Below are 57671 nucleotides of genomic sequence, written 5' to 3'. Positions count from 1 at the left end.
CGGCGCGGGATTATTGTACGCAATTCCTCATAATCGTAGGTGTAACCGAGGGTGCTAACAAAATCTACTCTTACTGGGTCTTTGCCTGGGCTAATATGCCAAGCTCCCGCTAATCTCATTAATTGACATGTATCGTGTAACGACTTATCCGCACCGTTACTTAAATGCTCCGCTAAGTCTTTTTGCAACTCTGTAAACTGTTCTGGTGTACAAGGCTGGTTTAGCGTTAGGTATGTGTGTACGGATTTATTACCTGAAAATAGCTCTATAGACGGGTCTGGTAAATTTTTCTTACGCCATTTAAGTACCTGCTCCTCTGTCGTACCTTCATCACACTCAGAGAAAATAGCTCGACACTGTTTAATCTCAGCTTGCTTTAATGACCCGTTGGGAGCAAAGTAGACGCACCTGCCTTGCATTTGATTCTTCTGTATCTCTTTCCAAGGCAGATTTGGGAATGTGCTTTCTAGCGGTCTTCCTCCACCCGTTGAACTACGCGGGTCAGATTTGTGATACAGGCAGTTAATTTTTATGCTGTCACCTGGTTTATATCCCAAGAGTTTTAGCTGCAACCGCGCTGCCTCAATGTCAAAGGCAGGGAAGACGGGAGTATTAGGATTTGTGTCAGATTGTTGGACGTTCTCGTGTTGGTCTGTCATAATTTTAGTAATGCGTAGTTTTGTAATTGCCTAATTGCGTAGTTGCGTGAATTAGTAGTTACGTGATTGCGTAATTGCCTAATTGCGTGATTTCAGAGAGAAGATAAACCAAAGCGTAAAATCATCAGAAGGGAGGGGAGTGTTAGCAGCACCCCCTCTCTTTGCTTAGGGGCTAGTAGGGATTAGCCAAGTAAATATCCACAGAATGTGGGTCGTACTTCTTCAACCACTCCACTTTTCTAGCTACCTTCTGCTCAAACTCCTTAGCTATGACTTCAGGTGGCTTTCTGATTGATTCCATCAAAGCGTTATACAACCTGTCGCCAGTGTATAAGCATTGTTGCTGGCGTAGTTTTACGAATGTCGGTTTGCGATTTTTCATGTTAGTTTGGTGTTCTATAAGAATTGAATGAGTGGGCAGGGGACAGGTATTGGTAGTACACGTTCCCTGCCTTTTTGCTAGCTACGCAGCTTCTACAAGACCTGTAGCTTTTTCCAATATCTCTCTGCAAACAAAGCTGAACGAACGTCTCTCGGTTTTAGCCCGTTCTTCCAATTCAACTATTAACTGTGTTGGCAAGTAAATTGCTTTCTTGTTACAACTAAAATCTTTTTTCATTGTCTTAAATGGATGTGGATGGATGTGGTTGACAACTACTTGTAGTATAACAAATTTCAAAGCGGATTTACACGAAAACAGCACGATACTCTACGCAAACACACATATATAATACATGAGGATACATGAGGAATTGTTAGTTTCTTTAATACAATTTAGGTAATTGAGTTGATTTAACGTGACCGTAATAGAACTGAAGCATTGTAACGGGGTGATGTCCAGTTACGGCACTAACATCTGTTGGAGGGATACCAATACTCAAAGCATGACTTACAAAAGAGTGACGGGTGATATAGGGTCTACGATATGGAATCTTTGCTATTGCTAAGGCTGGTCGCCAATAATCTCTAGCAAACTTGTGGTCGATGATAGCTAATCTTGCTGGTGTGGTAAAGATGAAATCGGTAGGGGTAAACTTACCACGTTTCCACATCATTTTTAGAAGGTTAAGCACGTCATCTGATAACACTATCGTTCTAATATTTCCCGTCTTAGTAGGTTTAATTTCTCTCTTGGCTGATAGGGATTTGCTAATGGTGATGGTGTTATTTTTCCAGTCAATATCGTTCCAAGTTAGAGCATTAATTTCTCCCGTTCTTGCTCCTACACAAAATCTGAAATAAACGTAGTCGTAGTAGTGGGGATATCTAGCATCGAACACGTCAAGAATCAATTGAATCTCTTGCTTTGTGAATGGTAATGGTGGCTTTCTCGACTGGGATTTAATGTCAACTTTTTTGAATGGATTCTTACTATCGTCAACACCAGCCCAACTCAGACAAGCACTCAGCTTACCAATTCTGGCTCTAAGCGTTGCTGGTGTAATGTCTTGCGCTAGGTAATCTACTATTTTGTTAGCTGTAGGCGTGTCGAGTTTAGTAATGCGGACGTTGCCTAAACCTGACTTACTGAGATGTTTGAGTAATGTTTGATATTGGTTGATGCTGCGGTGATAGAGCTGCTTGGATTTGAAGGCTATAAACCGCTTAAACACATCAGCTAGAGTATTACTATCTTCAACTACTTTCTGGGGCTCTACGGGCTTGCTGTGGGGCAGTAATGCTTTGTATCTGCTGAGAGTGTAATCGAAGTCATTAGCTAGAATGTCCAGCCTTATCCTGGCTCCTATGGATTCTCCTACTGCTACAGCTTGCTTGGTGTAATCCATACCAAGAGCTAGGCAGTATTGTTTTTCATTGTGAGTCCACCTCAACCTAGCCCTCAAGTTGAAATTCTCAACCGTAATACTGCCGTTATCCGCTCTACGTCTACGTTTTGCCATACTTATGTACGAGAATTAAGTATGACAGTGGTGATTCTCTACTCTTCCCTCAGTAAAAAGAAACCAGTATAGGTCATGCCTGAATCATCGGGTTGGACTAACAAGAAATGCAAACCTTGACTCTGTTGCTGTCGCTGTGCGTAAGTTTGAGCAGATGCGATCGCCTCACTATCGGAAAAAGTCGCGACAACCCACCGATCTGCTAACCCTGCTTCTAAAATTAATCCCGCTAATTCGCCTGGAACGTAGTTGAGGGCAATCGGCTGCGCTGCTTGCAACCAACGGGCTAACTGCATGGACTTCCTTCCTCCATAAATTATTATCCCTGGCACGGCAATTGTCGATGCTAAGCCTAAATTTAGGGGAAGTAGAAATTCTGGCATGTCTAAGATCGGCAGCGGACGGTCCTTAAATGCAGCTTCGAGATCTCCTGCTGGTAGACTCGCAAAACGCCAGCGATCGCCCCACAAATTTTCCGGTAGGGGGACGGGGGGTGGTTTGTCTACAGCAAGGGGGTTGTAGGCTCCAGTGGTAGAATACTGAGGTATGCGCGATCGCAACCACTGTTTCAATGCCCCAGTGCGCCGCGTTGGTTCTACAGTAATACCTAGTTTTTGCCCTGCGGTGGCGATTAAACTGAGAGATTGCGGGCGAAAGACTTGGATTGTATCTGGTAACGCCAATTTTGTCTGTCCTGTCACAGATTCCGATCCCCCCAACCCCCCTTGATAAGGGGGGCTAGGGGAGATTGACTTTGGCGTAGTCGAAAAAAATTCGGATGAATTAGATGCAGCTAATTGCAACTGTTCTACCAACCACGATGCATTCGCTGCTGCTTGCGGGCATATGGCTTCGTAGCGAAAATTCCCCGTGCGATGGTCGCTTCGCGTTTGCGTAGCATGGTCGAAGAGCATACCGCCTTCGGCATCGCAGATTAACAATTCCCACAATACCTGTCCGGTGTCATCTTGCCACGGGCGACGATAAAAATCAGCTTGCCAAATTGATTTGTCATTGGTCATTTGTCATTCGTCTTTGGTAATTTTGTCGTGGTTGAAGAAAGAAGGGTGTAGGGTATAGAGTGTGGGGAGAATTCGGAATTCGGAATTCGGAATTAATGCGTGAATTTTGATTTGCTTCCTCAACTTCGCGACTCTCTCTTCTCCCCTCTGCTTCCTGCTCGTGCGCTCCCTGATAACTGATAAGGAAAATCCTATGACGGCAACAGCTATATCAAACTTACCTGTTTTAGCAGCATCGAGGTCGGGGTTGCCAAATATTTGCGGCTGGGAGGCGGAAATTAAATCGGTAACGAACCACAACGAACCTATATTTCTACCTACCACCAATTTACGTTTAGAAAATCTTACTGCTGGGTTTGCTTGCGCCCTGCACATGCACCAACCGACAATTCCCGCAGCTGGTAATGGCGAACTCATCAGCAATCTGCAATATATGTTTGAACATCCCCACGATGGGGATAACCACAACGCCGGAGTCTTTGCCTGGTGCTACGGACGCATGGGAGAGTTTATTCCGCAGTTAATTGCTGAAGGTTGCAATCCTCGAATTATGTTGGACTATTCAGGTAATTTGTTGTGGGGATTGCAGCAAATGGGGCGAGAAGATATCCTGAACAATCTCAAACGGATAACTTGCAATCGCCAATACCAACCTTATGTAGAATGGCTGGGGACGATGTGGAGTCATGCTGTCGTTCCTTCTACGCCAATTCCCGATCTCAAGCTGCACATTCAAGCTTGGCAGCATTATTTTGCGGCGGTTTTTGGCTATGATGCTTTGCGGCGCGTCAAGGGTTTTTCTCCTCCTGAGATGCACTTACCCAACCACCCAGATACTTTGTTTGAATACATCAAAGCTTTGAAAGAATGCGGTTATCGCTGGTTGATGGTACAAGAACATTCAGTGGAACGTTTGGATGGTACGGGGTTGCACCACGACCAAAAATATCTTCCTAACCGTTTAGTAGCGCGTAATTCTGTGGGTGAAACGATTAGTATTACAGCACTGATTAAAACTCAAGGCTCGGATACGAAATTAGTTGCCCAAATGCAGCCTTATTTTGAAGCTAAAGGGCGAGGGAAGCAACAAATCGGTAACGTAACTGTACCCTCTCTCGTAACCCAAATTGCTGATGGAGAAAATGGCGGCGTGATGATGAATGAATATCCCCGCGATTTATTTCGTGTGTATCATGAAATTCGCGATGCTGGCAATAATGACGCGGGCATCGTAGCACTAAATGGCACGGAATATTTAGAATTGATTGAGGCTGCTGGCGCTAATCCCGATGATTATCCAGCTTGTCAAGCGGCAAATCAACACAAAATTTGGCAGCAAGTCGATCCAGATAATGCAAATCCAGAAGCAGTAGAAAATGCGATCGCGCAATTAAAAGCAACTGACCATCAATTTCACATGGATGGTGCGTCTTGGACGAACGATCTCAGCTGGGTAAAAGGCTACGAAAATGTTTTAGCACCGATGAATCAACTCAGTGCAGCATTTCATGCTAAATATGACTCATTAGTACAGCAAGATCCGACGGTAACTCAGCGTCCTGACTACCTTGAAGCCTTGTTGTATAACTTATTGTTGGAAACTAGTTGTTTCCGCTATTGGGGACAGGGAATGTGGACTGACTTTGCCCGCGAACTGTATCGACGGGGAGAAATCGCAGTTCGTTAGTCTACCAGTTAAACAAGCTCGTTCAAGAGTCACACCAGTTGAACTGCTAATTTTAGCAGATGCTCCTGGTTGTTGCTTTCGGCTAGGGAAAATTTCCAGAGTACGATGGGGTATGGTCACGGCAATACCCAAAGCTGCGATCGCTAAAACAGAAACCCCTGTTAGCAACCGCACTTGATGGCGTAACTGGCGATTCTCGCGATCGAGAGTTGCGACCCGATTTAAATCGCGCTCTAGATAACGGGGTTCGTTCTGAGACACGGGACGCGGTTCATTCTCTACTAAAGGTTCGGGTCGATCTTCAGCCAGCGCCACTGCAACTCGCTGAGGTTGAAAAGTAATCTTAATCAGTAACCAATTAACAATCAATTGCGGGCAGTTTCGTCTAAACCAATACCACGCTATGTTTCTAAATACTGGTTTGGATATCCGCGCTACTGATTTTGTCATCCGATTCAGCGGACGAAATTGGATCTTTTGATTGATCAGATTAACTGCACCCGCATCATAGAGACAATCGATGATTAATTTAATAGTTGCTTCTTGATCGTTAGATAAATTTTGCAGCAGTAGCAAAACATCGTGCATCCGTTCTGCTTCCATCTGCTTTTCCAGCATCCGCTCCGCGTCTTTTTTTGTAACCCCTGTCATAGGTGCGAGAATAAATATAGCTGTAGTAACATATCCACTATGATAATCTGGACACTACTGTCCTCAGAGCGATCGCGGACACATCTTGAGGAAGAAATACGTTGACTCGGATGCTTTACCTTGGCAGAACTTCAAGTTGAATTTACAGCTAATATCAAATCAAAACTAAAATATGTTTGCTGAAATACTAAGGGCAGAACTTAGTTAAATTGCGGTTGTCGCTCTTATTTTATCACAATTTGCTAGCAAAAAACGCCTCTTTTTAGATGAATTTTTACGCAATCTTAATAGTTCTCAGTATGACAACGGATGGTGAGTTGGATGCTGATAAATGATGGTGGAGACAAGAACTACTACCAAAAGTGAAATTTGGCATGGCTGGCGATTCTAGCTTATGAAATTATATTTGAAATCATACGTAATCCTTAGAGAGTGGTGGCGATCGCTGAAGTATTTCGCCTTACTTTTAGGTACATTGTTAGCCCTAACAATACCGAATAGTATTTCACCTCCGGCGATCGCCCAGCAGCCTTTTGAGGAAATTCGCGGCGTGTGGATGACGAATAACGATACGAGTACCCTCATCGACCGTGACAAAATGCAAGCTGCTGTCAGCCAACTAGCGCGGCTGCACTTCAACACCATCTATCCCGTCGTCTGGAATTCTGGATACGCCCAGTACGATAGCAACATAGCACGACAAGCAGGAATTCAAACCTTCGTGCGCAAAGGCTTGCAAGGACAAGATCCTTTAGCCGATCTCGCCGCTACAGCCCATCGCCAAGGTTTACTCGTCGTCCCCTGGTTTGAGTTTGGTTTCATGACTCCTCCTACTTCAGAACTAGCACTACAACACCCTAACTGGTTAACTCAAAAACGGGATGGGAGCAAAACTTCGATTGATGTTGCAGGTGAGGTCGTATGGCTCAACCCCTTCCACCCAGAAGTCCAGCAATTCATCACCGCACTTGTACGGGAAGTCGTGACTAAGTACGATGTCGATGGGATTCAGTTTGACGACCACATGAGTTTACCGCGCGAGTTTGGCTATGACAAATATACGGTGGCTCTGTACAAGAAGGAAACCAAGCACAGTCCAGCCCATCCTGGCGATGCAGCGTGGATGCGGTGGCGGGCTGACAAAATTACGGCATTCATGACTCAACTCAATCAAACAGTTAAGCAAAGCAAGCCCAAAGCAATTTTTGCCGTCGCCCCCAACTACTACGACTTTGCTTATAAATTTCACCTGCAAGACTGGCTAACATGGGTGCGCAAAGGGATTGTTGACGAACTGATCGTGCAAGTCTACCGTCCCGAACTGCAAAGTTTTCTCCAACAACTTGCCCGCCCCGAAATTCAAGAGGTACAACAAAAGATTCCCACTGGTATCGGCATTCTTACGGGTTTGAGAAACGATCCAGTGCCAATGCAACGAATTCAAGCACAAGTGAGGGCTACACGCGATCGCGGTTTGGGAGTAGCTTTCTTCTTTTACCAAAGTCTATGGGACTACGCCCCAGAACCAAGCGAACAGCGACAGTCTTACTTTCAGGCATTGTTCCGTTCTCCCGCTTCCCGGATTGCATCTGCGCGGGCTGCTGTCGTTGAAGAACCGATATTTCAACCGTGAAACTAGGATAAAATGTATCGCGATCCGTAGGGGCGCACAGCTGTGCGCCCCTACAAATTTTTATGTGCTACAGAGATCGTCTACATTCCTGTTAACCATTTGTACAACGCTTTATCCTGCAACTGGATTTCGTCTACCGAGGTATAGTAATAATTTTCCCAGCCAATTTCCGGTAAGCCAGCAAAAAGCATGAGATTTAAGGGATACCGTTCGTTATCGCTACAGCGCCGGAAGTCGTCTCGGAATAAGAAAATTGCTTTATTCAGGGCGATCGCCATTCCCAACTCTACCATGACTCCTTCATCTGGTGGCGTGCCGTTGACAACCGCAAAAATGCCATCGCAGTTTTTCACATCCTGCAAATCTGCCTGCGCCACGCGATACGCCCAATCAGCTTGAGAAAAATCGATTTGATTGTTACGGGCAAACGGTTCCCAAACTTCTATGCCCAACGCCTCCAAAGCCCGAACGATGGGAGGTAAAAGTAGCGTCTTTTGCTGCTGCGAAAATCCATAGGGACTAGCTAGATAGATAATTTTGCGCTTCATAGCGATTTTCAATTGGGTAAAACAGACAATCTGTAGGGGCGCACAGCTGTGCGCCCCTACAAATGTTACGCACGCAATTGAGAATTGCTATCACGTCTGCCTCTACTCGCGATCTATGTCAAATATGCCGAATATAAGCGCGATCGCGGCATATTGGAATACATTCACTCACATTTAGAGCTGTCGCCAGTTCGAGATCGCCACTGAATCCTCTAGAAATTAACTCTTTTCCCGAACTACATTGGCTCAAGGCTGATGCGATATCGGTGCGAAACATTTGAAATGTTACCATAGCTGCTTTTGCTTCTGGAGAGGGTTTGCCCTGTAAATAGCTGAGAATCGCGCCAGCACCGATCGCGTCTTCTAAGCTGGGGCGCAAACTCCCATCTTCCCACCTTTCCCCAGCTGGAATCACGGCAATTTGCGTACCGCAGCTTTGAGCAAACTCAGCGATCGCCTGACAGTTACGCAAACAACCAGATACAGTTAGTGTGTTTCCTGTCTGCAAGCTCAGAGTTGCACCATTAGGTGAAGGTAAGACCAATCTCGTCCCCGCAGGAATCCGATCTAGGGATGAGGGAGAAAGAGAATATCCAGCGCTAGGGGTACGCCGACGACTTGCTAAAGTTGCATTGACAGACTGAGCATAGGCGATCGCTGTATCATCTTGCCAGCGATAAGGAAATATTATCGCTCCTCGATTCGTAGCAATTTCTACGCAAGTAGAGAAAGATAAAACATCCACAATCACAACTACATCGCTAATAGGAGCCAGTTGCATCACACCACCGATTCCCCATTCACAGCGCAGATCGAACTCCGATTGGTTGAAAATCATCTGACAGTTATCAGTAGAGAGTGACTAGTGACTAGTGGCTAGTGAATAGACAAGATTCTAGCCGCTAGTCACCAGCCACCAGCCACTCACCAATTACCAAACTCCTGCTACCTTGTGAAATAGGACAGTAAGTGTAGCAAAATGCAATTACCAGAATCTAGTCGGTGGCAATTTACCCCAGATTTGAATATCTGCCGCGTACTCAATGGCATGTGGCAAGTATCGGGGGCGCATGGAGCGATCCAGCCAAAACAAGCGATCGCCACTATGTTTGATTATATAGATGCTGGTTTCACTACTTGGGACTTAGCAGACCACTATGGACCGGCTGAAGACTTCATCGGTGAGTTTCGCCGTCAAGCGATCGCCACGCGGGGTAAAGAGGCGCTTTCTAACCTACAAGCATTTACCAAATGGGTTCCCAGACCAGCAAAGATGACACGGCGAGTCGTCGAGCAAAATATCGATCGCTCCCTAGCTCGAATGAGAGTAGAGACGCTAGACTTGCTACAATTCCACTGGTGGGAATACAGAGATAAAAACTACATAGATGCATTAACTTATCTAGCAGAACTCCAGCAAGAAGGGAAAATCAAGCACTTAGCACTCACAAATTTTGACACGGAACGGTTGAAAATCATCTCAGAAGCAGGCATTAAGATCGTTTCTAACCAGGTGCAGTTCTCGCTGGTCGATCGCCGCCCTCTAATGAAGATGATTCCGTTTTGTCAAGAGCATAATATTCAACTTTTAGCTTACGGTACGCTTTGCGGCGGATTGCTGTCAGAAAAATATTTAGAACAACCAGAACCGCGAGGTACGGCGTTAAACACAGCTTCCCTGCGAAAATATAAAAACATGGTAGATGCATGGGGTGGTTGGAATCTGTTCCAAGAGCTTTTAGCCGTTTTAAAACAAATAGCGGCTAAGCACGATGTCAGCATTGCTAATGTTGCAGTCCGTTACATTCTCGATCGCCCGACAGTCGCAGGGGCGATCGTTGGCACGCGGTTAGGGATATCGGAACACGTCGCAGATAATGCTAAGGTGTTTGCACTTACTTTAGATGCAGACGATACGGGTCAAATTGAAGCTGTATTGGCACGATCGCGAGATCTGTTACGGTTAATCGGCGATTGCGGCGACGAGTACCGACGTTAATTAGGGAGTGGGGAGTTGTAGGGGCGGGTTCACCGATAGACTCCCTGACTAACAGAAATTTTAGATAAGCCCGCCCGTACAGGAGTAGAGGAGTAAAGAATGACAGACGTAGAAGCTGAGGTTTTGGCAGTCAATGAAAATTTTTACCGTGCTTTTGAGAAGAAAAATCTAGAAGCTATGAGTCAAGTTTGGTCGCAGGGAACTGCCAGCCTTTGCATTCACCCCGGACGAAATGCCTTGCGCGGTTGGAAGCAAATTCGCGACTCTTGGGAAGTCATTTTCAAAAATACCAAATATTTAGAAATTGACATCGAAATTATTAATACAGAAGTTCGCGATACGACTGCTTATATCGTGTTATTTGAGCGCGTGCTACAAGCTAGTAGTAACAAAACCATCAAGGCTGAATCAATCGCTACAAATATCTTCGAGAAGATGGCTGGCAAGTGGTATTTAATACACCATCATGGTAGTCCTTTGGTGAGATAGAGTTGAAGGTATTTATCCCAGCATTTAGCAAACGAACGAAACACGTTTTTCAGTGTGAAATGCAATAATTCATACCAAGTTTAATAGGTGAATATCAGCAGAATTCCTGATTTGCGAGCATGAGATCGAATATTGCGATCGCGGCGATCGCTCAATAAATATTTCAATGGTGCAATTTCTAGCGGTAAATAATAGTTTTCTGATATAGTAAATTTTTTATAAAGATTTAGGTTAACTGGAATTCAAGTCTGGACGCAGAGTTATTGTTGGATTAAATTGTCTATATACCTCAAATGGAAAGTAGTTTGAGAAACGAAATACCTGGGGAAGATTAGATCGAGTGAAAAAAATCGATCGTCAAATAGGTGTTTCGTTTCTTTTAGTTATCGATCCAAATTAATAGTGACCGATCGCTAGCCATTTGCAATAAGTGGCGCGCGGTGAGAACTCGGAATTCGGAATTCATCGCGACTTGCGACTTGCGACTTGCTAATTGCTCCTCATCCCGAAATAGAACTCTATACTGAGAGAAGGTAGGAATGGCAATCGAGGGTAGTGTATGATTCCAAATCCCGCGATCGTGCAAGCTGTGGAACAATTGGGATATCGCGTCACGGTGGGAGACGTAGCAGCTCAGATCGGGTTAGATGTCGGTCAAGCTCAACAGGGATTACTTGCTCTAGCAAGTGATGTCGGCGGACACATGCAGGTAGCTAACTCAGGTGAAATCGCCTACCAGTTTCCGCAGAATTTGCGGGGAGTTTTACGCAACAAATACTGGCGGTTGCGCTTGCAAGAATGGTGGCAAAAAATTTGGAAAGTCCTATTTTACCTGATTCGGATTTCGTTTGGCATTGTTTTGCTTGTCTCAATCGTGCTAGTCTTCCTCACGATCGCAATTATTATTACAGCGACAAATCGGGATGGAGACGATCGCGGCGATCGCGGCGGTGGTGGGTTCTACATGCCTTACTTTTGGATTGGTCCAGATTGGTTTTGGGTATTCTATCCAGATTACGACACCCGCTATCGACAGCGGAGACGGGAAACCAGCAATTTGAATTTTTTAGAAGCGATATTCTCGTTTCTCTTTGGTGATGGTAATCCCAATATCGATCTAGAAGATAAACGCTTCTCGCTGATTGCCGCTACAATTCGTAACAATCGAGGTGTAGTAACGGCAGAACAAATTGCTCCCTATCTTGACGACTTAGGCGAGGGATATGCCCAGGAGTACGAAGATTATATGCTGCCCGTGCTGACCAGATTCAACGGTCAACCACTTGTTAGTCCAGAAGGGTATCTCGTTTACCATTTTCCAGAGTTGCAAGTTAGTGCGACTCAGCAACAATCTAGACGTGTACCAGCATTTTTGCAAGAGTTCCCCTATCGTTTCAGTGCAGCTAGCTCTGGGCAAATTATGCTCGGTATTGGCTTGGGCGCGTTGAATTTTGTTGGGTTGCTAGTATTGGGGAATTTACTCGCAGATGGGTTAGCAGCAGCTCAGCTCGGTGGACTGGTTGCCTTCGTGCAGGGAGTTTATGGGTTGCTGCTTGCATACGGCGTAGGTTTTTTGCTTCTACCTCTGGTAAGATATTTTTGGGTGCAGAGGCGCAATCGTAAAATCAGCGATCGGAATCAGAGACGGCAAGCAAGAGCAAATCTGCTAGCTAGCTCCGATTTAGTCTTACAGCAAAAAATTGCTTATGCAAGTCAGTTTGCTGCTCGATCTACGATTACTAAAGACGATGTAGTCTACTCGACTGATAGCGATTTATTAGAACAAGAAAGCCAAAATCCGGCGCAAATCGATGCTGATTGGCAACGTCGTTTATCTGGCTCTCCCTAGCTCCGATTTCATGCAATCTATAGCTATCGATTTATGAATAAACATTGTTTCGCGATAAAATTTTGTCGTAAAATAATAATCGATGTAGAAGAATTGAGGAGAAGGTGTTTACAACAACATTATTCAAGGTAGTATTGAATACGATATCTATTTGTTAAATTTTGTCATAAAGTTATAGCGCGCTCATGTCACTTCCTGAGTCCACAGAATCTAGTGTCAAATTACAGCAATATTGGCTGTTACTCAAACGACATTACTTACCACTATCAATCGTGTTTGGAGTAGTTGTCGCACTGACAGGTATAAGCTTAGCTTTGCAAAAGCCAATATATGAAGCAGAAGGAAAGTTACTATTTAGAAAAAATAGCCCTAGTTCTTCGTATTTACCTGAAGTGGGTAAGGGTATAGGTGAATTGCAGCCATTACAAGAGCAAAATAATCCTGTAGATACAGAAGCGGAAATTATACGTTCTCTGCCTATTATTAAAAAAACGATTACGCGGTTGGAGTTGAAGGATGAATCGGGTAAAACTCTTAAACCCGAACAATTTCTTAAAAAACTAGACGTGACAGACGTGAAAAAAACGGACGTGTTGCAAATTACTTATAGGGATGCAGATCCAAACAGAGCTGCAACAGTAGTCAATACTTTAATGGGTATTTATTTAGAAAATAACTTACTTGCTAATCGCTCTGAAGCCGTTTCTGCGAGAGAGTTTGTGCAAAAACAGTTGCCCAGGGCGGAAACAAGTTTGCGTCAAAGCGAGTCAGAGTTACGTCAATTTCAAGAGCAGAATAAAGTTGTCGATCTAAATGAAGAAAAAAGAGCGGCAGTAGCAATTATTGCCGATATGCAACGCCAAGCTACGAATGCTAATGCTGGTTTGGCAGATGCAAAAGCTCAATCTGAACTGCTGAAACAGCAATTAGGAGAAACTTTAAATAGCGCCGGAGCGGTAACTAGTGTAAGTCAATTTCCAGCCGTTCAAGGTATTTTGAAAGAGATCCAACAAATAGAATCGCAGCTAGCGGTGGAACAGAGCCGCTTTCAGGCAGATTTTCCTAATGTCGTCTCCCTCAAGCAAAAGAAAGCAAGTTTAGAGCAGTTACTCAAACAACGCTTAAAACAAGTGGTAGGAGAACAAAAACTTCTTAGAGGAAATAGCTTACAAAATAGTGAATTCGATCAAAAATTGACAGAAGAGTTTGTGAGGGCAGAAGCAAGACGTTTGGGTTTATCTAGCCAAATAGCAGCAATCTCAAACGTTCAATCTTCTTATAGAGAAAGACTCGATCGGTTACCTCAGTTAGAACAATTGCAGCGAGCGTTAGAACGAAAAATTCAAACAGCTCAATCTACCTATTTATTACTACAGCAAAAATTACAAGAAATTCGGATTGCGGAAAATCAGAATATAGGTAATGCTCGCGTCATTTCAGCAGCCATACCACCAGAAGAAGCGGTTGCTCCCCGCAAAATGTTATATCTGGTGACAGGAATTATGCTGGGTGGAATATTAGCGGCTGCTACTGGTTTAATATTAGAAAAACTAGATAAATCGCTCAGAAGCGTTGAGGAAGCTAGAAAAATATTTGGCTATACCTTACTGGGAATAATTCCAGCCTTGAAAAAATCTGAGAACATTTTCTTGCGCGATCGCTCCCTAGAAAGAGCTACACCAGAAATTTTAGTGCAAGAGTCACCGCGATCGCCTTTCAGCCAAGCATATCGAATGCTGCAAGCTAATTTGAAATTTCTGAATTCTGATAAACAGCTCAAAGCAATTGTCGTTACGAGTTCCGTTCCTAAAGAAGGAAAATCAACAGTTGCGGCAAATTTAGCTGTCACTATCGCTCAAATGGGGCGTAAGGTATTGTTAGTTGATGCAGATATGTATCGTCCCTTGCAGCATGAAATCTGGGAATTACCAAATCACTTGGGTTTGAGTAATATCATTGTGGGTCAGACCGAACCAAAAACAGCGATCAAAAAGATTACGGCTAATCTTCACATCCTAACTTCTGGAGTGATTCCACCGAATCCAATGGCATTACTGGATTCTCAAAGGATGGCATCTCTAGTTACTGTTTTTTCAGCCAATTACGACTACACAATTATTGATACTCCTGCTTTAAATGCGGCTGCTGATGCAGCAATTTTGGGTAAAATGACCGATGGAGTTTTATTAGTTGTTCGACCTGGTGTGGTAGATACTGCTGCTGCTATCCGTGCTAAAGAATTTCTAGAAAAGTCAGGGCAACATGTTCTCGGTCAGGTAGTGAATGGATTTAATCCCGATAGCGAACAATACTACTATTATCGTTCTAGCCAGTCGGAAGAAGATGATAATGTAGCATTAGCGGAAAGTCATTCTCCTCTGAGCATTAGCAAAAAGAGATGAGGTTTTTCTGGTTCGATTGAATTGGTAACCACTCAGTTCATTTTGATCCCAACAGAGCAAATTTTAGCGATCGCCCCTACGACTCGCTCTAAATCCTCGTTGGTTAAATTAGAGCCAGAAGGAAGGCACAGACCGCAAGCAAACAGCTCTTCCGCTACCTCACCTCCAACTGTCTCGTATTGGGCAAAAGCAGGTTGGAGGTGAAGTGGTTTCCAAACTGGGCGAGTCTCAATGTGCTGCTGAGCGAGGATTTTACGGACTTGTTCTCTATCTGCACCGAAAATATGAGGATTGATTGTCATGCAGCTCAACCAGCGCGTGGCGCGACCGTAACTCGCTTCTGGCATAAATGATATTCCTGGCAATTCGCCCAAAGCTTGCCGATAAACTTCAAAGTTACGCCTTCTAGCTTGTACCCGTTGCTCCAGGACTTGCAATTGACCTCGACCAATTCCCGCCAATACATTGCTCAGCCGATAGTTGTAACCGATTTCTGAGTGTTGGTAGTGGGGCGCTGGATCGCGTGCTTGAGTGGAGAGAAATCTGGCTTTGATGACAATTTCTGGCTCGTTGGAAACCAACATTCCACCTCCAGATGTCGTAATGATTTTATTACCGTTAAAAGAAAAAATGCCAATTTTACCGAAACTTCCGGGCGATCGCCCCTTGTAAGTTGCTCCTAGAGATTCAGCTGCATCTTCAATCAACGCTACTTCGTAGCGGTTGCAGGCTGCTAAAATCGGGTCAATGTCAGCACTTTGACCGTATAGGTGAACGACAACTACGGCTTTAGGTAATTTACCTAACCGCGCCCGTTTGTCCAAGGCTGCTTGTAACAATTCGGGGTTCATATTCCACGAAGTGCGATCGCTGTCAATGAAGACAGGTTTTGCACCTAAATAGACGATGGGGTTGGCTGAAGCCGCAAAAGTGAGTGTCGAGCAAAATACCTCGTCTCCAGACTCGACTCCAACTAACTGCAAGGCTAAGTGTAAAGCCGCCGTGCCAGATACTACAGCAGCAGCATGATTGACACCAATTACATGACAAAATTCTTGTTCAAAAGCTTCTAAATGGGGACCGACGGGGGCAATCCAATTTGTATCAAAGGCTTCTTTGACATACTCAATCTCTTCCCCGTTCATATGAGGAATAGAAAGCAGGATCGGTTTAATCATTTAATAAAATACATACAAATGATATAAATTTTTCTACTCTATCAGCGTCTAAATAATAAGAATGAGCCTACTTTATCTCGATCGTACTTCTATTTATTCATACCAAAAATCATGGTTTCTTTTTACAGGCTACTTATACAGTTATTAAAAAATAGTATAACCTAAAGTTTATTTTATAGTAATAGACTTGTGGGAGAATGAAAAATTACTGACTAATTGTTCCATAGCTATTGTTCGACAAAATTAGTATGAACTTGTCCATATACCAATTTTTTACTTGGTTTGTTTCCGATTTATCATCGATTTATGCAAAAAATTATACATTTGAATTCACGAAAGTAAAGTAATTAGAAAACCAGTAGCGATCTATCCTTACTGGCTAACCTTACTAGCTAACAGTATTGACTCTTCTCAATGTCAGTTTGACCTTTTGAATCTAAGCGATAAGCTGGAAAAAAGCTCGATTGTAGTAAGTTAGAGACAGGAACGTTTAAAAACTTAGCCCTTAATTCAACCAAGTAGCGGTATTTTTCCTCATTTAGAATCAAACGCTGCGTTAAAAAAGTATGTCTTGCCTTAGCAAAGCCTGCTTTAAAATTATAAACACTATCTTTAGAACCACCCACGCCTCCACCTAAGTGTAAAAATTGGTTATTCCTTGCTTTAGCCCAACAACGAGCGTAATCTGTCTCTAAACTACTAGGAGACAGCATGACGAACTTATCTTTTGTACCGCCTAAAGTACTTTGTACGATCTGACAGCACTCAGTATATAAACCTGCGCAAGCTACTTCATTTTCAAATTCAACTATGCATAAATGCAGGCAGTCTCTCAAAGCGTCATGCATTTCTAAAAAGTAACTCGTATTAAATGAGTAGTAACTCTCTGACGCACTCACACGTCTCATTGTCTCTTGATAAATTTCTGTAAACTCATCTACATACTCCAAAAACGGTACTATTTTGGGAACAAAACCCAGTCTCTTACACTTATTAATTGTACTGCGATGCCCTTTTCTCGTGTGAGTCCACATTTCAGCCTCAGAAATTGTGAGATCGATAGAAACTGTCTCACCATTCTCTGTAAAACTGTGGGATAAAAAGAGCGTTTGAAAATCATGATTCAGGATAGGATGGAGCCGAAAAAAAGCCGAACAAACTTTCTTTGCCGCTAAAACTTGAATGAATTCATCCATAGCTCGATCTGGAAAACCAGAAGTGCTACGAGCTGCATCATTTAATAATATGCCTGGATAACCATAGGGGGAAATAACGTCAAAACCTTCCTCTATAAATGTGCCTACCGCAACAATATCGTCGCACTTACGTAGTAAATAGGGCACGAAAAAGATTCGCTCGCCGTCCTCAATTATCACAGCTTCAGGAATTGTTTGGTTTCTTTGAGATTCTAAAATGATGTACTCAGGTAAATGATAGATATCATGCGCTACTCTTTGCAGAGTTTCTTTCCACAATGAATTGGACGGCGAAATAATTGTAGTTTTCATTCTTTCTATGAATTGTCTGCTCTATTGATTCAGCGATCGGCTTATTCTGCCGACCAGATAGTAGGAAAAACATCTGGGTCGCTATAGTCTGGGTAGCCGTTGGGCAGTCTTCGACAGACTGAGTCAAGGAAGTGATGAATTTGTATTCCGTTGTTCCAAAAAGGTTGATAGCAGTTATCACCGTCCTGTAAATATAAAGCAAATGCTAAGCGTCTTAAGTTACTGTGATTGGAATAGCTACCATGAATTATTCGACAGTGATGAAAACTAATTTGACCTTTTTGAATAATTATCGGAACTTCAATAATGTCTTGTCCCGATTGCACAAATTTTTGCTCTATTTCTTTTAGATCTTGGTGATTGAAGCAGCGTAAGTGGTCGGTATTAGACCATTTATGGCTACCATCAATCACAACTAGAGGCGCTCGATCCGGCTCAACTTCATGAAACGGAATCCAAGCTGAAAGCATTTTATTAGAAGTACAGTTAGAAGAATAAGAATAATCGGTGTGCCAACCAACTACTCCTTCAGAATCACGAGTAGCTGGTGCTTTGTAAACTAAAGTATCTTCAAATAAGCGAATTTGTTTGGTTCTAGCCAGCCGAGCCGCAATCGCACCAATAATTGGGTGCAACATGAGCTGACGCAGTTCTTTCTTGCGACAAGAAACGTGCTGATTGTTGCGTACAGCGTCGCTATCTCCTGGTTTCCAATCGCTATAACCAGTAGTAGCATAAGGAAGCGAGCCATCTCGCTCTCCACGATAGAATTGTTCGCTACCTAAAATTGCTGCATCAATGGCTTCATCGGCAAGAACTTTTTTTGAGATATACCAGCCGTGTTCTTCGTAAAAAGCAATATCGTCTTCTGTAGGCAAGAGTGCTATCTGCTCTGGCGTTAGTAGCGATCGATCTGTTTTCATCTTTAAGATTTTCTCCAAAATTACGTTTAGTAATTTATTTATGAATGTGCTCGATTGCTTCCGAGCTGAGGTTCTCAAAATCGCTATTAAAATTCAATAATATCTCCCCTATCCGAGCAATATCTCTTGCAGTATAACGCTGATCGGTCGGAATAGTTAATATCTTATTTGATAGCTCAATTGCTAATATATCTTGAGATGATATTTCCAATTCAGATTGTTGCCAGTGGATGGCTGGAAAAATATTATGACTAATTAGATACATCCGTAAACTATCTCGAATTTCATAGTTTTTACAAACTAAAATAAAATTAAAAGGAACAAATCCAGACACCCAAGAGGTAAATAAAGGAAACCAATTTGAAGACTCACTTGGAGCGGTCTCATTTAATATTTGCCTAACATTTGCTTCTCGCTGCTGCCTAAACCGAACAATGTTCAAGCAACTCAGAATATTAGCTGTAAATTCACTTGCAGCACAGTTTTCTTCTTCATCTAGCTCAACTTGACTCTCTAAATCTAGGCAGCGATAGATCTTTTTAGAAATATTTGTTCCATCTAAGTAAGCTCTTTTTAGTAACATTGCTGTCAGCCTCTTATAAGCACCAACTGAATTCGCTCTAACTGGTTTTGGTAATTTTAGCTTTTGGGGAGACCAGATAATTGCACCATCGGGAATAGGCAAAGTTTTTCGTAAAGATGCCATAGCGTATTGTGCCGTACTCTGTCGCGCCCAGAGAGAAAATGGATCGTGGCTGTGATCCTCTATTAAAATAATATCTTGATGCTGAGCTGACCAATCCTGCCAAACTTGCCCGTCCCTAACGCCAAAAAAATTAACTGCTAAGACGAAATCGCCTGGTAATGGGTTAAGAGTGCTAAAGTCAGGACTATTGTAAGTTGGCAAGTCTCTATACCAATAAAGCTCGAAAACTAGATTGAGCTTGACTGCAACTTTCATGCAAAAAAAACAAGGTAAATGCAGCCGCAAACGTCTAGTTGGCTCTTGCGGCAAGAACTGAGCAAAAGCTAATAAAATTGCAGTACCAGTAGAAAATAGTTCGGCAGGTTGAGGGATTAGGTTTGGGGATGGCGATTGAGTTAGCATTTCTTGCGACCAATCAAATTCAGAACCTACTTCCCATCTGTTTGACATATTTATCAATCCGAACAAATTTAACTGAATTGCTTAACTTCTACTCCGTTTGACTACCTTGAAATTCCTCTCCTGTAGCGTAGCCTACCTGGCTAATATCTTCTTGCCGTAGCACTTTCCAAACCGTGAGGAAAAGAATTTTTAGATCGAGCCACAAACTCCAATTATCGACATACCAGACATCCAATCTAAATTTTTCTTCCCAATCACCATCCAAGGCACGACGACCGTTAACCTGCGCCCAACCCGTAATTCCTGGTTTGACTTCATGGCGACGGGCTTGTTTTTTGGTGTAGCGGTCTAAATACTGTACGAGTAGGGGGCGAGGTCCAATGAAACTCATGTCGCCTTTGAGAACGTTCCACAGTTGGGGCAGTTCGTCAAGGCTAGTTTGCCGCAGAAATTGACCGAAAGTCGTCAGGCGCTGTTCGTCAGGAAGTAAATTTCCTTGTGTGTCTTGCTCGTCGGTCATGGTACGAAACTTGTAAAAGTTGAAAATATTACCGTCTTTACCTGGACGGGGTTGAGTGAAAATAACTGGAGAACCCATGCGAAAGTGAATGGCGATCGCAACACAAATAACTATAGGAGACAAGACGATCAGCGCGATCGCGGCAACAAAGCGATCGAGCAACAATTTAACTAATCGGCTTAACTGCTTGAGCCTGCGCATAAATAACAGCAGATTTACTTGAGTAGACGAAATAAATAATTAGGTATGATTTCTTCTGTCCGAACTGTAACAGAGTTTTTCTTATATTACAGTTTTTTAAGTAAAAAATAGTACTCTGTTACCTGATGGATTGTGCTATCGCCGTAAATGACGGGACTCAGTATGAACGCGATTTTGGTTACTGGAGCCACTGGCTTTGTTGCTAGCCATTTGCTACCCAGACTGCTGCAAGAGAAATTGCAGATTGTGGCAGCTGTACGAAACGATTCTGCACGACTGCCAGCCAACGTTACAGCCGTAAAAGTTGGTAATATTGACGGCAAGACTGATTGGCATTCGGCTTTAAAGGGTATAGATATAGTCGTTCACCTAGCAGCACGCGCCCATATTCTTCAAGATAAAGCGTCCGATCCAGAAGCAGAGTTTTTGCGTGTCAATACCGAGGGAACGGTCAATCTAGTCAAGCAATCGATCGCCGCAGGGGTGAAGCGGTTCGTATTCGTAAGTTCGATTGGAGCAATGACCTCAAGTAGCGATCGCCCCCTCACGGAAAGTTCGCCCTGTCAACCAGATACGCCCTACGGTCGCAGCAAACTGCAAGCAGAACAAGCCATAGTACAGCTTGCTAGTCAAAGTGCTATGACTTGGACAATTTTACGTCCGCCTCTAGTTTATGGTGCGGGAAATCCTGGTAATATGGAACGGTTAATTAAACTCGTTCAAACAGGTTTACCACTGCCATTTGGTGCAGTTAAAAATCGTCGCAGTTTAATTTATGTGGGAAATTTAGTAGATGCGATCGCCTCTACCCTGAACCATCCCCAAGCAGCAAATCAAACATTTTTAGTCAGCGATGGAGAGGATCTTTCCACACCAGAATTAATTCAAAAAATTGCCGTCAACTTAAAGCACCCATGTAACATGCTGTCAGTTCCTCCAAGTTGGTTGCAACTGGGAGGAAAATTAGGCGATACCGTACAGAATGTTAGTAAAAAACAATTGCCTCTCAACACATCGACTATCGATCGCCTGCTAGGAAGTTTAGCAATTGATAGCAGTTACATTCAGAAGACTCTGAACTGGCAACCCCCCTTTACAGTTGATGCAGGTTTAGCACAAATGCTGCGATCGCCAACTTGACATACAGCAAATATGCTTTAATGGTTCTTCTTTACAGAATATGACTACCATGCCTTCGATCGTGTTGTCGGTCTTCAGCTTTGGAATTAGTTTCCTGACCGTGAATTTGATTAGACAGCGCTTTCGGCAGAGCTTACTAGATATTCCGAACGAGCGCAGTTCTCACACCCAGCCTACTCCCCGGGGTGGCGGCTTAGGATTTATTATTGCCTTCGCCATTACGAGTGTGATTGCTATGGGAAATAACTATGTTCATCTGTTTGCAGACGTACCATTAAATCTTAATTTAGCGATCGTCTGGTTAATACTAATTCCACTAGCTATTGTCGGAATTATTGACGATCGCAGTAACGTTCCCGCAGGCATTCGTTATTTGGTTCAGTTGGCTGCTGCTGGAGTTGCAGTGACTTATTTTGGTGCTTTTCCTCAGCCTTGGCTATCGCAGTTTGGAGTTGTCGGGAGTATCGTAGCAATTGTTCTCACTGCAATTGGTATGACAGCGATCGTCAACTTCTACAACTTTATGGATGGGTTAGATGGAATCGTAGCTGGAACGAGTGCGATTCAATTAGGTTTTTTTGCCTTTTACCTACATCAACCCCTGTTGTGGTTTCTTGTAGCAGCGCTCGTAGGCTTTCTGTGGTGGAACTGGTCGCCAGCCAAGATCTTTATGGGCGATGCAGGTAGTACTGTTTTAGGTGCTACGGTAGCGATCGCTTTACTCAATGCTGGCGATAGCACACTACAGGCTTGGTCAGCCATAGTTGTGACTTTCCCACTAGTAGGAGATGCAATTTATACGATCGTGCGTCGCCTCTTAAAGCGAGAAAATATTTTTCAAGCACATCGCAGTCATCTATATCAAAGACTACAGCAATCTGGTTGGTCGCATGGACGGGTTGCCGCTACGTATATGGGAATAACGCTCGCGATCGCGTTAGTTGTAGGATTTTATGGCTTAAAGGGTGCGATCGTGGGTGCGATCGGTACGGTAGCGGCGGGATTAGGCGGCGAAATTTATATGCGATCGCGCCCGATCAAGCAGGGGTCTTAACTTCGACAATTTTTTGCCCTAATGCTTCAGCATACAGTTGTTCGTACATTTCGATAATTTTTTGCAGCTCGTACTCATTCATCCGTTCTTTACCCCGTTGACCCATAAGCTTGACTTCTTCGGGGCGATCGAGTATGTGAGCCATAGCTTCAGTCAATCCCTTTACATCCCCAACCTTGACCAAAAGACCGCAGCCTTCTGCAAGTAGATCTTGGATACCGCGAATTTTCGTGCCGATCGCCGGAGTTTCCAGACACAGTGACTCCATAATGCTCCTCGGTAGTCCTTCCCGCTCAGAAGCAAGTACTGTGGCTACTGAAGCACGAATCAAAGCAGGAATATCACGACGATAACCCAAAAAGTGTATTTGCTCGGCAATACCCAACTGGAATGCTAGCTGTTGTAATTTTGCCTGTTGCGGTCCGGTTCCAGCCAATGCCAAGTGTACGTCAGACCGTCTTAGCTGTGCCAATGCTTGCAAAATGTCTTGATGTCGCTTACCAGGGTTTAGTTCAGCAATTGATAGAAAAAGTGGTGCATTCGGTGCTAATCCTAACTCCTGGCGTACCATTTGGATTTCAGAATCGCTAACAAATTTGGAACTGTAGCGATCGCAATCTACTCCAATTCCTGGAGTATAGCGGAGTCGCTCGTCAGGAACAATCTGATATCGTTTGGCGGCTGCTTCATCCTCTCGGTTGATAACTATTAAGTAATCTGTCCAGGCTCCAGCCAGCTTCTCTAGGGACAGAAAAGCGGCATTTTTTAACAGCTTCCCACCGCGATAAAAGTGAAAACCATGAGCAGTGTAAATCACCTTCGGCTGACCCCGCTTTCTTAAATTCTTGAGAGCATATCGAGTCACAAAAGCCGCTACTGGAGTATGCACGTGAACTAGATCGTATCCTTCTTGCTCTACCACTTGTCGAATTTGTTGTGGAGCAACCATGAGATTTTGAAGTTGAAGAGGGTTGCGCGACCATTCTACTTCCCAGACGCGATCGAAAGCTTCCAAGCAATTCGTATTAGTTGAGATGCCTTGTGCCATTGCATCCACTCGCCAGCCTTTAGTGCGGAAATAGTGAACATAAGGGAAGAGAAAGGCATCAATCGTAGCTGGTACAGTGGTAACAATTAATAGTTTATTCATACTGAAATTATCTAAAATCTGTTAGTAACTTGAATAGGTTTTGGTTGAGAAAAATCTTTAATATAGACTTTAAGATTGAATTGAGCTACTAAAAATTTGACTGTAATAACTCTTGTAAACCCGTGCGAATACTCGTTTGGGGAGTCCACCCCAAATTTTGCAACGCCGTGTTGTCGGCAAGGCTGTGGCGAATATCTCCAGGGCGAACCTCTTGATGGATTGGTGTCAAGTGTTGTCCGCTCAAATCGTTAATTGCTTGGACAATTTCCAATAAGTTTGTTGCTATCCCTCGTCCTACGTTAAAAGTTCTTCCTGCTGCTTTTGGGTGTTGCATCACTAGCAAGTTGGCACGAACCACATCAGACACATGAACGAAATCTCGGCTTTGAAGTCCATCTCCGTATATTGTTGGAGCATTGCCTTGAAGCATTCTATTACAGAATATAGAGATTGCTCCTGAGTATGGGCTGGATGGGTCTTGACGAGAACCAAAAACATTAAAGTAACGCAAACTGACAAACTCTAGACCAAAATTTCGAGCATAAACATGTCCCATGACTTCTGATGCCAGTTTATCTGCACCATAAGGAGTAATAGGACAAGCTTGCATTGACTCATGTTTTGGTAAAGTTGGTTCGTCACCGTATACCGCAGCACTTCCTGCAAAAATTGCACGATGCACGCCATGTTTGCGAGCTGCTTCTAAAACATTGAGGGTTCCACCATAGTTAACTTTCCCTGTTCCTACTGGATCTTCAACGCTTTTAGGAACGCTCACAACAGCTGCTTCGTGAAATACATACTCACATCCTTCCACAGCTGCATCAACCGCTGAAAAGTCCGTGACATCACCTATGCAAACCTCAACATTGTTTGAGTCAATAGAACTGAGGTTTTCGCGTTTACCAGTTGAAAAATTATCAAGAATCCGAACTTTATAACCTTCTTTAACCAGAGCTTCCACAATGTGGGAGCCTATGAAGCCACAGCCACCAGTCACTAGGATAGTTGTCTTTTCTCTACTCATGCTTATGTCAATTTTAGCAAGATGAATTTCACGGCATACCTGAATTTTTCTTCAACTTTTTACATTCATGCAGCAGTTTTATTTAACCTGGCACTCTGCAAAGACTTGCTGCCATTGAACTAATTCTGATTCGTCTAGTGTTTCTCCAATCCGGTGACGCAGTATCTGAAAATTTAAACTTGTAGTAATAGCAAATGTATCAACTAAAGCTTTAAAACCTTGTTCTACTACTCCAAAAGCGAATAAATATTTTTGCTCGGTAAAAGCTTTTTCAAGTAAAGCAGTTGAGATATTATACCTAGCAGTTAAAATTTTTTTTAATGATAAAGATTCGATACGATATCCTAGTAAGATATTGGGAAGGCAGGCAAAACAACTAATATTATAAGTGCGGAGTAAAAGATCGTAATCTTCCATTCTAATAGCCCGTGTTCTGTACTGGTTTTTACGAAACCATTCAGTTCTACCCATCCATGTTGGATGCGCAAGAGAAAAGCCAGCCCAGGGACGAGAACAGATTTCGACATGAGAAACTTTTGAAACCGACTTTCCTCTAGGATTACCTTCGCCGTCAAATACGAGAATTTGAGTTCCTAAAACATCAACTTTTGGATGCTTTTCTAAGTATTCTACTTGTAATTGCAGGCGCTCGCGATATGAAATATCATCTCCATCCATTCGAGCAAAATACTTGCCTTTACTTAAGCTAATTGCCTGGTTCAGACGACGAGGAAGCTTTAGGTTTAACCCATCTGAAATGACTTTAATTCGCGGATCGCTAAAGCTGTTTGCCACTTCTAAAGTTTTATCTTTAGAACCATCATCGATCAGAATGAGTTCCCAATTCTGGTAGGTTTGATTCACTATCGAATTCACTGCTGATGTCAGTACTTGTTCGCAGTTGAATACAGGCATTCCAATACTTACAAGTGGTTTCATTTGCCGTTACAAATTAAATTTCAACAAAAACTAGAACAAAGCCACAAATTAAATATACATTAATTATTGTATTACGTTTTACTGTCAAATATAACTGGGAATATAAACACAAATGAATTGAAAGCTTGTGAAAAAATCTTGTCTAAAAAGTTATTCAAGTTTGCGTAATGACATATTGCGCTCGTGCTGATTCTCGGATAGATGTATATGCTGTTGTACAAATAAGTAATGAAATCCAAAACTAATTATAGCCATAGTTCCAAACGTGACTAACAACGATACCAAGTCATAACCACAAAGCCAAATAGCTGCAAGCCTGGTTGAAACTACAAGTGAAGGTATACGACCTGAAAGCTTGTCTAACATACCCATGCACATTCCATACACGATCAATCCTGGTACTAACAGCCATAAACCCGTATTTAATAAGATTTCTTCTATTGCACCAACACCAAATCCCCATGTAGTATCCTCAACGGGTGTCCTAGCTAGTTCGCTTGTAAAATACTGTGCTGTAGACCAACCTTTAAACGGTACTATTGAACGAGGTACATAATAAAGCAAAGCGTATACATAGCCAGCTAGAGGATATGGCATGATACTTGTTCCTACTGGTTCTGCCATTTCTAGCGCTGTCTTCAAAATAGGACTTCTAGAGAAATCACCATTAATAGTTTCTCCAACTAAATCTAGTATCGAAGCATCAACATGAGAATACTGCCACTTAAAAATCGGTAAGAGAGCAGAAGCAGCTACTACTGCTACACATACAAAGACTGTAATTCGAGTAAGATTTATCTTTGTACGAAATAGTGTTAGAACCAGCAAAGGAACTAATATAGTATTCCTCTGACCTACTGCAAAAGTGGAAAAAATACTAGTTATAGCTAATCCTAATGAATATAACGATCCAAATTGTGTCTTAGCGTTAGTTAATCTCACATAAAAACCTAAGAAACATGTGGGAAAGTATAACAGGATAATAAAAGGACCTAATGCCTCTCCGATTTGCTGCCTGCTAAACCAAATAGATGGGTTTTGAGCAAATTGACGATATCCAAAAATAGCTAAAGCGATTGAGATCGAGGTTGTGATAAAGTAAAAAAGATTCTGTCTTTCTTTATTCAGGCTTGCATTTGGTTCTTGTATACCGAAATTGGTATATTTATTTGTTAAGGTAGCACCAAGCTCGAACAACCAGGGAGTAAACAATATTAAAGCAAATGCTTGTAATATTATTTTTTCATCTGCATTAAATAAAGGCAGAAAAAAATTGCTTTCATAGGGAAAATTTAATGCTTCTAACCCTAACCCGAGATCGTAGTAGAGAATAACTGAAATTGTAGCAAAATGAATTGTGGATGGCATCTCTTCATGACGCAGCCTCAAGTAAAAAGGACGTGCCGCAAATAGATGCGATATAAATATAGTTATAAAAACTAGCAATTTCATTGTTAAATTTCAAGTCGATCGAGAGCTTCTGTTGAAAAATTGCTTCTTAAGGAAAACCCAAAATATTTTTCAGTCACTGGGTGCAATTCTCATATAGATGAGCTAGTTGTTTGATGGAACTAAATATAGAAAAGTTATTAGCCCATTTTCGAGCATCAGCGGAGAGTTGTTTTCTCAGTTCCTGGTTTTCCAGTATTGATAAGATATTTTTACAAGCAAGTTCATCATTATTAGGAGGAAACATAAAAGGGTGATGGCTAGGCGAACATGCTTCACGAATTGTTGGTAAGTCGGTAGCAACAACAGGTAACCCAGCAGCAGCAGCTTCTATAGCAACAACTCCAAATCCTTCTTCAAGTGACGGCAGAAAGAACAAATCGGCAGTCTTCAAAAGTTCGGAAATATCTTCAACTCCCACCATCATTGCCATATCATTTCGTTCAGCTACTTTTTCCTTGAGTGTATTCAAAAGTTCGCCATGAGAACCCACCATAACAAAATATACGTTAACTCCATTCTTGCTCATTCGATCTGCAATTCTCAAAATTTGAGCATGATTTTTATGAGCAGTAAAACGAGCTACATATATAACTATAGGCTGATCGACTGGGAGATTAAATTTTTGGCGTACAGCTCTTTTGTCTACTTCTCGATCGAATTGGCTCAGCTCGATACCGTTGTACAAAATTTCATTATGCTTACCCGAACAGTTACAAATAGCTTGAAAAGCCTTTAAACTACTTTTTGATGGAGCAATAATGTGAGTTGCATACTTTGATAACAATCTTGTCATAATCTTTTGATAAATTGCACGTAGAAAACGCTTTTCGTGGAGGTCTGTTAGAGGATGCATGTGTGCTATTCTGGTGCAGACTTTTTCCTGATGTGCTAGATACAGTACCAGACCACTAAAAAGATATAGTTGAGCGTGAACTACGTCGTACGGACCATAATCGCGTAAAATCTGCTTGAAATTTCGAGCGTACAACCACGGTTGATTTGAATGCAGGCAGGGAATGATTCGACTACCTAAGGCGCGAATTTCGTTGTCGTAAGCGCACGGCTGAGTTGTGTGAACTAAAAAGTCTATTTGAAAGCGATCGCGATCGATGTGGCGTAGAACGTTGATTAACCATGTTTCAATACCACCGCGATTCATACCTCCAACAACTTGTAGAATGCGAAGCGGACGTTGATTGGATAATGTCATATTTAATTTCTCAAATTACGTTGGTATATTTTAGTTTTCAATTACATTCTTTTTTCAGAGCGTACAGTGCGTGGATATTCACACCTAAACTAGCCACTACTTGAACAATTGCTGCAACAAGTAAGGCAAATGCTGCTCCCAGCAGTCCAAATTTAGGAATTAACCACAAACAGGCTATAGCTGAGATAGTTGTCACGAAAACAAACAAAGGCATCTGAACGCGAAAATATCTGGCAGATGTCATGCCATAGCCAAAAAAAGAAGCTATAAAACTTACACCTGCCGCTACCATTAACCACACAAATAAATCTGCCCGCTCAGCATATTCAGGTTGGTAAAGAACTGCTAGCAGATGTCTTCCAGCCACAAAAGCTACTAAGACACAAACACCGCCTAAAGCAGCGCCAATTCCAGCTAAAGTACACAAAAGGTTGCGAAAAGCAGTGCGATTTCCTGCTGCATAATATTTTGCCAATCGCGGACAAGCAGACTCTCCTAGTGCACTCACTACTATGTTTCCTGCCATCATTAAGTATGCTATGGCAGCGAAAATGCCCAGCTCTCTTTCTCCTAAGTAATTTTCAATAAAATAGCGGGGAATGTTAGTGTTGAGCGAAATCAACATCATAACAAAACCTAGAGGAAGAGACAGCCATACTAATTGCTTTAATGTTTTCAAATCCCAGCGTGGCTGAAGCTGCACTTTTGCCCCGCTCAAGTCTCTACCTTTTGCGTCTTGTTGACTCGATTGGATACCATTTAACAGTGATGCACTACTACGAATATCGTATCCTAATAGTACTATAGCCCAAGCAACAGCTAAGCCTACTGTTCCCCATAAAGCACTTTTTGTGAAATAAACTCCAAAAGATAAGAATAAGAGTGATAAAGGACCTTTAACTAGCATTGAAATGGCAATGCGATCCATTCGTTCGTGTTGCTGAATCAAGCCGTAAAATACATCGCTGATAGCTTCACACGCTTTAGCTAAACCAACTACTAAAATTACCAACGATGTTTCAAAACGATACCCAAGATATAAAAGTGATTCCTATAATAATTAACAGCGCCAGTCCGGTTGCAAGTAATCTTAATCCGAGGTAATCTCCAAAATAATATTGTTGTTTAGCATCTGTTGCCTGAATTGTTCGCAATTGCAAGTTTGTAAACATAATAACAGGCGCAGTTAGAGCAAATCCTAAAGTGAATTGCCCTAATATCTCTGGACTGCCTAGTTTTGCAAGCATGACTAGCATTCCCCATTGGCAAGCTGCATAAACAACGTTGCCAACAAACGTCCAAGAGAAGTTTTGACGCAACGTTGGTATCTTTGGCTGTTGAGCTGCCATAGCAAATGGATTTGTGTAAACTTATATATACTTATGCCTTTAGCACTATACCACCATCCATCTCACTATTTACATTGCTTTTTAAAAACAATGAAACTTAAACTAGGATCTATTTCAATCAATAAATCGACAGAACTCGATTTGATGCGATATTCCATCGATATCCAATCGATAAACTGATAATAAAACCCTTTTCAGGGATCGCGGTTAACGTAGTTTAAACACTTGAGTCCCAGAATATGTTTCTCCTGCTACGTTCGGACTGATGTTAACGCTTCTCAACAGCGAGTTATATCCTGTAGAAGGCTCCCAAACATTTTGATTGGCGAATCTGATCGAGTACTCTGGACGAGAATACAACTTAGGAGCAGGGTCAGGTAAATTTAACAACACCTGATATTCTCCTGAATTTATGTTTGCTGGAATCCCACATACTATATCTATTGTTTTGGTTTCACCAGGCATCCACCGACGTACAGACTCTGCTACGGGAATATAGTATTGTTGTCCTGTTTCCCGATGCCTCAAAATTACTTCTAGACTACGAGGATTATAGGGGCTAGCCCAGCCATCATTGGTAATTCTAAAACTCATTGAAAACGTACCAGCAGGTTTGACTTTGTCCACAATAGCTGAATCTATTAAGCGAAAGCGATAGCCTAAGCGCTGTTGAATTTCGTTCATGCAGCCTTGCTCTCTCCAGCCCTGATAGACTGGTACTGAATAATTTCCATTAGCATTTACTGTCATTCCACTCCAGTGCATTCTGGCAAAGTCAGTTAGCGCTCCTGGACAATCATCCCATTCCGGCGGGTCGCTGGGTCCAGCAGGTTCTCCACCGTGTACTACATATTTAGTATCAAGGTTTAGCCATGCTTTTTCTTGCTCCATTACCTCTAGATTACCGCTATACGTTCCCCAATCACTTTTCGTAGAGCGAAAAGCATCATTATGGTGTCCCGTTCTCGCTCTATTAGAGCCATTGAAAGCTTCTTCAGACGTAAGAGGAAGATCGTTATCAAATATCTGCTTTTTATATCCCAAAGTCCGTACAACCATCATGCGATTTTTTGGTAGGACAGACAATATCTTTAGCGCTACTTTTTTAGCATCATTAGTAATTTTTCCTGTAGTATGATCGGTAAAGTTATGAGTTGAATGATGCCATTCTCCCCAGTAACCAATAAACCCTGCTTCCATGTAAGCAATCACATCAGAGTTTGCTCTTAAAATTGGCTTCAACTGATCGAGATGAGAAAGCATTAGACTCGATGGAGCATCAGGACCACCTCCTAACCAATTGTAGGTAAACCGTACAATCATTTTTATCCCAGCCTTTCTAACTGTTTTTAAATCATTTGATATCATGTCAAGATAAGGCTGCGAAATTGGTTTATCTCGAAAATCTGATAATAAATAGTATCGTCGAATTGTAGATAATTTTTCGCGCCTAACTTGTTGTAGCTCAGAAAGCTGTAGTGGAGGAGCTGGATTATTATCGAGCGGTTCCATCGATTTGTAGAACCCTCTTTCTGGGTTGGAAAAGTTTTCTGAACTACCTTCATAAGTGGTAGTAACTCTAGAAACTGGAGCCGCAGTACAGGAACCTGCGATCGCCATAGTTGCTAGTAGAGCCGTAGACAGTTTCAAGTTTTTTACTACGTGCTGAATTCTCATAACATACCTCTGGAAAGTCATATTTTTTCTGACAGTTACTTATCTAACTTGTTGTTATCAAAATAACCGTAGTAAAGGCTGTACAAAGTCATTAATAGGGGTACTCTGTACGCTTCAAGTTTTATTTACATAGATCGATTACAAATTAAACTTAACTTTATATTGGATCGGTAACCAATAGAAATTACACTGATTTATTAGATAGCGAAATTATACGGAAAGAGCAAATTTATTAAATTATCTATATACCAAAGCCAGAATCTACCTAGAATGACTAACTTGCATTCTTTACTAGCACCTAAATTTGCTGAAAATTAGCAATTTATTGGTTTTTGTTAGGAAATACTAGTAAGTTTGAAGGTTTGGTATGCCATTCACATCAAATTGAAATAATAGAGGAAACTACATATTTTTCTATGTGAGGCTGTTTGACGGCTCAACCTACGTCCGGCTGCGGTCGGTAGAAACCCGTAATCTTCGGTATTGCAAACGCTGGTTACGGATAATCGAGCGATCGCCAGTCATGATGGTGGCTACTTATGTTAATATGAAGAGTTATAAGCGTATATAAGCCTCTAAACCGTAGCTATCGTAAACATAAATGTGGAGAACTGCGGAAATCAGAGGAAGAAAAAAATGTTTATTGTTAGTTGTGCTGCTGCTTGTATTGCCCATACTGCGTTAGCTAGTCGTGAAACCGCAAAAAAGGTAACGCATGTCAAAAAATGCACTTGGCAGCAAAATAGCGAGAGCTTGAAGGAAAAGCGCGATCGCACTCACAAACCCTAAGATCGAGCTAGGTTTCTTATTGTCCAAACTCTAACCTGGCTTGTTCGACAATCTCTGCTGTAACAATATCTTGACCCCGCGATCGCGTCAACTGTTCTATGCGCGAGATCGCCTGAGAACGAACAAAAAAGGGAATCTTTTTTAACTTAATTTGGGCTTCATTCGTCCATTGTAGGCGATCGGTTAAGTTTGAATCTGACATGGTCGTCACCATCAACTGAGATTGGAGTGAGCAAGAAGCAATAACTGCGATCGCACCTCGCTAGCGTAGCTTTTTTTGCACCATATAAAAGATTCTGTCATAAAACTCGTGCCATGCGAAAGGCTCCCGCTCTAACGCAGGAGCCTTATCAATTTAGGGTGGAGCTTAACTCCAACCCCAAGTATTGTTTTAGTCTAATTCGCCCATAGCCATTACTGGTTCAGATTCGCGGTTAATACCTTTCTCAAAACCAGCAGCCGCAGCGCGAGCGCGACCGGCGTGCCATAAGTGACCGACTAGGAAGAAAAAGCCTAGTACAAAGTGAGAAGTAGCTAGCCAAGCGCGAGGAGATACATAGTTAAAGGAGTTAATCTCCGTAGCCACACCACCCACAGAGTTTAAAGAACCCAGAGGTGCGTGAGTCATGTACTCAGAAGCGCGACGTGCTTGCCAAGGCTGAATGTCGTTCTTGATCTTTTCTAAGTCAAGACCGTTGGGACCACGTAGTGGCTCCAACCAAGGACCCTTGAAATCCCAGAAACGCATTGTCTCACCACCAAAGATGATTTCCCCTGTAGGAGAGCGCATCAAGTATTTACCCAGACCTGTAGGACCTTGAGCAGAACCGACGTTAGCACCCAAGCGTTGGTCGCGGATCAAGAAAGTCAAAGCTTGAGCTTGAGAAGCTTCTGGACCAGTAGGACCGTAGAATTCGCTGGGATAAACGGTGTTGTTGTACCAAACCATACAGGAGGCGATAAAGCCCATCAGGGATAAAGCACCCAAACTGTAGGATAGGTATGCTTCACCAGACCAGATGAAAGCACGACGCGCCCAAGCAAAAGGCTTGGTGACAATGTGCCAAATCCCGCCAGCGATACAAGTCAAACCAACCCAGATGTGACCGCCGACAACATCTTCTAAGTTGTTGACGCTGACAATCCAGCCTTCGCCGCCAAAAGGAGACTTCAGTAAATAACCAAAGATAACTGCGGGGTTGAGGGTGGGGTTAGAGATGACGCGAACGTCTCCACCACCAGGAGCCCAGGTGTCGTACAAACCGCCAAAGAACATGGCTTTCAGTACCAGCAACAAGGCTCCACATCCCAAAATAATCAGGTGGAAACCAATGATGCTGGTCATTTTGTTCTTATCTTTCCAGTCGTAACCAAAGAAAGAGGAGTACTCTTCTAAAGTTTCTGGACCGCGAATCGCGTGGTAAATTCCACCAAATCCCAACACGGCGGAAGAGATCAGGTGTAATACGCCAACGACGAAGTAAGGGAAAGTATCGATGACTTCTCCACCAGGACCTACACCCCAACCGAGAGATGCCAGGTGAGGCAGCAAGATCAAACCTTGCTCGTACATTGGTTTTTCTGGGATGAAGTGAGCGACTTCAAATAAAGTCATTGCTCCTGCCCAGAAAACAATCAAACCTGAGTGGGCAACGTGAGCGCCCAAAAGTTTACCAGATAAGTTGATCAATCGGGCATTACCAGCCCACCAAGCAAATCCTGAAGATTCTTGGTCGCGACCGCCACCTAAGGTCAAGCCGCGATTAAACGATGAATTATAGGGCGTTTCCACGGGGTAGAACCTCCTCAGGGAACTCGAAGTTTTCGTGGGGTTGGTCTTGAGGAGCCATCCAAGCACGGATGCCCTCGTTGAGCAGAATGTTCTTGGTGTAGAAAGTCTCGAACTCGGGGTCTTCTGCTGCCCGCAGCTCTTGAGAGACGAAGTCATATGCCCGCAGGTTCACTGCCAAGCCGACGACTCCCACTGCACTCATCCACAGTCCAGTTACAGGCACGAACAACATGAAAAAGTGCAACCAGCGCTTGTTGGAAAAGGCAATCCCGAAAATCTGCGACCAGAAACGGTTTGCCGTCACCATCGAATAGGTCTCTTCCGATTGAGTCGGGTTGAAGGCGGGGAAGGTGTTGGAGCTATCGCCGTCTTCAAACAGGGTGTTTTCCACCGTCGCCCCGTGAATCGCGCACAACAGCGCTCCACCTAGTACTCCCGCTACTCCCATCATGTGGAACGGGTTGAGCGTCCAGTTATGGAACCCTTGGAAGAACAGCAAGAAGCGGAAAATTGCCGCGACTCCAAATGAAGGTGCAAAAAACCAGCCGGACTGTCCTAAGGGGTAGAGCAAGAAGACGCTGACAAACACCGCAATTGGTCCAGTGAATGCTAATGCGTTGTATGGTCTGATGCCGACCAAGCGGGCAATTTCTAGCTGCCGCAGGCAGAATCCAATCAGCGCAAATGCTCCGTGTAAGGCGACAAATGCCCACAAGCCCCCGAGCTGACACCAGCGCGTGAAGTCCCAGTTCGCTTCTGGTCCCCACAAGAACAGCAATGAGTGTCCCATGCTATTGGCTGGGGTCGATACGGCTACGGTTAAGAAGTTGGCTCCTTCCAGGTAGCTGCTAGCAATCCCGTGGGTGTACCACGAGGTGACGAATGTGGTTCCGGTCAGCCATCCACCTAGTGCTAGGTAGGCGCAGGGGAATAATAATAGCCCCGACCAGCCGACGAATACAAATCTATCGCGCTTGAGCCAGTCGTCGAGAACGTCAAACCATCCTCTTTGACTCGGTGCGCGTCCTACTGCAATTGTCATTTAAAATCCTCTGGGTTTACTAAAAATTGCAACGCTTTTTGAGGAATTAACTTTTTGTTGACTAGGAGATGGTTTAGATCCAACTCCGCAGGCAAGAAAATCGTTGTAGTAACTAACGCCTTTCTCACTAGAATGCCATGTCAGTGTTGCCGCGAAAAGCAGCAACTTGACAGCACGGCTGATTAATGTTTCTTAATCGATCGCAGTGACCGCACCTCAAGCCCAATCCACAAAAGCGGATTGAGTGTTTAGTGTTAGATTATAGTCTAATCAAATATGAGAATTTTTACAATTTGACACAAGTTTTTGCAGTTCTCTCAGATTGTTCGCAGTTGAACCAGGCAACTTACTGTGTGAATAATAAGAGTGGAAAACCGCCTTCAGTAGTTTAACTGAGCAGGGTAGTGACATGACGGCATCAACAACCACCAATTCCGGCGATTCGGAAGCTAAAGCAAATAAAAATAGTACCTCCAGCTGCTTGAATCAAAAAGTTTTAGGTTCGCGACGATTCAGCAATTACTGGTGGGCTACAGTCGTTTCCATCGGTGGGATAGGCTTTTTCTTGGCTGGACTTTCTAGTTACTTGCAAATTAATTTAATTCCATTTGCCGAGCCGACCCAGCTCGTTTTCATTCCCCAAGGGATAGCGATTGGATTTTATGGAGTGGCAGGTCTGCTGCTAGCGCTGTATCTGTGGGGCATGATTTTGCTGGACGTAGGCGGCGGCTACAATGAGTTTGACAAGGAGAAGGGTGAATTTCACATTTTTCGGTGGGGATTTCCTGGGAAAAACCGCCGCATTGAAATTAAAGCCCCCATACAAGATATTCAAGCTGTGCGTTTAGAGATTAAAGAAGGCTTGAATCCCCGTCGAGAACTTTATCTACGAGTCAAAGGAAGACGAAATATTCCCTTGACGCGAGTAGGTCAACCCTTATCTATTACAAAGCTAGAGAACGATGGGGCAGAATTGGCTCGATTTTTAGCTGTGCCGCTAGAAGGACTGTAATTTCATCAAGTAATTTAATTAAAAATTCAGAATTTGCCTGGGGAAACCGGAGGTACCCTGGTAAAGCGTTCGGAAGGAAGATTTAGCCTTTTGAATTTTTTTACCTATAGCGATCGCAGAGGCAAATGCAGTTAAAAGTTCAGCAGTGGTTGGTTTTAGTTTTCATTATTGGTGGGTTATGTTTGGCAGGATGTACGCCTAACCGAGTGGCGAATTCTGCTTCCCCCGATAATACGGCAGCTGAAACCACACCTGTACCTGCAATTCAAACAAGTAGCGTTCAAATGAAGAATTTACCAACTCTAGAAGGAACGGCGACAGTTGTGATGACGGTGAAGGGGCAACCAATTACTATCGAGGTAGATGGTAAGAATGCCCCTCTAACGGCAGGAAATTTTGTCGATCTAGTACAGCGGGGTGTCTATGATGGACTCGTATTCCATCGAGTCATCGGTCCCCAGAGCAGACCACCAGAACAACCTTTTGTAGTCCAAGGAGGAGACCCGCAAAGCAAAAACCCCAATTTTTCACCTCAGCGTCTAGGAACTGGCGGTTTTATCGATCCAAATACAGGAACAGAACGTCAGATTCCTTTAGAAATTAAGCCCACAGGGGCAACAGATCCGATCTACAGTCGGACGCTGAAAAGTGCGGGAGTCAGAAAACAACCAGTTTTACAGCATCTTAGAGGGGCTGTCGCTATGGCGCGATCGCAACAGCCAGATTCCGCCTCTTCTCAGTTCTATTTCGCCCTTGCCGATTTGAGTTTTCTCGATGGGGATTACGCCGTCTTTGGTAAAGTGACTAGCGGTATGGACGTGGTAGACAAAATTCAACAAGGCGATCGCATTGACTCTGCTAAGGTGACTGAAGGCAGTGACAAGCTGAAAAACGGTGGCAAATAATTAATCTCTGGGCGCACGCCGTGCGCCTACTCTTAACCCTCACCCCAAAGCGTGGAAGTTGTTGTCACAGGTATTAGTCTCATTTCCAGCTTGGGAAAAAGCTTAGAAACTAGCTGGGAAAACTTAATATTCGATCGCAGCGGCATTAGATTGCAGCAACCTTTCCCAGAACTAGAGGCTAGACCTTTAGCACTGGTTGACGAACAACCAACTAATGCGATCGAGTTAACTCGGTTAGCAGTAGCAGCCGCTTTAAAAGATTCAGGCTTAGAATCACCTTTACCAGACTGCGGGGTAGTCATCGGTTCTAGCCGCAGCCAGCAGGCAGTTTGGGAAGAACTGATAAAGTCAAAAGTTGAAAGTCAAAAGTCAAAAGTTGTTTCGACTCCCGACTCCTGTACGGGCAGGTTTCTAAACCCGCCCCTACCGACTCCCGAATTCTTAGAAATCTTACCAAACGCAATCGCCTCAATAGCAGCAAGACAAATTGGGGCAACAGGTGTAGTATTGTCCCCAATGGCAGCATGTGCTACGGGGATTTGGGCGATCGCTCAAGGGAGTTTATTAATCAAAACTGGGCAATGTCACCGGGTAATCGTTGGCGCAGTGGAAGCGCCGATTACCCCCTTAACTTTGGCTGGATTTGGGCAGATGGGCGCGTTGGCAACTACTGGCGCTTATCCATTCGATCGCTATAGAGAAGGATTGGTGTTGGGGGAAGGTGCATCTGTATTAGTACTGGAATCAGCACGAGCAGCCCAGCAGCGTTCGGCAAAAGTTTACGGTCGCGTTCTAGGTTTTAGCTTGACAAACGATGCTTTTCATGCAGCTCAGCCAGAGTCAACGGGGAAAAGCGCGATCGTGGCAATTAAGCAATGCTTGGAGCGCGGTAATCTTACACCACAAGACATTGATTACATTCACGCACACGGTACGGCGACCCAGCTCAACGACAAGCGCGAAGCACAAATAATTCAGTATTTATTTCCTCATGGAGTTCCCGTAAGTTCCACAAAAGGAGCCACGGGGCATACTTTGGGAGCTTCTGGGGCGATTGGTACGGCATTCTGTCTGATGGCATTACGTCATCAAATATTACCGCCATGTACGGGACTGCGATCGCCCCAATTCGATCTCGATCTAATCGTCACGTCGCGAAAAGCAGCACTCAGGCACGTACTCTGTTTGAGTTTTGGCTTTGGCGGACAGAATGCTGTTTTAGTCTTGGGCAAATAGGAGCAAATAGGTTCGCCGCGAACGACATTTTTCTGTCACATTCATATATCACTCTAGAGATAAAAAACTATTACAGCCAAATTATGAAAGCAAAGATTGACGGTTGGATGAAAGGAGTAGGGAGTGCGATCGCCCTATTAGCCATTGCGAGTTGTTCTCTGACACAACAGCCTAACGCCTCTACGACTGCACAAACGACATCGCCCAATTTATCATCGAGCAATCTTAACGTATCTGACAGTGGGAATGTTGCTGTTGCTCAGGGCATTCAAAAAACAACTGTAGCAGAAGGCTTAGACCATCCGTGGAGCCTTGCATGGCTACCAGATGGAGCGATGTTAATCACCGAGCGATCGGGACAATTGCGAATTATGCGGGACGGGAAGCTCGATCCCACACCGATTGCAGGAGTTCCCGAAGTCCTTACGGGCGGACAAGCTGGTTTGATGGAGATCTCAGTTCATCCGCGCTTTGCTGAAAATCGCTTAGTCTATCTAACATATTCCCACGGCACAGAGCAGGCAAACCGCACCCGCCTCGCCCGCGCTACATTTGACGGGAAAAGCTTGAGCAATCTGCAAATTATTTTTGAGGTTTCCCCAACTAAGTCTGGTCTGCAACACTTCGGTTCGCGGATCGTCTGGCTGCCTGACAGTACTATGCTATTGGCGATCGGTGATGGTGGCAACCCACCGATTCAACTCAATGGCGAGTTAATCCGCCAACAAGCGCAAAACCGCCGCAGTCGTCTAGGTAAAATTGTGCGGCTCAACGATGACGGTTCGATCCCACAAGATAACCCCTTTGTGAAATCTACTGATACTGAGCCTGCGATCTGGAGCTACGGACATCGCAACATTCAAGGCTTAACCTTCGATCCAGCAAATAACCGTGTATGGTCAACAGAACACGGTTCGCAGGGTGGTGATGAAGCCAATCTCGTGCAAGCAGGCGGAAATCATGGTTGGCCGATCGTCACGTATAGCCGCGAATATAGCGGAGAAGAAATTACTAAAGAGCGATCGCGCCCTGGTATGGTAGACCCCAAACTGGTATGGACACCATCGATCGCACCTTCGGGTCTAGCATTCTACAGTGGGGGCAAATTTCCGCAATGGCAAGGCGATTTATTCGCAGGTGGACTCGTCTCTCAGGACGTGCGGCACATTGACTTAGATGCTCAGGGTAATGTGGTCAACCAGCAGGCGATCGAGATCGGTCAGCGCGTGCGCGACGTGCGCCAAAGTCCCGACGGATTGCTGTATGTCTTGACGGACGATAACAACGGGCAGTTGATTCGTCTCGAACCTACTGGAGGATAGGCAAGCTAAAAATATAGTGTTTCTCATGTAGGTGTAATACATGCGTAGGGGCGCACAGTTTTGCGCCTCTAAAGATCTATGTACCTCATTCAACTGAGAATAGCTATAGCAACCGAAACACAAAAATCAAAACTGTAGAATTATGAATTCAATCGATCTAGCATTTGCTCCAGCTCTAGAACAAGCACGGCTAATTCGACATAAGGAAGTTTCGCCACGGGAGTTAGTGCAGCTTTATTTAGAACGAATTGAACAATTCAATCCGCAGTTAGGTTGCTATTTTACGGTGATGGCAGAAATGGCGATCGCCCAGGCACAAACTCAGACAGAAATGCTAGCTGGCACTCAAGATCCGGCTGAGTTACCGTCTTTTTTTGGCGTACCGATCGCCATTAAAGATATGAATCCCGTGGCTGATGTCCCTTGTAGTTATGGCAGTCCAGCACTGCGCGATCGCGTCGCGACTTACGATGATGCCGTAGTCGCGCGGATGAAACAAGCTGGATTTATTATCTTGGGTAAAACCGCCACTTCCGAATTGGGTTCTTTTCCCTATACAGAGCCGATGGGATTTCCTCCTGCCCGGAATCCTTGGAATCCAGAGTATACACCAGGGGGTTCTAGTGGGGGATCGGCGGCGGCTGTAGCCGCAGGATTGTGCGCGATCGCCCAAGGTTCGGATGCAGGTGGATCGATTCGCGGTCCCGCCTTCTGTTGTGGTTTAGTAGGCATCAAACCAGCACGGGGACGGGTCTCCTATGCACCATTGGGAGATCAATTAAGTGGTGTCGCCGCAAACGGTCCTATTGCCCGTACTGTCTCCGATGCTGCTGCCTTACTAGATGTGATGTCAGGATATATCACGGGAGATCCGTATTGGTTGCCAGCCCCAAATCCCTCTTTCTTGGCTGCTGCGATGCGATCGCCCGATCGCCTGCGCATTGCTTTCACCAACTCGCTACCCCAAATTGGAACCGCAGATCCAGTCTGTCAACAAGCAGTTTTGGGTACGGTGAGGCTATTGGAAGCAATGGGTCATCAAATAGAAGAAGGCTGTCCTGACTTTACGGGATTAATCGAGCCATTTACTGCTGTGTGGCAAGCAGGCGTAGCTTATGCTGGACTACCAAAAGAAATCTTGCAACCGATGAATCAGTGGTTGCTCGAACAATCGGGTTCTGCCGGAGATTATCTTCGTGCTGTCGCGCAGGTACAAGTCATTGCCAGACAGATTGTGGCATTTTTTGACTCAGTAGACGCGCTAATCTTACCTACATACATGCACCCACCAATTCGAGTCGGCGAGTGGGCAGCATTAAGTCCAGAAGAGACGCTACAAAAAATCATTAATTGGGTTGCTCCCTGTCCGCCTTTTAATGCTAGCGGACTACCCGCGATCGCTATTCCTACTGGTTTTGCGCCTAACGGTTTACCCATCGGCATTCAAATTGTCGGTCGTCCTACAGCCGAAGCTACCATTATTGCGATCGCCGCTCAACTCGAAGTCAATAAATTCTGGAGTCAGCATCGACCAGCTATTGGTAATGAGTAAGTCAAAATTCAAAAGTCAAAATTCAAAAGTCAAAACTGAGGAGTCAGGAGTCAGGAGTCGAGGAAGAAAGCAGAGGAAGCAACTCAAAATTCACGTATTCACGCACTAATTCCGAGTTCCGAATTCCCCCTACACCCTACACCCCACACCCTATTCATCACATACCACGCACTCCTCACTCCTCACTCCTCACTCCTCACTCCTCACTAATGTAATATTTCTGATTCGATCTGGGCATCTTATATTAAAGATGAATCAGAAGCATTTATGACTAGTAGTGAAGATACTCTGCGGGCTTTGCGTGCAGCCTTGCTTGTTTCGCCCGATAATCTACCGCTCCGCCAACATTTGGCAGATATTCTCATGGAATTAGGGCAATTTGAGGAGGCAGAACAAGAGTATCGCCTTGCTCTGTCATTGATGCCTGAAAACCATTTTCTACAATTCAATTTGGCTTCTGCTTTTTATCACCAAGGCAAAAATTCGCAAGCAATGGTGCTGGTCGAACAGTTGCTGAAAAGCGCTGAACCTCCAGCTATTGTGCATCTATTCTACGCTCGTTTGCTGCTGCACGCTGGCGATACTACCAATGCATCCGTACATTTTCATATAGCTGTTGCACTCGATCCAGAAATGAACGATCCTATCTTGGCGGAGCGGCTTGGCAATACCGATGTATCCACTGATAAAATTTCTGTTTCAGAGTACAAATCACCAAAATCTAAATCTTCAGAATACAAACTACCGGAGTACGAATTAGATGTTAGTACTGCGGTTGAAGCACCTTTAGAACAACCATCAATTACTTTTCAAGACGTTGGTGGTATGGATGCCATTAAGGAAGAAATTCGGCTGAAGATTGTTCATCCATTAGCGCATCCAGAAATTTATCAAGCTTACGGTCAACGAATTGGAGGAGGAGTATTAATGTATGGTCCTCCTGGTTGCGGTAAAACTTATTTAGCCAGAGCTACAGCTGGAGAAATTAAAGCGAGATTTTTATCTATAGGTATCAATGATGTCTTGGATATGTGGCTGGGAAGTAGTGAAAAGAACTTACACGAATTGTTCGAGCAAGCACGACGATCTAAGCCTTGCGTGCTTTTTTTCGATGAAGTCGATGCTCTAGCTGCCAAACGCACTGATATGCGATATAGTAGCGGTCGCCAAATTGTCAATCAGTTTCTTGCCGAATTAGATGGTGTAGAAAGTCCTAATGATGGCATTTTGATTTTAGCTGCTACTAACGCTCCCTGGCATTTAGATTCAGCCTTTCGCAGACCAGGACGCTTCGATCGCATTATGTTTGTTCCACCACCCGATCGCCACGCCAGAACACATATTTTGCGTATTCTCTGCCGTCATAAACCAATTGAAGATATTGACTACGATTATTTAAGTAAAAAAACTGTCAACTTTTCTGGAGCAGATTTAAAGGTAGTTGTAGATTTAGCTATAGACAGAAAGCTACAGTTAGCAATTAAGCAAGGGATACCTAAACCTTTAACAACTAGAGATTTCCTAGCCGCAGTCGAATTAATTCATCCTTCCGTTACGGAATGGTTTGCCACTGCTCGGAACTATGCCACTTATGCTAACGAAAATGGCATTTATGATGATATTTTGAATTATTTACAACAAACAAAAGATAAAAACAAGCTATTTTAAGTTTAATCTTTTAAAGATTAGCTAAAATTTGTAGTAGAATGCGTTAATCAACGCGCCCTACCGGATATATGTAACGGCAATAATTTTTATGTTTGTAAATTTAGATAAAGCATTAATTTTAATCGAGCAATCGCGCTACAAATTAGCAGCAATAGAAATTGAGCGCCAATTAGCGACCGATCCAAATAGTTCTTTTGCCCATGCTTTGTTAAGTATATGCTTAATAGAAATGAATCGAGATCGAGAGGCAACTCAAGCAGCAAAGCGAGCAGTATATTTAGCTCCTGATTTATCTGATACTCATTATAATTTAGCTAAAATTCTCTATATTCAAAAGCAACTTAAGCCAGCCAAGAAAGTAGTCCAAGAAGCAATTCGGTTAGAACCAGAAATTGCCGATTATTTTGCTTTATTGTCAGTCATTCAATTGGCACAAGGCGATCGCGATCGCGCATTATTCAGTGCGGAACAGGGATTGAGCTTGGATGCCGAGCATGTATTGTGTCTCAATCTTCGTGCTATGGCTTTATTACGCCTACGCCGCTATCAAGAAGCACAAACCACATTGGATGCAGCAATCTTTCAAGACCCCGAAAATTCAGCTGCTTATGCGATTAAAGGTTGGGTATATTTATATTGTCGGAATAGAGATTTGGCTGAACGATGTTTTCGCGAATCGTTGCGACTCGATCCCGAACAAGAACAGGCACGCACGGGCATAGTAGAAGCTTTGAAGTTGAGATACTCGCTCTATAATTTTGTATTTAACTATAGGAATTTTTTGAGACAAATTAATATTTTTCTGCGGATAGCATTTGTTAGTATTTTTGTGGTTGTAAGTTTGTTGAATTGGCTCTTCTTACTAGTGCCACTCTCAATGTTACTATTAGAAACCACTCAAGCTTTGTTTAACCTACTGCTTAGATTTAATACCCAATGGCGATCGCTCCACGTCCCCTCGCATTAATTCTGCTGGTGCTTACGGTAGCATGAAGGAATCGGCAGCGCGATCGCATCGCGTTGATATCTGTTCCACATCGCGGGAGAATACCCATGCCACCGAGAATTACCGATCCAGTTGCATGGCAACAGGCAGAACTCTTAATGCAACCTGCTTTTATTCGCATCATCGACCACATTCGCAAGCATTTGGACGAATCAGCGTGGCAGGGGACTTACGAGAACGTATTAATCTGGTCTCCAGACACGACAGAGGAAATGAAAACTAGAGTAATCCTGCTATTGCAAGAATTGGATGCTGCTTCTCCAGAACGCACGGCAGAAATAGAACAGGCGATCGCCAACCTTCCGACTCCCCAGCCAGGATATCAGTTATCTCTACAAAACCAAGACCAACAGTATAATTTCGATCTGTGGGAACTGTGCTATCAGGTTTGCTTTCAGCAATACAATGCAGACTTGACATCCAGTCATAGTTCGGTAGAAATTGACACTAGCTTGATTGATGAAACTGGCGAGGTAGACTGGCAGCGTTTAGATACTAAAGCAGGTGCAGCAGTCGAACAAGTCTTTAGTAGTTTGCCGAAGATTTAGTGAGGAGTGAGGAGTCAGGGGTGAGGAGCGAGTATTAAGTAGTGAGTAATGAGTAGTGAATTTTGACTTTTAACTTTTAACTTTTGATTTCCCCATTACCCATTACATAAAAATATGATGAGAGAAAAGTTACAGGTAGTTCAAGCGGCGGCGGGAGCGGTTTTTGAGGAAATTGCCGGAGACAAAATTCCGGTGAGTTTTGCTAACGATGTAGCAGCCATGCAAGTAGTAAGGGAAGGGGTAGCAATCTGCGATCGCTCCCACTGGGGTATTATCCGCGTTACTGATGAAGACCGCATTCGCTTTTTACACAACCAAAGTACCAACGATTTTCAAATTCTCAAACCAGGGCAAGGCTGCGACACGGTTTTTGTCTCTTCTACTGCCCGCACGATCGATCTAGCAACGGCATATGTGACTGAAGACGCAGTACTGCTGATCGTTTCTCCTAATCGCCGTCAGTATTTGATAGATTGGCTCGATCGCTATATCTTTTTTGCCGATCGCGTCCAACTAGAAGATGTAACTGGCGAAACTGCTATTTTCAGTCTGCTTGGCACTAAAAGCGATGAAATTTTGGCACAACTGGACTTAAGTTCGATTATCGGTCAAGCATATGCTAACCACCAGCTCGTTCAACTCCAAGATGTAGAAATTCGGGTGGCAGTTGGGAGTGGATTAGCCACACCTGGATATACCCTAATTGTGCCAGCAGACAAAGCGGCGATCGTTTGGAATCACCTCATAGAAACTGGTGCAGTCCCTCTAGGCGATCGCGTTTGGGAACAATTGCGGATCGAACAAGGTCGCCCCGTCCCCGATAAAGAACTGACTGAAGATTACAATCCCTTAGAAGCAGGCTTGTGGCAAACTATTTCTTTCAATAAAGGTTGCTATATCGGTCAAGAAACAATTGCGCGTCTGAATACTTATAAGGGAGTCAAACAACACCTATGGGGAATTCGCCTTAACGCTCCAGCCGAGCCAGGTAGTATTATTACTGTAGGTGAAGAGAAAGTAGGTATTCTCACCAGCTATACCGATACTGAGGAGGGTAGCTTCGGACTGGGTTACATCCGCACCAAAGCTGGTGGTGTTGGTTTGAAAGTTAAAGTCGGAGAAGTTATAGGCGAAGTCGTTGACGTTCCTTTCTTAACCCGTAGTCCCGATCGCAGTGATTCTAGTACAGATGCAATACATTCGTAGGGGCGCACAGCTGTGCGCCCCTACAAATCCTAATATTCATTGCGCCCCTACAGATCCTAATATTCATAAGGATTTTGGGGTTCGGGAATTTTCTTGGGGGCAGCATTGGCTTGAATAGTTAATTGGCGTTTATCTTTTAAAGTTTCGGTGATCATTTGTCCTTCCACCTCCAGCCAAGTATCGGGCGGATAAGCCTGACGATCTTCCGTCAATTTGACTGGCAACCCCACCGGATAGGCATCAGCGGCGCAGCAGGTAATAACAAACCGCGAAAGGAGCAAGTAATTAGGTGGAAATTCCGGCGGATGGATCGTAAATCCTTGCACCTTGACTTTTTGACCTGTGTATGCATCAGGTTCGGGATAAACATTCAGCGTGCGCACCCAATCTAACAGCGATCGCTCCTCTGGTTTGACAGAACCGTAAAAGGCTTGGGGTTGGGAACGGGTAGCAGCGAGAAAGTCTGTCACCCCCCTTTGCATGGCGGTTTGGCTGGCAAAAACGCGGGGAGTGAAAATCAACCCGGCGATCGCAGTTACCAATAGCAAAATACTGCTAAAACCAGGCGGAAGCAAACTGATATGACGCACTGGCAATATGCGGCGTTGACGCAGGAGTTGCCAAGCCTTTAAACCTGCTACACTTAAAAACCCAATTCCCCCAGCAATAACCAACCAAAAATAATCGGGGTGAATTAATAAATTTAGCTTACCAGTCAGCCAGTATTTCAGCATCAAACTGCCCCAAGCAGCGATCGCAAATACTTCTAACCAATTGTAAATTTTAGACTTTTGATTCATGTAGTAGTAATTGGTAGTTGGTAATTGGTAGTTGGTCACGCACTACGTATTTAAATAACATATAAATTAATAAATAGAGTGAATAAAAATGTTAATTGAGCAACTAAGGCAAATAGATAAATAATTGCCCGGGGTTTAAAGATTGATAGCATTAGACCAATGCCTTTGAGGTCGATCGTGGGTCCAAAGATTAAAAAGGCTAGTAACGAACCGCTGGTAAAAGTGGAGGCAAAGGATAGGGCAAAGAATGAATCTACTGTAGAACAAATCGATACAACTGCTGCTAAGAGCATCATGGTGAGAATAGAGGTAATTTCACCACCACCAAGATTTAAAATGACCTCGCGGGGAATAAAAACTTGAATTAATGCCGCGATCGCGCTGCCAATGACTAAAACAGAACCGAGTTCGCGTAGTTCTTGAATGGTGTTATCTAATAACAACCGTAAGCGTTCTGATAATGGTTTAATTGGCGTAGCTGCTAAATTTGCCTGTAACACAGATGCATCTAACCTAATTGGATCTCCCGTTCCTGATAGCCAAAATGTACCTGATTGTAATAAGTCGGATGAGGTTTTTTTCCTATCTTTGTGCGGCTGTTTTGGTTGCCAAGCTGCTGCTAAAGCTGGTTGTAATAGGGGACGCAGATCTTTTTGAACGCTGAATACCCAACCGATAATAGTGGCGATCGCTAATGAAAATACGACTCGTAAAACGACAATTTCTGGTTGATCGCGAAATGCCGTCCATGTTGCCCAAATAACAATTGGGTTGATCGTTGGTGCTGCTAATAAAAAGCCAATTGCTACGGGTGTAGGCACTCCCTGCATCAACATCCGTCTCGCCACGGGGACGTTACCGCACTCGCACACGGGAAATAAAAATCCTACCATGCTACCAACCAAAGCACCTAACAGGGGGTTTTTGGGTAGTTTCGCAATTAACTTGCGTTCGTCTACAAATAGCAACAGTATCCCAGAGAATAACACCCCCAGCAGCAAAAACGGCATTGCCTCGACAAGCAAGCTGAGGAACAGGGTAAAAGCATTGTTAAGCTGTTGGTTCATGCGTTGCGTAGCAGAAAGCGTTGTCGATTAGCAAACATCTGCCAAGCCATTGTAGCTAGATTTATTGACGCTACGGAATACAAACATCAGGCGCGCATAAACCTGAAAATTCCATTGTATTTACGGTCAATGTATCTAATGCTACCCGCTTAATCGCATGGTTATTCGTATCGGCGACGTACAAGTAAGCACCAAAAATACTCAGTCCAGAAGGCTCGTTAAAGCAGCTATTTTGACCTTGAGCATCGTGTAAACCCGCTACCCCTCCCAATATAGTTTGGCAATTACCGCTATGAGGACTGACTAATTTAATTTTGTGATTGTAAGTATCGGCTACCCACAAGAAATTTTGCGCAGATTCTATCCCCAAACAATGCTGGAGTCGTACGTCAGCACCAGTTCCATCGACATCGCCAAAACCGAATAATTCGCCACTCCCGCAGATTGTCCGTACTTGAGGATCGAGCATTAAGCCAATACCGCGAATGGAACTACCTTCACTGTCAGCAACGTATAATTCTCTACCATTAGTGGTAATCCCGCTCGGTTGCGCAAAAGCCGAATCTGCGACTAAACCATCCAAACACGCTTCAGCACCTGTACCTGCGTAAGTTTGCAATATGCCTTTTTCTAAATCCATTTGCCAGATTTGATGATTTCCCGCCATCGCAATGAAGAGATAATTCTTCAGCATCGTCAAATCCCAAGGGGAATTTAAAGCTATTTTTTGACCAATCCCACCATAAGGACGGATATTACGACTTTGTTCTCCGGTTCCGGCGATGGTTTCTACACGCTGTAACGGTAAGTTGATGCGGCGAATCGCGTGATTTTCGGTATCGGCTAGGTAGAGTAACTGGTTTTCATCATCCAATACCATGCCTTGGGGGGCAAAAAATTGCGCTTGGGTAAAGTCTCCATCGGTTAACCCAGGTTTTCCCGTACCTATGACGTGGAGAATTTCTCCATCGAGGGTACTCCAAATAATGCGGTGATGTCCTGAATCAGCGATGAATAATCCAGTGGCAGTCGCCAATACTTTACCAGGAAATGCTATGGGTGTAGTTGAGGGTTGTCGTTGTTTTTCTAAAATTAGACTGAGTTCTTGAGATGCGATCGCACCTTTATCTCGATACTCTTGAATTAGTTTGGCAATTAATTCATCTAAAACTTCCCGATTTCCTTCCCCCGCAGCAGAGCTAATGACGTACCCTTCTGGGTCAATTATCATTAGCGTAGGCCACGCACGCACTGCATATTGTTGCCACACCTGAAAGCCAGTGTCAACTAAAACTGGATGCTCGATGTCATACCGCAGGATGGCTTGACGAATATTCTCGACTTCTTTTTCGTTATCGAATTTAGCCGAGTGAACGCCAATAACCGTGAGGCTGTCCTTATACTTCTGTTCTAAATATTTCAAATCTGGCAGAACGTGCAAGCAGTTGATACAGCAATAAGTCCAAAAATCGAGAATGACAATTCTACCTCTGAGTTGTTGAAGCGATAGCGGCTTGTCGGTATTTAGCCAAGGCTGATTTTGAGGTAGTTCCGGCGCTCTCACCCGTACAGTCTTCATGTAAAGTCTTACTCGACAATAACGGCGTTTAACGATTCTAGCGGAATGCTGAAGACGTAGTAGATGACTCCCACGCCTAACAGTAGCACGGCAATGCTAGTGACGATGACCCACCGATCGCCTGGTTCGTAAGTATCTGCATCAATGTCACGCCGAATCACAAAATAGTGTGCGGTTGAAAGCAGTACCATCGATAATCCTACTATTCCAAAGGCTAAGCCCAATCTCCAACCATTACCAGGAGGTTGAGGCGCAAGCGGGGGACGGAGAATTCGCAGACGCACGATTAAGACACCAAATCCCATCAACGCGATCGCGCTGCGCATCCATGCTAAATAAGTCCGTTCGTTGGCTAAATGATCCCGCACGCGATTTGGATTTTTGAGCTGCGGTGTCAATGTTCCTGCATCAACTCGTTTAGGCTTGAATAATTCCATGACTTCTACTTTCAGCACTGTGTACCGACATTAGTAGAAGAATACAAAAAATCTGTTTTGCAAACAACGATTTGTCGAGCGGAATATAGTACGATAGGAAAGCCGCTTTAAATTACGGTATATCGGGCGATTTTATTGTATATGGATATTGCTCTTACCCTTGGTGTTCTGGGACTAGCCATAGTTTTCTTCATTTTTGAATGGCTCCCTGTAGATATTACCGCGATCGCGACAGCAGTTGTACTGATGCTACTGGGATTAATTACCCCAGAAGAAGGGATAGCTGGCTTTAGCAACTCCGCAACCATCACGGTTTTAGCAATGTTCATTCTCAGTGGTGGGATCGAACGCACGGGTGCAATTCAAATCGTCAGCGATTTTCTACTGCGGCGAGGGGGAAAAAATCCGACACGGCAGATTTTTGTTTTAGGGGCGATCGTTGGTCCGATTACCGCTTTCCTCAACAATACAGCAGTAGTTGCCGTTTTTATTCCAATTGTGGAGGAATGGAGTAGAAAGCGGAATATTTCTGTCTCTAAACTGCTCATACCGCTGTCCTACGCTACGGTTCTAGGCGGAATGATTACAGTTATTGGCACTTCGACAAATGTTGTCGCCAGCAGTTTGTCAAAAAAGTTGGGATATGGAGAATTTAGTTTATTCCAATTTACCCCAGTAGGATTAATTACATTTGCGATCGGCTTAGTCTATCTTGCCTTCGCTGCACCTAAACTGTTACCAGACCGAAAAAAGCCAGCTGCGACTCCAGCGATCGCCAACTACGGATTAAAAGATTACTTTAGTGAAGTTGTTGTCGCGCCACGCTCCAATTTAATCGGACAAACTTTACGTTCTAGCCAGATCGAGCAGCGATTCGATATTGACGTAGTGGAACTCTTTCACAACAGTCGCCGTTATACCAAACCTGTAGCAGATAAAGTGCTAGCGGGTGGCGATATTACGATCGTGCGCGGTAATCGCAGCGACGTACTCAAAATTAGAGATGAGCGGGGGATTGAAATCTTACCAGAAATCGAATTTCAGCAAGAATTCCCAACATCTGAGTTAAGTTCGGAAAATCGAGCTATTTCTGAAGCTTTGATAATTTCCAACTCTAGTTTGATTGGCTCTACGCTCAAAGAGTTACAGTTTCACCAGCGTTACAACCTCACAGTACTGGCAATTCGACGCAATGAGGAAATCATTCGCGATCGCTTGGGTAAAGTCAGATTGCAATTTGGCGATGTCTTACTATTACAAGGTGCAAGAGATAGTTTTATCGGACTGCAAAATAGTGCAGATTTACTGGTGGTAGAACCGCGAGAGGTGGAAACGCTGCGCCGAGACAAAGCCGCGATCGCGATCGCGATTGGTTTAGGTGTAGTTATTACTGCTGCTTTTGAGTGGATACCAATTTTAGTCAGTTCCTTGGCAGGAGTTGTCTTAATGGTAGCGACTGGAGTGTTAAAGCCAAGAGAGATCTATCGGTCGGTACGTTGGGATATTATCTTCCTACTAGCCGGACTGATTCCCCTCGGTACGGCGATGGATAATTCAGGTGCAACCAAATGGTTAGCGAGTGGTTTAGCATCGCTCGGCGGTCAATTCTCTGGTTTTTGGTTACTAGTCTGCTTTTACATTGCCACAACCGTACTCACAGAGATTCTATCTAACAATGCTGCCGTGGTGCTGATGCTTCCAGTTGCGGCTAATGTAGCAGAAACCTTGAGTCTCAATCCGTTTGCTTTTATGTTTGTCGTGACATTTGCTGCTTCTAACAGCTATCTCACGCCAATTGGTTATCAGACGAATACGATGGTCTATGGTCCTGGTGGCTACAAATTCCTCGATTTTACCAAGGTAGGAGCGCCACTAAATTTAATTTTGACATTTCTGACACCTTTACTCATTGCTTGGCTGTATGGCGTGAACCAGCTGCCTGTAGATTAGTTTTTTTTGTAAGGTGAGCGTTGCCTACCCTACAAATGAATTTCTTTTTTGAGGCAGCCTCTAGCAAAGCATGACCGTATCCTTGTCCGCGCCAAGTGTCATCTATCCATAAAATATCGATATACAACCACTGCCAATAAGTCGAATCAATTAACCCGCCAGCCAGACGATCGCCTTCATTTCGTAAAAAGATAGCTAACTGCTGGAAATGTCCCTCACCTGCGCGATCGCGATTAAATGCCAGCAGTTGTTGCAAAATAAATTCTATGTCTTTAGGATGCGGCTTCTCAGTTATGTCAATCCTAAGCGGCTGTTTCACAAAAATTCATCCTAATTAAAAAAGTTTAGCGTGCGTACAAATAGACTGTATCATCGCAAATAGAAGTAAAAAACTGTGACTCATTCAGAGATTTGTCGTATGTTGCGCTCGTAAATCATATAAACAGTCACTTTCAAACACTTTCGTTAAAAAATGGGCAAATTTTACCCCCTCCTAGTCAGTGGTATTAGCATTCTGTGCTTTCTAGCTCAGATAACTCCACTACAAGCCCAAACTTTCATGAGGGAGCAGGGACGAGCTGGGAGCAGGGAGCAGAGGGGAAAGACAAGGGAGAAGGGGGAGACAAGGGAGAGGGGGGAGAAAAAACCAACAACTACCAATTACCAATTACCAATTACCCAAGTTTCCCAATTATCCGACGTGCAACCCGATGACTGGGCAAGTCGAGCGTTACAATCTTTAATCTGGCGCTATGGAATAGTTACAGGCTATCCGAATGGGAAATTTCTCGGCAATCGTGCTTTGAGTCGTTACGAATTTGCGGCGGCTTTGAGTGCGGTGGTACGGCAATTGGAGGGAGCGATCGCTAATGGCAAGCCAGTACAAGCAACTCAAGATGATTTAGCGACTCTCGAAAAACTTCTGCAAGAGTATACTGCGGAATTAAAAGCTTTACAAAGCCGTTTAGATTCCCTGGAAGCTCGAAGCGCCGTACTCCAAGCACATGAGTTTTCCACAACGACTAAACTTGCAGGTCAAGTTATCTTTGCAATTAATGGGGGTGGCTTTGGCGGCGATTCCCTTCGCGACCCTACAGGTACAGAAATTGCCAATAATAATCCTGTTACTACGTTATTTTACAGGACTCAGTTAGATTTTGATACGAGTTTTTCTGGTACTGACTTACTCAAAATTCGTTTGGATACTGGTAGTAACGGCAACCGCGATAATGCAGCCGGAGTATTAGAACCTAATTTCGGCAGCGGACTTGATTTCTCGACCAGACCATCTCGAAATGGAGAATTGGGGCTGGGTCGGCTTTACTACAGCTTTAGCGCCGCTAAAAATCTCCAAATTGTTTTAGGGACTGCGATCGCACCTACAGATTATCTCGATCGCAATCGTTATGCTAATCGCAGTTTTGTTGATTTTTCGACTCAAGCACTGGTTAACAACTACCTTCTCTTTCCGATTGACGAACAAGGTGCTGGGGCGGTTGTTAACTGGCAAGCGAACGAGTTTTTTACATTACGGGCAATGTATCTTGCGGCAGACGCTGAAAATTCTGGCAGTCGCGATGAGGTTGAAGGTGTATCGGCTTTAACAAGGCTACTCTACCCAGATGAGGGTGGAGATCGCGGTTTATTTGGCAATCCTTATCAGGGGACGGTTGAGTTAGAATACTCTCCTAACCCAGGTTTTACTCTACGCTTGCAGTACAGTGGTGGAAATACTTTCGATCGCCATTTCGATGTATTGGGAGCGAATGTCGAACTCAATTTATCGCGCCGACTTGGAGTTTTTGGGCGTTATGGCTACGGCAGCTATGACGATACTATTTTTGGAGATCTCGAACCGTCTTACTGGATGGTGGGGATATCGTTACGCAATTTGTTACTACCTGGCGCTGTAGCGGGAATTGCGGCAGGTCAGCCTTTTGTGGAAAATGCTGTAGGGGATGCGACTCAAACAAACTTTGAAGCCTACTATAACTTTCCCCTAAATGAAAATCTAGCGATCGCTCCTTTAGTTCAAGCGATCGCCAACCCTAGCAATCAAGCAGATAATGGCACAATTATTACTGGTACTCTCCGCACCGTATTCTCTTTTTAAAAACGCAACCCAAGATAGCAATCTCTAGCGTTTGTTCTCAACTTCTGCTTGAGCCTCATCCATAGCTGCTTTTTTGTTCGGCTCGTTAGTGTCAAATGTTACTTTAGTTTGCTTGGCTTTGAGGTTGAGGACTTCAGGAATCTTTTTGGGCAGCGTCTTGATATTTTCTAGCCCGGTATCACCTATTCTTCTACCTGGCGCATCTCCCAAATCTTCAGCTTTTTCTTGAATGCGCTTGACGGTATCAGGAGTGACAGGGTTGTATTCTCCCGTTGCAGATTCTACAGCGTTTGCTTGGAATGCTGGCAGTGCGACAAATAAAATCGTTGCTAAAAATACGGTAACGATTCGACGCAAGCCCATGTGCTTCAATTTATCAACTACTTGCTTCATTTGAATCCTCCAATGATTTTGATTACTAAAATTAGCGTTTCTTTAGAGTAAAAACTTTTAGAAACACAATTGCTAAGGTTGCTAACAATAAGCGCTCCTTAATTGCTTTGTTTTAATTTTAGTTTTCGGATCGATCTTGCCGTAGGAGGCGATCGCATATCTTCTCTCTTGAGTAGGAGTTTTGAGCGAATGCCATAAATGAGTGAATTTAACTTTAGTTAGACTTGTAGATCGTTAAAATACTTCGTAGGTTTTGATTCGATCCCCCCAACCCCCGATGAATTGGGGGGCTAAGAACGATTCTGTCTTTTTTGTTGAAAAAAGGGGCTAAGAACGATTCTGTCTCCCCCTTTTTAAGGGAGATTAAGTAAGTACAATCTTGTCTCCCCCTTTTTAAGGGGGATTAAGGGGGATCTTTTCCTGATATCTCCAGATTCAATTTCCTTTCCCCGGCTTTAGTTGCCATAAGTAAGGTAAGATTGGTTCTATTTTGTATTTGTTCTTTATAAGACTATCCCGCACTGGCTCCGTACAATCTCCGTAAATAAAGATATCGCCAGAATTTTGTGGTATCTCTTTTAAAGGAGCGATATCAACTAATCTTAATCGAACTTTTGGTTCTAATAAGTAGCTCAGGGAAAGTAAATTACCATTGTTGATGCAACCATTAGTAGAAACTATGAGAGGATTATTTGCTTTATTGAGAAAGCTAGCTACTTGAGGATTACTATAACTAATTTCTTTAATCCACCAGGTATTAGCGTGGGAACTCAGCGTGCAAGATATGATTCCAGCCAAAATGAGTAAAGTTGCGATCGCTTGCCAAATTCTGCGAGACAATAATCTCGATTGACTAATTTTTTGACTCAATAAGTAAGCAACTGCTAGCTGAATACTTAAATAACCAGGAAACAAATAACGAGGCACGATCGATCTTTGTCCGCCTTTGATGATATCTGGTATCAGTAGTGGTAGCGTAGTTGCAGCCATTAAGGTAATAATAAATAGCCAAATCCTTAAAGGTGCGTGACGTATTGTGAAATAAAATGCATAAACTATTAGAAGTAATATCAAGAAATAGACAATCAGAAATTCTGGATCTTTTTCCAAACCCAGATCGAAAAACACATGACCGATATTGAGTAGCCAGCGAAGACTAAAAATGTCTGCGGGTAAAGCATTATTTGTCCATCCCGTCGTCATCTGAAACATGGAATAGTTCTGAATTAAGCTCAATATCCAAGGAGTAAAAAGTAATAAGCTCAAACCCGAGGAGAGAAGATAAGCGATCGCTCTTTTGCTCAACCTAATTTTTTCAATTATGAAAACGTAAACTCCATGACCGACGGCTACTAATCCAGACAAGAAAAAAGTATAAAAACTAGTTGCTAAAGCGAAGGCATATACAATCCAAATCCTTGTTTGATTCAGTCGGATTGCCCTGAGTAAAGCGGCACTCGATCCTAGAATTGTTACCGTCCATAAAGCGTATTGCCTTGCTTCTTGAGCAAATAAAACATGCACTGGAGAGACTGCTAAAAGCGCGATCGCCATCCATGCTATGAGAGACGATTGAAACAATTCTAGACACAACCAATACAAACAAAGAAATACTAAGAAGCTAAATAAAATGCTTAAACTTCTAATTATCGTAATACTATTGCCAAACAATTTTACCCAAAATCTCAACAAAACATAATACAAAGGTGGATGTTGAGAGTCTTCTATAGCAAGAGAATGAATTGTATCTTTTAATTGGCTTCCAGGTTTGAAACGTTGAAACGTTTGCAAGTATTTAATACTGCTGTCTCGATGAGCGTATGCTCCTTGAGAGAAGTCTTTCATCGTGTAGCCAGCAATTCTTAAAGAAGTATAAGCTTCGTCGTGCCAATAAACTTTTTTATCGATATTTGTAACTCGAAAAGCTATTCCTACACACAAAATAATTATAAATAGTAAGCGCAGCCATTTAAAATTGAATTTACGATACTTCGCCATAAAGCATTAATATTGTTAGATAAAAACAATTGCACGGTAAAATTTAGAATTTCAAACGTAAGGTGGGCATTGCCCACCCTACTATAAAGGAATTCTCAAGGTTTATTTAGGTTACAATAGCTAATATTTCAAAAGAAAAGCTCTGTGTCAAAGGGAAGCACTCCAGTATACATTAGACGTTGCTATCCTTAATTAGTCTAAAATGCCCTTGATAAAACTGAGATCGACGAAGCAATGAACAGCCAATATCCAATCCCAGTAGTCATCAATGGTGCTGCGGGCAAAATGGGACGCGAAGTTGTCAAAGCAGTTTCCCAAGCTACCGATCTGACCTTACTAGGGGCGATCGATCGTAACCCAGAGCATCAAGGTAAAGATGCAGGAGAACTAGCAGGTTTACCAGAACCATTGGAAGTCCCAATTACCGACCAATTAGAACCAATGCTGGCGATGGCGGGGCAAGAAAGGCAAATTGGGGTGATGGTAGACTTTACCCATCCGAGTACAGTGTATGACAATATCCGCTCGGCGATCGCCTATGGAGTGCGTCCAGTCGTCGGTACGACAGGTTTAAGTTCCACACAGATTCAGGATTTGGCTGAATTTGCTGACAAAGCCAGTACTGGATGTTTGATGATTCCCAACTTCTCAATTGGGATGGTTTTGTTACAACAAGCAGCGGTTCAAGCCTCTCAATATTTCGATCACGTCGAAATTATCGAACTGCACCACAACCAAAAAGCTGATGCACCCAGCGGTACGGCATTGCAAACCGCGCAGATGTTAGCTGAGTTGGGGAAAACTTTTAACCCACCCCAGGTAGAAGAAACAGAAAAATTACCAGGTGCGAGAGGTAGCGTCGCAGCAGAAGGTATTCGCATTCATAGCGTCCGCTTACCAGGGTTAATCGCCCATCAAGAAGTCATTTTTGGCTCAGCGGGTCAAATTTATACTTTGCGCCACGACACGAGCGATCGCGCCTGCTACATGCCAGGAGTGTTGCTAGCGATCCGTAAAGTCGTCCAACTCAAATCCCTTGTTTATGGGTTAGAAAAAATATTGTAAAGAGTTGACAGTTAACCGTTAACGGTTAACTGTCAACAAAACCCTACTCCCCAGTGCCTCATGCTCGTCCCACTCACGCGCCAGAAGTTTGAACAACTCATTCCTCGTATTGCTACGGGCGATCAATATCGCTACGTTTGGGGAAAATTTTCTGACTTTTTGCGCCGATTGTTAGCTTCTGTTGTCGCTGTTGTCGTCGTGTTGTTGTTGCGATGGCTGTTGGGTGAGGGATTTGGGGGTTTGCTACTTCCCTTTGGGGTGGTTGGCGGTTTTTATTGGCTGTGGGGTCCCGTACTGTGGGCGAGTTTGCGTAACGCACAGTACCGCAAATACAAATACAGTGGTTTCTTTCGCGGTCGCATTTTGGATGTTTACATTTCAGAAGAGCTAATTGGGAGAGAAGAAACAGTTAACAATAAAGGCGAACTAGTCTATGTAGACAATTTAGAGCGCCGTCTAAATGTCGAAGTTGGAGATGAAACTGGTTTTTCCATCCAGGTACAAGTGCCACTGCGCCGCAGTCACAAAGGGATTGCCCGTCGTCAAGTAGCGGAAATGATTGTACTGTCAAATCGCGCTGATTTGAGCAATATTACCAAAGTGACCGATATTTACATCCCCAGCCGCGATATTTGGGTGAGTGACTATCCATTCTTGCAACGAGATGTCTTTGTGGAAGTCAGCAACCGCATCCGTCGCGATCGCTTAGAATCCGAAGAAGAATCACCTCGTACTCCGCGCCGTCCTCCTCAAAGAAAAGAACCACCTCAGCTACCGAGACAAGATCGGGAATGGTAGAAGGAAGAGAGCTGAGGCGAAGCTCCCTCAGCTCTCTTCTAGTACTACAGTTGTAGATAATTGTTAGAATAGGATAGAAGTGCGATTGCGATTGCTGTGATGTTTCAACAAGCTTTA

51 protein-coding genes and 1 pseudogene (1 of these 52 running past the window's edge) are annotated in these 57671 nt (G+C 43.7%); 22 read left to right on the top strand and 30 right to left on the bottom strand.

Annotation, left to right across the window (positions count from 1 at the left end):
• The 5 genes from DSM107010_RS18925 to DSM107010_RS39775 all read right to left on the bottom strand — a co-directional run.
• Positions 1-659, bottom strand: the 5' portion of a protein-coding gene (locus tag DSM107010_RS18925) for a DUF3987 domain-containing protein (RefSeq protein WP_106167732.1). The gene continues 2293 nt to the left of window position 1, outside the view; 659 of the gene's 2952 nt are visible here — the first part of the coding sequence; it begins with the start codon at positions 657-659; the stop codon falls past the left edge of the window.
• A 172-nt stretch (positions 660-831) separates the two neighbouring features.
• A complete protein-coding gene (locus DSM107010_RS18920; RefSeq protein WP_106167731.1) occupies positions 832-1041 on the bottom strand; it encodes a hypothetical protein in 210 nt (69 codons plus the stop codon).
• 382 nt (positions 1042-1423) lie between these two features.
• Positions 1424-2560, bottom strand: coding sequence for a tyrosine-type recombinase/integrase (locus DSM107010_RS18915; RefSeq protein ID WP_106167729.1), 1137 nt, complete (start codon positions 2558-2560; stop codon positions 1424-1426).
• A 38-nt stretch (positions 2561-2598) separates the two neighbouring features.
• The gene (locus DSM107010_RS18910; RefSeq protein WP_106167728.1) at positions 2599-3582 is read right to left on the bottom strand and encodes a Tab2/Atab2 family RNA-binding protein; all 984 of its coding nucleotides are present in this window, start codon (positions 3580-3582) and stop codon (positions 2599-2601) included.
• 3 nt (positions 3583-3585) lie between these two features.
• Positions 3586-3999 (bottom strand): hypothetical protein, encoded by a 414-nt coding sequence (locus tag DSM107010_RS39775; protein ID WP_199755628.1) that lies wholly within the window; start codon positions 3997-3999, stop codon positions 3586-3588.
• Here DSM107010_RS39775 and DSM107010_RS18905 point away from each other — a divergent pair.
• Positions 3956-5269: a polysaccharide deacetylase family protein gene (locus DSM107010_RS18905; RefSeq protein ID WP_199755627.1), complete on the top strand. Its 1314-nt coding sequence runs from the start codon at positions 3956-3958 to the stop codon at positions 5267-5269. The genes DSM107010_RS39775 and DSM107010_RS18905 overlap by 44 nt on opposite strands.
• Here the strand turns inward: DSM107010_RS18905 and DSM107010_RS18900 are convergent.
• Entirely contained in the window at positions 5171-5920 is a 750-nt protein-coding gene (locus DSM107010_RS18900; RefSeq protein WP_015153261.1) for a hypothetical protein, read from the bottom strand. The two genes, DSM107010_RS18905 and DSM107010_RS18900, sit on opposite strands and share 99 nt — an antisense overlap.
• Positions 5921-6314: 394 nt before the next feature.
• Between DSM107010_RS18900 and DSM107010_RS18895 the strand changes: the two genes are divergently transcribed.
• Positions 6315-7553, top strand: a complete 1239-nt coding sequence (locus DSM107010_RS18895) for a glycoside hydrolase family 10-like protein (RefSeq protein ID WP_181246359.1) — start codon at positions 6315-6317, stop codon at positions 7551-7553.
• Positions 7554-7633: 80 nt separating this feature from the next.
• Here the strand turns inward: DSM107010_RS18895 and DSM107010_RS18890 are convergent, their stop codons facing one another.
• Entirely contained in the window at positions 7634-8101 is a 468-nt protein-coding gene (locus DSM107010_RS18890; RefSeq protein WP_106167727.1) for a nucleoside 2-deoxyribosyltransferase, read from the bottom strand.
• Positions 8102-8219: 118 nt separating this feature from the next.
• A complete protein-coding gene (locus DSM107010_RS18885; protein ID WP_015153264.1) occupies positions 8220-8939 on the bottom strand; it encodes a 2-phosphosulfolactate phosphatase in 720 nt (239 codons plus the stop codon).
• A gap of 141 nt (positions 8940-9080) precedes the next feature.
• Between DSM107010_RS18885 and DSM107010_RS18880 the strand changes: the two genes are divergently transcribed.
• The 4 genes from DSM107010_RS18880 (at position 9081) to DSM107010_RS18865 (ending at position 14840) form a co-directional block, all read left to right on the top strand.
• The gene (locus tag DSM107010_RS18880) at positions 9081-10100 is read left to right on the top strand and encodes an aldo/keto reductase (protein ID WP_106167726.1); all 1020 of its coding nucleotides are present in this window, start codon (positions 9081-9083) and stop codon (positions 10098-10100) included.
• Between the two features lie 99 nt (positions 10101-10199).
• Positions 10200-10589, top strand: a complete 390-nt coding sequence (locus DSM107010_RS18875; protein ID WP_127023621.1) for a nuclear transport factor 2 family protein — start codon at positions 10200-10202, stop codon at positions 10587-10589.
• 559 nt (positions 10590-11148) lie between these two features.
• Complete coding sequence (locus DSM107010_RS18870; RefSeq protein WP_106168455.1) at positions 11149-12438, top strand: hypothetical protein; 1290 nt, start codon at positions 11149-11151, stop codon at positions 12436-12438.
• A 185-nt stretch (positions 12439-12623) separates the two neighbouring features.
• Positions 12624-14840 (top strand): GumC family protein, encoded by a 2217-nt coding sequence (locus tag DSM107010_RS18865; RefSeq protein ID WP_106168454.1) that lies wholly within the window; start codon positions 12624-12626, stop codon positions 14838-14840.
• Positions 14841-14872: 32 nt separating this feature from the next.
• On the opposite strand, the gene DSM107010_RS18860 is transcribed toward DSM107010_RS18865, so the two are convergent.
• The 5 genes from DSM107010_RS18860 to DSM107010_RS18840 all read right to left on the bottom strand — a co-directional run bounded on the left by DSM107010_RS18860 (position 14873) and on the right by DSM107010_RS18840 (position 20278).
• Positions 14873-16018: a DegT/DnrJ/EryC1/StrS family aminotransferase gene (locus DSM107010_RS18860; RefSeq protein ID WP_106168453.1), complete on the bottom strand. Its 1146-nt coding sequence runs from the start codon at positions 16016-16018 to the stop codon at positions 14873-14875.
• A 392-nt stretch (positions 16019-16410) separates the two neighbouring features.
• Entirely contained in the window at positions 16411-17526 is a 1116-nt protein-coding gene (locus DSM107010_RS18855; protein ID WP_106168452.1) for a FemAB family protein, read from the bottom strand.
• A 41-nt stretch (positions 17527-17567) separates the two neighbouring features.
• On the bottom strand, positions 17568-18449 hold the full coding sequence (locus DSM107010_RS18850; protein WP_106168451.1) for a phytanoyl-CoA dioxygenase family protein: 882 nt from the start codon (positions 18447-18449) through the stop codon (positions 17568-17570).
• A 34-nt stretch (positions 18450-18483) separates the two neighbouring features.
• Positions 18484-19605 (bottom strand): hypothetical protein, encoded by a 1122-nt coding sequence (locus DSM107010_RS18845; RefSeq protein WP_106168450.1) that lies wholly within the window; start codon positions 19603-19605, stop codon positions 18484-18486.
• Positions 19606-19645: 40 nt separating this feature from the next.
• Positions 19646-20278: a sugar transferase gene (locus DSM107010_RS18840; protein ID WP_127023618.1), complete on the bottom strand. Its 633-nt coding sequence runs from the start codon at positions 20276-20278 to the stop codon at positions 19646-19648.
• A 162-nt stretch (positions 20279-20440) separates the two neighbouring features.
• Here DSM107010_RS18840 and DSM107010_RS18835 point away from each other — a divergent pair, with 162 nt between their 5' ends.
• Both DSM107010_RS18835 and DSM107010_RS18830 read left to right on the top strand, forming a co-directional pair.
• A complete protein-coding gene (locus DSM107010_RS18835) occupies positions 20441-21418 on the top strand; it encodes an NAD-dependent epimerase/dehydratase family protein (RefSeq protein WP_106169737.1) in 978 nt (325 codons plus the stop codon).
• Positions 21419-21458: 40 nt separating this feature from the next.
• A complete protein-coding gene (locus DSM107010_RS18830; RefSeq protein WP_106169734.1) occupies positions 21459-22472 on the top strand; it encodes an MraY family glycosyltransferase in 1014 nt (337 codons plus the stop codon).
• On the opposite strand, the gene DSM107010_RS18825 is transcribed toward DSM107010_RS18830, so the two are convergent.
• The 7 genes and pseudogenes from DSM107010_RS18825 to DSM107010_RS18795 form a co-directional block, all read right to left on the bottom strand.
• The gene (locus tag DSM107010_RS18825) at positions 22456-23622 is read right to left on the bottom strand and encodes a glycosyltransferase family 4 protein (protein WP_015153277.1); all 1167 of its coding nucleotides are present in this window, start codon (positions 23620-23622) and stop codon (positions 22456-22458) included. The genes DSM107010_RS18830 and DSM107010_RS18825 overlap by 17 nt on opposite strands.
• Before the next feature lie 88 nt (positions 23623-23710).
• The gene (locus DSM107010_RS18820; protein ID WP_106169732.1) at positions 23711-24649 is read right to left on the bottom strand and encodes an SDR family NAD(P)-dependent oxidoreductase; all 939 of its coding nucleotides are present in this window, start codon (positions 24647-24649) and stop codon (positions 23711-23713) included.
• Between the two features lie 78 nt (positions 24650-24727).
• Positions 24728-25588, bottom strand: coding sequence for a glycosyltransferase family 2 protein (locus tag DSM107010_RS18815; protein ID WP_015153279.1), 861 nt, complete (start codon positions 25586-25588; stop codon positions 24728-24730).
• 150 nt (positions 25589-25738) lie between these two features.
• Entirely contained in the window at positions 25739-27040 is a 1302-nt protein-coding gene (locus DSM107010_RS18810) for a hypothetical protein (RefSeq protein ID WP_106171515.1), read from the bottom strand.
• Positions 27041-27113: 73 nt separating this feature from the next.
• Positions 27114-28250 carry a glycosyltransferase gene (locus DSM107010_RS18805; protein ID WP_127023615.1) on the bottom strand — a complete coding sequence of 379 codons (1137 nt, stop codon included), beginning with the start codon at positions 28248-28250 and terminating at the stop codon, positions 27114-27116.
• 37 nt (positions 28251-28287) lie between these two features.
• Positions 28288-29599 (bottom strand): annotated as a pseudogene (locus DSM107010_RS18800) (oligosaccharide flippase family protein).
• Positions 29600-29806: 207 nt separating this feature from the next.
• Positions 29807-31276, bottom strand: coding sequence for a DUF4832 domain-containing protein (locus DSM107010_RS18795; RefSeq protein ID WP_106168963.1), 1470 nt, complete (start codon positions 31274-31276; stop codon positions 29807-29809).
• A gap of 636 nt (positions 31277-31912) precedes the next feature.
• Here DSM107010_RS18795 and DSM107010_RS38555 point away from each other — a divergent pair.
• Positions 31913-32065 carry a hypothetical protein gene (locus DSM107010_RS38555; RefSeq protein WP_158631816.1) on the top strand — a complete coding sequence of 51 codons (153 nt, stop codon included), beginning with the start codon at positions 31913-31915 and terminating at the stop codon, positions 32063-32065.
• Positions 32066-32081: 16 nt separating this feature from the next.
• On the opposite strand, the gene DSM107010_RS18790 is transcribed toward DSM107010_RS38555, so the two are convergent.
• From DSM107010_RS18790 to psbD, 3 genes are all read right to left on the bottom strand, one after another.
• A complete protein-coding gene (locus DSM107010_RS18790) occupies positions 32082-32267 on the bottom strand; it encodes a PCP reductase family protein (protein WP_041462375.1) in 186 nt (61 codons plus the stop codon).
• 189 nt (positions 32268-32456) lie between these two features.
• A complete protein-coding gene (psbC, locus tag DSM107010_RS18785) occupies positions 32457-33857 on the bottom strand; it encodes a photosystem II reaction center protein CP43 (RefSeq protein WP_015153287.1) in 1401 nt (466 codons plus the stop codon).
• The gene (psbD, locus tag DSM107010_RS18780; RefSeq protein WP_015153746.1) at positions 33841-34899 is read right to left on the bottom strand and encodes a photosystem II D2 protein (photosystem q(a) protein); all 1059 of its coding nucleotides are present in this window, start codon (positions 34897-34899) and stop codon (positions 33841-33843) included. The genes psbC and psbD overlap by 17 nt, the downstream gene beginning before the upstream one ends.
• Positions 34900-35308: 409 nt before the next feature.
• On the opposite strand from psbD, the gene DSM107010_RS18775 reads away from it, so the two are divergent.
• The 9 genes from DSM107010_RS18775 (at position 35309) to ygfZ (ending at position 45354) form a co-directional block, all read left to right on the top strand.
• Positions 35309-35911 (top strand): photosystem I assembly protein Ycf4, encoded by a 603-nt coding sequence (locus DSM107010_RS18775; protein WP_015153288.1) that lies wholly within the window; start codon positions 35309-35311, stop codon positions 35909-35911.
• Between the two features lie 125 nt (positions 35912-36036).
• Positions 36037-36816, top strand: a complete 780-nt coding sequence (locus DSM107010_RS18770) for a peptidylprolyl isomerase (RefSeq protein WP_106168580.1) — start codon at positions 36037-36039, stop codon at positions 36814-36816.
• 51 nt (positions 36817-36867) lie between these two features.
• Positions 36868-38052 carry a beta-ketoacyl-ACP synthase gene (locus tag DSM107010_RS18765; RefSeq protein WP_106168579.1) on the top strand — a complete coding sequence of 395 codons (1185 nt, stop codon included), beginning with the start codon at positions 36868-36870 and terminating at the stop codon, positions 38050-38052.
• A gap of 83 nt (positions 38053-38135) precedes the next feature.
• Positions 38136-39374, top strand: a complete 1239-nt coding sequence (locus DSM107010_RS18760) for a PQQ-dependent sugar dehydrogenase (protein WP_015153291.1) — start codon at positions 38136-38138, stop codon at positions 39372-39374.
• Positions 39375-39516: 142 nt separating this feature from the next.
• Positions 39517-40926: an amidase gene (locus tag DSM107010_RS18755; protein ID WP_106168577.1), complete on the top strand. Its 1410-nt coding sequence runs from the start codon at positions 39517-39519 to the stop codon at positions 40924-40926.
• A 267-nt stretch (positions 40927-41193) separates the two neighbouring features.
• On the top strand, positions 41194-42594 hold the full coding sequence (locus DSM107010_RS18750; protein ID WP_106168576.1) for an ATP-binding protein: 1401 nt from the start codon (positions 41194-41196) through the stop codon (positions 42592-42594).
• Positions 42595-42682: 88 nt separating this feature from the next.
• A complete protein-coding gene (locus DSM107010_RS18745) occupies positions 42683-43561 on the top strand; it encodes a tetratricopeptide repeat protein (protein WP_106168575.1) in 879 nt (292 codons plus the stop codon).
• 86 nt (positions 43562-43647) lie between these two features.
• Positions 43648-44148 (top strand): hypothetical protein, encoded by a 501-nt coding sequence (locus DSM107010_RS18740; protein ID WP_015153295.1) that lies wholly within the window; start codon positions 43648-43650, stop codon positions 44146-44148.
• Positions 44149-44265: 117 nt separating this feature from the next.
• Complete coding sequence (ygfZ, locus tag DSM107010_RS18735; protein WP_181246452.1) at positions 44266-45354, top strand: CAF17-like 4Fe-4S cluster assembly/insertion protein YgfZ; 1089 nt, start codon at positions 44266-44268, stop codon at positions 45352-45354.
• A 56-nt stretch (positions 45355-45410) separates the two neighbouring features.
• On the opposite strand, the gene DSM107010_RS18730 is transcribed toward ygfZ, so the two are convergent.
• The 4 genes from DSM107010_RS18730 to DSM107010_RS18715 all read right to left on the bottom strand — a co-directional run bounded on the left by DSM107010_RS18730 (position 45411) and on the right by DSM107010_RS18715 (position 49237).
• Positions 45411-46154, bottom strand: a complete 744-nt coding sequence (locus tag DSM107010_RS18730; protein ID WP_106168943.1) for a TIGR03943 family putative permease subunit — start codon at positions 46152-46154, stop codon at positions 45411-45413.
• A gap of 50 nt (positions 46155-46204) precedes the next feature.
• Positions 46205-47221 carry a permease gene (locus DSM107010_RS18725; RefSeq protein ID WP_106168942.1) on the bottom strand — a complete coding sequence of 339 codons (1017 nt, stop codon included), beginning with the start codon at positions 47219-47221 and terminating at the stop codon, positions 46205-46207.
• 70 nt (positions 47222-47291) lie between these two features.
• Positions 47292-48800, bottom strand: coding sequence for a thioredoxin-like domain-containing protein (locus DSM107010_RS18720; protein ID WP_106168941.1), 1509 nt, complete (start codon positions 48798-48800; stop codon positions 47292-47294).
• A gap of 8 nt (positions 48801-48808) precedes the next feature.
• The gene (locus DSM107010_RS18715) at positions 48809-49237 is read right to left on the bottom strand and encodes a YidH family protein (protein WP_041462864.1); all 429 of its coding nucleotides are present in this window, start codon (positions 49235-49237) and stop codon (positions 48809-48811) included.
• A gap of 135 nt (positions 49238-49372) precedes the next feature.
• Between DSM107010_RS18715 and DSM107010_RS18710 the strand changes: the two genes are divergently transcribed.
• Entirely contained in the window at positions 49373-51187 is a 1815-nt protein-coding gene (locus tag DSM107010_RS18710; RefSeq protein WP_106168940.1) for an SLC13 family permease, read from the top strand.
• Here the strand turns inward: DSM107010_RS18710 and DSM107010_RS18705 are convergent.
• Positions 51144-51506 (bottom strand): GNAT family N-acetyltransferase, encoded by a 363-nt coding sequence (locus tag DSM107010_RS18705; protein ID WP_158631815.1) that lies wholly within the window; start codon positions 51504-51506, stop codon positions 51144-51146. The two genes, DSM107010_RS18710 and DSM107010_RS18705, sit on opposite strands and share 44 nt — an antisense overlap.
• 153 nt (positions 51507-51659) lie before the next feature.
• Here DSM107010_RS18705 and DSM107010_RS18700 point away from each other — a divergent pair, with 153 nt between their 5' ends.
• Positions 51660-53300, top strand: a complete 1641-nt coding sequence (locus tag DSM107010_RS18700) for an iron uptake porin (RefSeq protein WP_127023610.1) — start codon at positions 51660-51662, stop codon at positions 53298-53300.
• Between the two features lie 24 nt (positions 53301-53324).
• On the opposite strand, the gene DSM107010_RS18695 is transcribed toward DSM107010_RS18700, so the two are convergent.
• Positions 53325-53693 carry a hypothetical protein gene (locus DSM107010_RS18695; protein ID WP_015153304.1) on the bottom strand — a complete coding sequence of 123 codons (369 nt, stop codon included), beginning with the start codon at positions 53691-53693 and terminating at the stop codon, positions 53325-53327.
• A gap of 435 nt (positions 53694-54128) precedes the next feature.
• Positions 54129-55691: a glycosyltransferase family 39 protein gene (locus DSM107010_RS18690; protein ID WP_106169395.1), complete on the bottom strand. Its 1563-nt coding sequence runs from the start codon at positions 55689-55691 to the stop codon at positions 54129-54131.
• Positions 55692-55925: 234 nt separating this feature from the next.
• On the opposite strand from DSM107010_RS18690, the gene dapB reads away from it, so the two are divergent.
• Positions 55926-56756 (top strand): 4-hydroxy-tetrahydrodipicolinate reductase, encoded by an 831-nt coding sequence (dapB, locus tag DSM107010_RS18685; protein WP_106169396.1) that lies wholly within the window; start codon positions 55926-55928, stop codon positions 56754-56756.
• Between the two features lie 60 nt (positions 56757-56816).
• Entirely contained in the window at positions 56817-57554 is a 738-nt protein-coding gene (locus tag DSM107010_RS18680; RefSeq protein ID WP_015153307.1) for a hypothetical protein, read from the top strand.
• Positions 57555-57671 lie beyond the last annotated feature (117 nt).

This window comes from Chroococcidiopsis cubana SAG 39.79 (genome assembly GCF_003991895.1).
Classification (GTDB): Bacteria; Cyanobacteriota; Cyanobacteriia; order Cyanobacteriales; family Chroococcidiopsidaceae; genus Chroococcidiopsis; species Chroococcidiopsis thermalis.
The sequence above is the reverse complement of the archived record's forward strand: the minus strand, read 5'-3'. Positions and strand labels throughout refer to the sequence as shown.

Bases quoted from the DNA above. Each gene is read 5' to 3' on its own strand.
- DSM107010_RS18920 (WP_106167731.1), bottom strand. From the start codon at position 1,041: ATGAAAAATCGCAAACCGACATTCGTAAAACTACGCCAGCAACAATGC.
- DSM107010_RS18915 (WP_106167729.1), bottom strand. From the start codon at position 2,560: ATGGCAAAACGTAGACGTAGAGCGGATAACGGCAGTATTACGGTTGAG.
- DSM107010_RS18910 (WP_106167728.1), bottom strand. From the start codon at position 3,582: ATGACCAATGACAAATCAATTTGGCAAGCTGATTTTTATCGTCGCCCG.
- DSM107010_RS18905 (WP_199755627.1), top strand. From the start codon at position 3,956: ATGCACCAACCGACAATTCCCGCAGCTGGTAATGGCGAACTCATCAGC.
- DSM107010_RS39775 (WP_199755628.1), bottom strand. From the start codon at position 3,999: ATGAGTTCGCCATTACCAGCTGCGGGAATTGTCGGTTGGTGCATGTGC.
- DSM107010_RS18900 (WP_015153261.1), bottom strand. From the start codon at position 5,920: ATGACAGGGGTTACAAAAAAAGACGCGGAGCGGATGCTGGAAAAGCAG.
- DSM107010_RS18895 (WP_181246359.1), top strand. From the start codon at position 6,315: ATGAAATTATATTTGAAATCATACGTAATCCTTAGAGAGTGGTGGCGA.
- DSM107010_RS18890 (WP_106167727.1), bottom strand. From the start codon at position 8,101: ATGAAGCGCAAAATTATCTATCTAGCTAGTCCCTATGGATTTTCGCAG.
- DSM107010_RS18885 (WP_015153264.1), bottom strand. From the start codon at position 8,939: ATGATTTTCAACCAATCGGAGTTCGATCTGCGCTGTGAATGGGGAATC.
- DSM107010_RS18880 (WP_106167726.1), top strand. From the start codon at position 9,081: ATGCAATTACCAGAATCTAGTCGGTGGCAATTTACCCCAGATTTGAAT.
- DSM107010_RS18875 (WP_127023621.1), top strand. From the start codon at position 10,200: ATGACAGACGTAGAAGCTGAGGTTTTGGCAGTCAATGAAAATTTTTAC.
- DSM107010_RS18870 (WP_106168455.1), top strand. From the start codon at position 11,149: ATGATTCCAAATCCCGCGATCGTGCAAGCTGTGGAACAATTGGGATAT.
- DSM107010_RS18865 (WP_106168454.1), top strand. From the start codon at position 12,624: ATGTCACTTCCTGAGTCCACAGAATCTAGTGTCAAATTACAGCAATAT.
- DSM107010_RS18860 (WP_106168453.1), bottom strand. From the start codon at position 16,018: ATGATTAAACCGATCCTGCTTTCTATTCCTCATATGAACGGGGAAGAG.
- DSM107010_RS18855 (WP_106168452.1), bottom strand. From the start codon at position 17,526: ATGAAAACTACAATTATTTCGCCGTCCAATTCATTGTGGAAAGAAACT.
- DSM107010_RS18850 (WP_106168451.1), bottom strand. From the start codon at position 18,449: ATGAAAACAGATCGATCGCTACTAACGCCAGAGCAGATAGCACTCTTG.
- DSM107010_RS18845 (WP_106168450.1), bottom strand. From the start codon at position 19,605: ATGTCAAACAGATGGGAAGTAGGTTCTGAATTTGATTGGTCGCAAGAA.
- DSM107010_RS18840 (WP_127023618.1), bottom strand. From the start codon at position 20,278: ATGCGCAGGCTCAAGCAGTTAAGCCGATTAGTTAAATTGTTGCTCGAT.
- DSM107010_RS18835 (WP_106169737.1), top strand. From the start codon at position 20,441: ATGAACGCGATTTTGGTTACTGGAGCCACTGGCTTTGTTGCTAGCCAT.
- DSM107010_RS18830 (WP_106169734.1), top strand. From the start codon at position 21,459: ATGACTACCATGCCTTCGATCGTGTTGTCGGTCTTCAGCTTTGGAATT.
- DSM107010_RS18825 (WP_015153277.1), bottom strand. From the start codon at position 23,622: ATGAATAAACTATTAATTGTTACCACTGTACCAGCTACGATTGATGCC.
- DSM107010_RS18820 (WP_106169732.1), bottom strand. From the start codon at position 24,649: ATGAGTAGAGAAAAGACAACTATCCTAGTGACTGGTGGCTGTGGCTTC.
- DSM107010_RS18815 (WP_015153279.1), bottom strand. From the start codon at position 25,588: ATGAAACCACTTGTAAGTATTGGAATGCCTGTATTCAACTGCGAACAA.
- DSM107010_RS18810 (WP_106171515.1), bottom strand. From the start codon at position 27,040: ATGAAATTGCTAGTTTTTATAACTATATTTATATCGCATCTATTTGCG.
- DSM107010_RS18805 (WP_127023615.1), bottom strand. From the start codon at position 28,250: ATGACATTATCCAATCAACGTCCGCTTCGCATTCTACAAGTTGTTGGA.
- DSM107010_RS18795 (WP_106168963.1), bottom strand. From the start codon at position 31,276: ATGAGAATTCAGCACGTAGTAAAAAACTTGAAACTGTCTACGGCTCTA.
- DSM107010_RS38555 (WP_158631816.1), top strand. From the start codon at position 31,913: ATGTTTATTGTTAGTTGTGCTGCTGCTTGTATTGCCCATACTGCGTTA.
- DSM107010_RS18790 (WP_041462375.1), bottom strand. From the start codon at position 32,267: ATGTCAGATTCAAACTTAACCGATCGCCTACAATGGACGAATGAAGCC.
- psbD (WP_015153746.1), bottom strand. From the start codon at position 34,899: ATGACAATTGCAGTAGGACGCGCACCGAGTCAAAGAGGATGGTTTGAC.
- DSM107010_RS18775 (WP_015153288.1), top strand. From the start codon at position 35,309: ATGACGGCATCAACAACCACCAATTCCGGCGATTCGGAAGCTAAAGCA.
- DSM107010_RS18770 (WP_106168580.1), top strand. From the start codon at position 36,037: ATGCAGTTAAAAGTTCAGCAGTGGTTGGTTTTAGTTTTCATTATTGGT.
- DSM107010_RS18760 (WP_015153291.1), top strand. From the start codon at position 38,136: ATGAAAGCAAAGATTGACGGTTGGATGAAAGGAGTAGGGAGTGCGATC.
- DSM107010_RS18755 (WP_106168577.1), top strand. From the start codon at position 39,517: ATGAATTCAATCGATCTAGCATTTGCTCCAGCTCTAGAACAAGCACGG.
- DSM107010_RS18750 (WP_106168576.1), top strand. From the start codon at position 41,194: ATGACTAGTAGTGAAGATACTCTGCGGGCTTTGCGTGCAGCCTTGCTT.
- DSM107010_RS18745 (WP_106168575.1), top strand. From the start codon at position 42,683: ATGTTTGTAAATTTAGATAAAGCATTAATTTTAATCGAGCAATCGCGC.
- DSM107010_RS18740 (WP_015153295.1), top strand. From the start codon at position 43,648: ATGCCACCGAGAATTACCGATCCAGTTGCATGGCAACAGGCAGAACTC.
- ygfZ (WP_181246452.1), top strand. From the start codon at position 44,266: ATGAGAGAAAAGTTACAGGTAGTTCAAGCGGCGGCGGGAGCGGTTTTT.
- DSM107010_RS18730 (WP_106168943.1), bottom strand. From the start codon at position 46,154: ATGAATCAAAAGTCTAAAATTTACAATTGGTTAGAAGTATTTGCGATC.
- DSM107010_RS18725 (WP_106168942.1), bottom strand. From the start codon at position 47,221: ATGAACCAACAGCTTAACAATGCTTTTACCCTGTTCCTCAGCTTGCTT.
- DSM107010_RS18720 (WP_106168941.1), bottom strand. From the start codon at position 48,800: ATGAAGACTGTACGGGTGAGAGCGCCGGAACTACCTCAAAATCAGCCT.
- DSM107010_RS18715 (WP_041462864.1), bottom strand. From the start codon at position 49,237: ATGGAATTATTCAAGCCTAAACGAGTTGATGCAGGAACATTGACACCG.
- DSM107010_RS18700 (WP_127023610.1), top strand. From the start codon at position 51,660: ATGGGCAAATTTTACCCCCTCCTAGTCAGTGGTATTAGCATTCTGTGC.
- DSM107010_RS18695 (WP_015153304.1), bottom strand. From the start codon at position 53,693: ATGAAGCAAGTAGTTGATAAATTGAAGCACATGGGCTTGCGTCGAATC.
- DSM107010_RS18690 (WP_106169395.1), bottom strand. From the start codon at position 55,691: ATGGCGAAGTATCGTAAATTCAATTTTAAATGGCTGCGCTTACTATTT.
- dapB (WP_106169396.1), top strand. From the start codon at position 55,926: ATGAACAGCCAATATCCAATCCCAGTAGTCATCAATGGTGCTGCGGGC.
- DSM107010_RS18680 (WP_015153307.1), top strand. From the start codon at position 56,817: ATGCTCGTCCCACTCACGCGCCAGAAGTTTGAACAACTCATTCCTCGT.